General features: G+C 38.7%; 47 protein-coding genes and 2 pseudogenes (2 of these 49 running past the window's edge). 30 read left to right on the top strand and 19 right to left on the bottom strand.

From position 1 onward, the window contains the following. The 3 genes from E4N78_RS09010 to E4N78_RS09000 form a co-directional block, all read left to right on the top strand. Nucleotides 1-387 carry the end of a terminase large subunit domain-containing protein gene (locus E4N78_RS09010; protein ID WP_255810232.1) on the top strand. Its footprint begins 1,077 nt before the window's first position, so the window shows 387 of its 1,464 coding nt (coding positions 1,078-1,464); its start codon lies off the left edge, out of view; the stop codon is at nt 385-387. 11 nt (nt 388-398) lie between these two features. After that, nucleotides 399-1,634 carry a phage portal protein family protein gene (locus E4N78_RS09005; RefSeq protein WP_255810230.1) on the top strand — a complete coding sequence of 412 codons (1,236 nt, stop codon included), beginning with the start codon at nt 399-401 and terminating at the stop codon, nt 1,632-1,634. A 65-nt stretch (nt 1,635-1,699) separates the two neighbouring features. Further along, the gene (locus E4N78_RS09000) at nt 1,700-3,121 is read left to right on the top strand and encodes a phage minor head protein (protein WP_255810229.1); all 1,422 of its coding nucleotides are present in this window, start codon (nt 1,700-1,702) and stop codon (nt 3,119-3,121) included. Between the two features lie 227 nt (nt 3,122-3,348). Here E4N78_RS09000 and E4N78_RS08995 read toward each other — a convergent pair whose 3' ends face one another. Continuing rightward, nucleotides 3,349-3,549 (bottom strand): hypothetical protein, encoded by a 201-nt coding sequence (locus E4N78_RS08995; protein ID WP_255810228.1) that lies wholly within the window; start codon nt 3,547-3,549, stop codon nt 3,349-3,351. A gap of 644 nt (nt 3,550-4,193) precedes the next feature. Between E4N78_RS08995 and E4N78_RS08990 the strand changes: the two genes are divergently transcribed. The 19 genes from E4N78_RS08990 to E4N78_RS08900 all read left to right on the top strand — a co-directional run bounded on the left by E4N78_RS08990 (nt 4,194) and on the right by E4N78_RS08900 (nt 22,197). Then, nucleotides 4,194-4,913, top strand: a complete 720-nt coding sequence (locus tag E4N78_RS08990) for a DNA-methyltransferase (RefSeq protein WP_255810226.1) — start codon at nt 4,194-4,196, stop codon at nt 4,911-4,913. A gap of 5 nt (nt 4,914-4,918) precedes the next feature. Next, a complete protein-coding gene (locus E4N78_RS08985; RefSeq protein ID WP_255810224.1) occupies nt 4,919-5,884 on the top strand; it encodes a cell division protein ZapB in 966 nt (321 codons plus the stop codon). Between the two features lie 32 nt (nt 5,885-5,916). Continuing rightward, nucleotides 5,917-6,276: a hypothetical protein gene (locus E4N78_RS08980; RefSeq protein WP_147623478.1), complete on the top strand. Its 360-nt coding sequence runs from the start codon at nt 5,917-5,919 to the stop codon at nt 6,274-6,276. A 35-nt stretch (nt 6,277-6,311) separates the two neighbouring features. Continuing rightward, complete coding sequence (locus E4N78_RS08975) at nt 6,312-7,310, top strand: major capsid protein (protein WP_255810222.1); 999 nt, start codon at nt 6,312-6,314, stop codon at nt 7,308-7,310. 21 nt (nt 7,311-7,331) lie between these two features. Beyond that, nucleotides 7,332-7,679 carry a hypothetical protein gene (locus E4N78_RS08970; protein ID WP_255810221.1) on the top strand — a complete coding sequence of 116 codons (348 nt, stop codon included), beginning with the start codon at nt 7,332-7,334 and terminating at the stop codon, nt 7,677-7,679. Nucleotides 7,680-7,750: 71 nt separating this feature from the next. Continuing rightward, nucleotides 7,751-8,362 (top strand): hypothetical protein, encoded by a 612-nt coding sequence (locus E4N78_RS08965; RefSeq protein WP_255810220.1) that lies wholly within the window; start codon nt 7,751-7,753, stop codon nt 8,360-8,362. After that, a complete protein-coding gene (locus E4N78_RS08960) occupies nt 8,359-8,796 on the top strand; it encodes a DUF4783 domain-containing protein (RefSeq protein WP_255810219.1) in 438 nt (145 codons plus the stop codon). Before E4N78_RS08965 ends, E4N78_RS08960 begins: the two co-directional genes overlap by 4 nt. Nucleotides 8,797-8,819: 23 nt before the next feature. Further along, nucleotides 8,820-9,509, top strand: coding sequence for a hypothetical protein (locus E4N78_RS08955; protein ID WP_255810218.1), 690 nt, complete (start codon nt 8,820-8,822; stop codon nt 9,507-9,509). Nucleotides 9,510-9,519: 10 nt separating this feature from the next. After that, the gene (locus E4N78_RS08950) at nt 9,520-9,924 is read left to right on the top strand and encodes a hypothetical protein (protein ID WP_255810217.1); all 405 of its coding nucleotides are present in this window, start codon (nt 9,520-9,522) and stop codon (nt 9,922-9,924) included. Between the two features lie 35 nt (nt 9,925-9,959). Continuing rightward, nucleotides 9,960-10,223, top strand: a complete 264-nt coding sequence (locus E4N78_RS08945; RefSeq protein WP_253690105.1) for a hypothetical protein — start codon at nt 9,960-9,962, stop codon at nt 10,221-10,223. After that, complete coding sequence (locus tag E4N78_RS08940) at nt 10,204-13,509, top strand: tape measure protein (protein ID WP_255810216.1); 3,306 nt, start codon at nt 10,204-10,206, stop codon at nt 13,507-13,509. The genes E4N78_RS08945 and E4N78_RS08940 overlap by 20 nt, the downstream gene beginning before the upstream one ends. A gap of 2 nt (nt 13,510-13,511) precedes the next feature. Next, a complete protein-coding gene (locus E4N78_RS08935; protein WP_255810215.1) occupies nt 13,512-13,865 on the top strand; it encodes a hypothetical protein in 354 nt (117 codons plus the stop codon). Nucleotides 13,866-13,867: 2 nt separating this feature from the next. Then, nucleotides 13,868-14,341: a DUF1833 family protein gene (locus tag E4N78_RS08930; protein WP_255810214.1), complete on the top strand. Its 474-nt coding sequence runs from the start codon at nt 13,868-13,870 to the stop codon at nt 14,339-14,341. After that, nucleotides 14,341-14,769 (top strand): C40 family peptidase, encoded by a 429-nt coding sequence (locus tag E4N78_RS08925; RefSeq protein WP_255810213.1) that lies wholly within the window; start codon nt 14,341-14,343, stop codon nt 14,767-14,769. The genes E4N78_RS08930 and E4N78_RS08925 overlap by 1 nt, the downstream gene beginning before the upstream one ends. Then, entirely contained in the window at nt 14,732-17,788 is a 3,057-nt protein-coding gene (locus tag E4N78_RS08920) for a host specificity factor TipJ family phage tail protein (RefSeq protein WP_255810212.1), read from the top strand. Before E4N78_RS08925 ends, E4N78_RS08920 begins: the two co-directional genes overlap by 38 nt. Next, nucleotides 17,727-18,095, top strand: a complete 369-nt coding sequence (locus E4N78_RS08915) for a hypothetical protein (protein WP_255810211.1) — start codon at nt 17,727-17,729, stop codon at nt 18,093-18,095. Before E4N78_RS08920 ends, E4N78_RS08915 begins: the two co-directional genes overlap by 62 nt. A 14-nt stretch (nt 18,096-18,109) precedes the next feature. Further along, nucleotides 18,110-20,089, top strand: coding sequence for an apolipoprotein A1/A4/E family protein (locus tag E4N78_RS08910; RefSeq protein WP_255810210.1), 1,980 nt, complete (start codon nt 18,110-18,112; stop codon nt 20,087-20,089). A 27-nt stretch (nt 20,090-20,116) separates the two neighbouring features. After that, the gene (locus E4N78_RS08905) at nt 20,117-21,661 is read left to right on the top strand and encodes a LamG domain-containing protein (RefSeq protein ID WP_255810209.1); all 1,545 of its coding nucleotides are present in this window, start codon (nt 20,117-20,119) and stop codon (nt 21,659-21,661) included. A gap of 2 nt (nt 21,662-21,663) precedes the next feature. Next, nucleotides 21,664-22,197, top strand: coding sequence for an NlpC/P60 family protein (locus tag E4N78_RS08900; protein WP_255810208.1), 534 nt, complete (start codon nt 21,664-21,666; stop codon nt 22,195-22,197). 454 nt (nt 22,198-22,651) lie between these two features. Here the strand turns inward: E4N78_RS08900 and E4N78_RS08895 are convergent, their stop codons facing one another. The 7 genes from E4N78_RS08895 to E4N78_RS08865 form a co-directional block, all read right to left on the bottom strand. Further along, nucleotides 22,652-24,169: a capsule assembly Wzi family protein gene (locus E4N78_RS08895; protein WP_255810207.1), complete on the bottom strand. Its 1,518-nt coding sequence runs from the start codon at nt 24,167-24,169 to the stop codon at nt 22,652-22,654. A gap of 84 nt (nt 24,170-24,253) precedes the next feature. After that, nucleotides 24,254-24,769 (bottom strand): hypothetical protein, encoded by a 516-nt coding sequence (locus tag E4N78_RS08890; RefSeq protein ID WP_002668396.1) that lies wholly within the window; start codon nt 24,767-24,769, stop codon nt 24,254-24,256. 40 nt (nt 24,770-24,809) lie between these two features. Next, nucleotides 24,810-25,595: an outer membrane lipoprotein-sorting protein gene (locus E4N78_RS08885; protein ID WP_255810205.1), complete on the bottom strand. Its 786-nt coding sequence runs from the start codon at nt 25,593-25,595 to the stop codon at nt 24,810-24,812. Nucleotides 25,596-26,084: 489 nt separating this feature from the next. Further along, nucleotides 26,085-27,842, bottom strand: coding sequence for an ABC transporter ATP-binding protein (locus E4N78_RS08880; RefSeq protein ID WP_255810204.1), 1,758 nt, complete (start codon nt 27,840-27,842; stop codon nt 26,085-26,087). A gap of 16 nt (nt 27,843-27,858) precedes the next feature. After that, the gene (locus tag E4N78_RS08875; protein ID WP_255810203.1) at nt 27,859-29,601 is read right to left on the bottom strand and encodes an ABC transporter ATP-binding protein; all 1,743 of its coding nucleotides are present in this window, start codon (nt 29,599-29,601) and stop codon (nt 27,859-27,861) included. 28 nt (nt 29,602-29,629) lie between these two features. Continuing rightward, nucleotides 29,630-31,999 carry an efflux RND transporter permease subunit gene (locus tag E4N78_RS08870; protein WP_255810201.1) on the bottom strand — a complete coding sequence of 790 codons (2,370 nt, stop codon included), beginning with the start codon at nt 31,997-31,999 and terminating at the stop codon, nt 29,630-29,632. A 99-nt stretch (nt 32,000-32,098) separates the two neighbouring features. Next, entirely contained in the window at nt 32,099-32,746 is a 648-nt protein-coding gene (locus E4N78_RS08865) for a TetR/AcrR family transcriptional regulator (protein WP_255810200.1), read from the bottom strand. Nucleotides 32,747-32,965: 219 nt separating this feature from the next. Here E4N78_RS08865 and E4N78_RS08860 point away from each other — a divergent pair, with 219 nt between their 5' ends. From E4N78_RS08860 to E4N78_RS08845, 4 genes and pseudogenes are all read left to right on the top strand, one after another. Beyond that, the gene (locus E4N78_RS08860) at nt 32,966-33,619 is read left to right on the top strand and encodes a master DNA invertase Mpi family serine-type recombinase (protein WP_255810199.1); all 654 of its coding nucleotides are present in this window, start codon (nt 32,966-32,968) and stop codon (nt 33,617-33,619) included. Nucleotides 33,620-33,650: 31 nt separating this feature from the next. After that, nucleotides 33,651-34,922 (top strand): annotated as a pseudogene (locus E4N78_RS08855) (Eco57I restriction-modification methylase domain-containing protein); the annotation flags it as partial. A 28-nt stretch (nt 34,923-34,950) separates the two neighbouring features. Next, nucleotides 34,951-35,565: a master DNA invertase Mpi family serine-type recombinase gene (locus E4N78_RS08850; protein WP_253681775.1), complete on the top strand. Its 615-nt coding sequence runs from the start codon at nt 34,951-34,953 to the stop codon at nt 35,563-35,565. A 114-nt stretch (nt 35,566-35,679) separates the two neighbouring features. Beyond that, nucleotides 35,680-36,600: a TaqI-like C-terminal specificity domain-containing protein gene (locus E4N78_RS08845; protein WP_255810196.1), complete on the top strand. Its 921-nt coding sequence runs from the start codon at nt 35,680-35,682 to the stop codon at nt 36,598-36,600. 14 nt (nt 36,601-36,614) lie between these two features. On the opposite strand, the gene E4N78_RS08840 is transcribed toward E4N78_RS08845, so the two are convergent. Then, complete coding sequence (locus tag E4N78_RS08840) at nt 36,615-39,641, bottom strand: Eco57I restriction-modification methylase domain-containing protein (RefSeq protein ID WP_255810195.1); 3,027 nt, start codon at nt 39,639-39,641, stop codon at nt 36,615-36,617. A gap of 40 nt (nt 39,642-39,681) precedes the next feature. Between E4N78_RS08840 and E4N78_RS08835 the strand changes: the two genes are divergently transcribed. Then, nucleotides 39,682-39,861 (top strand): hypothetical protein, encoded by a 180-nt coding sequence (locus E4N78_RS08835; RefSeq protein WP_255810194.1) that lies wholly within the window; start codon nt 39,682-39,684, stop codon nt 39,859-39,861. Between the two features lie 49 nt (nt 39,862-39,910). Here E4N78_RS08835 and E4N78_RS08830 read toward each other — a convergent pair whose 3' ends face one another. Further along, nucleotides 39,911-40,114, bottom strand: a complete 204-nt coding sequence (locus E4N78_RS08830) for a virulence RhuM family protein (protein WP_255810193.1) — start codon at nt 40,112-40,114, stop codon at nt 39,911-39,913. Beyond that, entirely contained in the window at nt 40,111-43,698 is a 3,588-nt protein-coding gene (locus E4N78_RS08825) for an SNF2-related protein (protein WP_255810192.1), read from the bottom strand. The genes E4N78_RS08830 and E4N78_RS08825 overlap by 4 nt, the downstream gene beginning before the upstream one ends. A 425-nt stretch (nt 43,699-44,123) precedes the next feature. Here E4N78_RS08825 and E4N78_RS08820 point away from each other — a divergent pair, with 425 nt between their 5' ends. Next, the gene (locus E4N78_RS08820; RefSeq protein WP_255810191.1) at nt 44,124-45,917 is read left to right on the top strand and encodes a M3 family oligoendopeptidase; all 1,794 of its coding nucleotides are present in this window, start codon (nt 44,124-44,126) and stop codon (nt 45,915-45,917) included. 87 nt (nt 45,918-46,004) lie between these two features. On the opposite strand, the gene E4N78_RS08815 is transcribed toward E4N78_RS08820, so the two are convergent. Beyond that, a complete protein-coding gene (locus E4N78_RS08815) occupies nt 46,005-46,658 on the bottom strand; it encodes a 3'-5' exonuclease (RefSeq protein ID WP_002669823.1) in 654 nt (217 codons plus the stop codon). Further along, nucleotides 46,658-48,421 (bottom strand): phospho-sugar mutase, encoded by a 1,764-nt coding sequence (locus E4N78_RS08810; RefSeq protein WP_255810190.1) that lies wholly within the window; start codon nt 48,419-48,421, stop codon nt 46,658-46,660. The genes E4N78_RS08815 and E4N78_RS08810 overlap by 1 nt, the downstream gene beginning before the upstream one ends. Nucleotides 48,422-48,805: 384 nt before the next feature. On the opposite strand from E4N78_RS08810, the gene E4N78_RS08805 reads away from it, so the two are divergent. Then, a complete protein-coding gene (locus tag E4N78_RS08805) occupies nt 48,806-49,651 on the top strand; it encodes an Rpn family recombination-promoting nuclease/putative transposase (RefSeq protein ID WP_255810189.1) in 846 nt (281 codons plus the stop codon). Between the two features lie 67 nt (nt 49,652-49,718). Here the strand turns inward: E4N78_RS08805 and E4N78_RS08800 are convergent, their stop codons facing one another. Then, entirely contained in the window at nt 49,719-51,419 is a 1,701-nt protein-coding gene (locus tag E4N78_RS08800) for a YifB family Mg chelatase-like AAA ATPase (RefSeq protein WP_255810188.1), read from the bottom strand. 269 nt (nt 51,420-51,688) lie between these two features. Here E4N78_RS08800 and E4N78_RS08795 point away from each other — a divergent pair, with 269 nt between their 5' ends. Then, on the top strand, nt 51,689-52,492 hold the full coding sequence (locus E4N78_RS08795; protein ID WP_255810187.1) for a zinc dependent phospholipase C family protein: 804 nt from the start codon (nt 51,689-51,691) through the stop codon (nt 52,490-52,492). 35 nt (nt 52,493-52,527) lie between these two features. Here the strand turns inward: E4N78_RS08795 and E4N78_RS08790 are convergent, their stop codons facing one another. The 5 genes and pseudogenes from E4N78_RS08790 to E4N78_RS08770 all read right to left on the bottom strand — a co-directional run. Then, nucleotides 52,528-53,649: a tetratricopeptide repeat protein gene (locus E4N78_RS08790; RefSeq protein ID WP_255810185.1), complete on the bottom strand. Its 1,122-nt coding sequence runs from the start codon at nt 53,647-53,649 to the stop codon at nt 52,528-52,530. Beyond that, entirely contained in the window at nt 53,646-54,809 is a 1,164-nt protein-coding gene (gene ispG, locus E4N78_RS08785) for a (E)-4-hydroxy-3-methylbut-2-enyl-diphosphate synthase (protein WP_255810183.1), read from the bottom strand. The genes E4N78_RS08790 and ispG overlap by 4 nt, the downstream gene beginning before the upstream one ends. Nucleotides 54,810-54,896: 87 nt before the next feature. Further along, nucleotides 54,897-55,997, bottom strand: a pseudogene (purM, locus tag E4N78_RS08780) (phosphoribosylformylglycinamidine cyclo-ligase). A 38-nt stretch (nt 55,998-56,035) separates the two neighbouring features. After that, nucleotides 56,036-57,349, bottom strand: a complete 1,314-nt coding sequence (gene purD, locus E4N78_RS08775; protein WP_255810181.1) for a phosphoribosylamine--glycine ligase — start codon at nt 57,347-57,349, stop codon at nt 56,036-56,038. Between the two features lie 80 nt (nt 57,350-57,429). After that, a protein-coding gene (locus E4N78_RS08770) for a DpnI domain-containing protein (protein WP_255810180.1) crosses the window boundary here: on the bottom strand, nt 57,430-57,671 show its end. The gene runs 529 nt beyond the window's last position; the window shows 242 of its 771 coding nt (coding positions 530-771); its start codon lies off the right edge, out of view — the gene reads right to left on this strand; the stop codon is at nt 57,430-57,432.

Here is a 57,671-nt window from a genome sequence, read left to right as displayed (position 1 = left end):
GGCGGGAAATGCGATGCACGGGGTAACGGGCAAATGCTTGCCGAAAAGCTGGAACTTGATTATCCGGGAATTGTCGAGCAGGTAATGATAAGCAATGCGTGGTATGCCCGTATGATGCCTTTATTAAAATCAAGCCTTGAAGAAAAAAACTTTACCGTTCCTTCAGACGAGTATATATTAAGCGACTTTTCTGTAGTACAGCTTATAAAAGGGATTCCTAAAATTGCAGAGCGTACAAATGAAGGTGTGAGAAAAACGCAGAGGCACGGAGATGCAGCCGTCGCTTCGGCTCTTTGTTTGGATGCTGCTTTAGAAAAAGGAGAAGGGGCCGCTCCATATATCGCAGAAGCTCATCCGCAAGATGTTAATATGTTTTTAGGCTATTAAAGGGGATTTTCATGCTGGGAAAAAAGAAGGTAAATGAAAAAGAACTATTAAGCTCGGTAATCGACTTAACAGGCTTTAGGTCGATCGTTGCTAATCTTGATGAAACAAGCGATTGGCTATCCGATGCAAGACAGAACTTAAAAATATTTAATGACATGCTCGATGATGCAAGGGTGGGAAGTCTTGTAGAAAACAGACAAGATAAGGTCTTGCGGCTTGACATGGGGCAAGTCGATGGAAAAAACGAAAGGCTCAATGAAGAAGCCCGTCATTATATAAATTTCAATAAACTTCAAGAATTGGGCTTACAGCTTTTAAATGCCCTTCCCTACGGAATAGCCGTAAGTGAAATTATCTGGAAAAAAGAAAAAGGCCTTTTTGTTCCTGAAAAATTTATCCCTATTCCGCGCTCTTTAATCGGTTTTAAAAAAGGCTTCGACCAAGGGGATAGATATACACCTTATCTTTTGCCCGATTATATCCCGTTAAATAATCCTTATAAATTTATAGTTCACAGAAACGACCGAGGTACGGGAAGCGTTTCGGGGGTAAGCATTTTACGGCGTGTCTATTGGCCTTGGCAGTTTAAAAAGTTGGGCTTTAAGTTTTGGACGATGGCCGCAGAAAGAATCGGGGTGCCGAGTATCTTGGCAATTTTTGAAACCAAAACCGATGCAGAGGCAGTAAAGAGAGCCAACATATTGGCGGATATTTTGCACAAGATAAGATCGGGGTCAAGCCTTGCTTTGGGGAATGTAAAAGACGTTAAGTATTTAAATGCCGAAGGGGCTATAAAAGATTTTGATGTTTTAATCGCCGTATGTAATACGGAAATTTCTTACGGGCTTACAGGGCAAAGCCTTACTACAAACGAGGCTCAATACGGAACAAGGGCTAACGCGGTTTTACATGATGACACCTTTGCAGCCGTTATAAGTAAGGATGCCCAAAATCTTCAAAGTTCAATACAAGGGTTGTATGACATCTTTTGTGAATTAAACTGGCCCGGTGAAGAGCCTGTCAGATTTGAGATAGATGCAGGAGAATATGCCTCTTGGGAGATGGTAACGAAGGCCATCGAGTTAGGAGTCCCTATTTCTAAAAAAGCCTTGTATGACAGACACAAGTTACCGGAACCTGAGAATGAAGAAGACCGCTTTGTTTCAGATCGTCTTATAAGAGGAGAAGATGAAAGCTCTCTTGATTTTTCGGATAATGTAAAAAAAAAAGAACTCTTGTTTTTCTAAATGAAAAAAGAGAAAGAGTTAAAAAAGAAAACGCAGAACTTAATTCTTTTTGCGATGCAGGTTTGGTGAGATTTAAAAGCCTTATAAAAGAAGTTTTAAAAGATTATTTAAGCAATTTTAAAGAAGTATTAAAAGGCGAAAAACTTAGCCCAAAAAAAATAAAGAGTTTATCTTTTGAAAGAAGAGATAATGAAAAACTTATCCGCCTTGCAGAAAACCTGATACAAGGCTCCCTTCTTTTGGGCCGTCTACACGCAATGCCTAAAGATAGAGAAGAAAAAGAATTTGCAGATGATCAAGAACATTCCGTTTTGATTGAAGAAGAAAAATTATCCTTTGATGAGGCCGTAAACTTTTTAAGGGCAAAGCTCCCGATGAAAAAAGATGACTGGCGGAATTTAGAGCCTAAGCTAAGGTTTAGGGCTTTCACAGTTGCAAAATTAAGCGAGGCGGATTTTATTGAAACGGTAAAGGGAAGGCTTGCCCTTGCTGTAGAAAAAAATGAAAGCATATTGGAGTCTTGGAAAGATATTGAGGCTATGACTGAAGACTGGGGCGAAAAGTTTCCGCCCCGCTATTGGGAAACCGTTTACCGCACCAATGTACAGAGTGCTTACAATGCCGGCCGTCTTATGCAGCATAAAAACAATATGCCGCCTGCGTGGGAGCTTTTATTTGTGGAAGATAAAAGGCAAAGCGATATTTGTAGGGGGCTAACCTTTATAACCGGAAACGGTAAGGCCTTACACAAGGATCATCCATTTTGGAAAACCTACGGCTTCCCGCCTTATCATTTTAATTGCCGTACAACCTTTAGGGCCGTTTACGATTTTGAGATAGGACATGGTATTGAAATTGAAAACACACCGATGAAAGAAATCGGAAAAAACTTTAAACCTCAAAAAGGCTTCGGAGGAAATCCGATTGAAAAGGAAAGCTGGTGGAAGATTACCCCTGAAATGATTGCAAGAGCCGATAGGTACGGCATTACCGCCGATATAGTTGCACAAGCAAGAGAGCTTGATATGCAAAGCTACTACCCCGAATTATTAAAAAATTATGAGAGCATACACAAAGGCAAAAAAGGAGGTTATGTACAAACGGCTGCTAATTCAACGCATAATCCTGATGAAATTGCATCGGCAAAGCGTCTTGCGGATGCAGGACATAAGGTTTATTTATTGCCTACAACACAAAAAAGTAAAAACCCGGATATGATAATAGATAATGAAATAGGTGAAATAAAACATTTCGGGTTTGATGGAAAAATCCCGACAAAAAACACAATAAAATCAGAAATACAGGAAGCCGGAAGAAAACAGCGTGGACGGATAGTTTATGTTCGTGTATCAGATGAAATGGATAAGAAATCTGTTTTAGATGCAATAAAAAGTGAAATAGGAAGGACTCCCATAGTAAAAATATTATTTGATTATAAAGGAGTGATAAAAGAATTTCCTAGAAGTTTTTTTATAAAAAGAAAATAAAAAAAGGGCTGGTTACGCCTCATGTCAGGAGCCGCAACGCCCTTTATAAAACGGCATAGCAATCTGCCGTTATTTTTATTATATCACAGTCCGGTAAATTGTCAAGGCTTTAAACAAAATATTTTTAATATTTTGAGGCTTCCTAAGGGCTTATTATTTTTATAAATATATGGCATAATAAAAATACCGGCGGGCAACAACCGGCGTTTTTTTTATATAATTTTAGATTAACCGGCTAAAAGGCTTTCGTAATAACCTTTAAGAAAGCGCCATGAAGCCATATATAAACATCCGTGAGAACGTTTTACATTGGTTAATTTAAAATATTCATCTTCTAAATCGGAAGGTTTCATATAAGAAAGCGAGCCGTGTTTTTGTATAAGAAAACCAATTGTTTGTATTTCTTGTTTTGAATATTTTTGTTTCATGTTCAAACCGCCTTTTATCGGAAACGGTTTTTTATTTGACTATTAGGTTGAGTAATAGTATATTATAAAAAACCGTTGGGTATAGCTTAACGCCCCCGATGATTTACCCTTTAAGTTTTGTTTTTGGTTGCCCTTGCTGAAAGCACAAAAACAAAGCAGCTTTTAAAAGCCGTGTTTTATTGCACGGCTTTATTTAGCTTTATATCAAATATAAATTTAAAAACCGAATCCGTCAAATTCGCACTTCAAAAAATACAGTTCTCCACAGTAAGCCCTCTTTTATTTTTATTCTGCTAATATATTTTTCAGGCGGATAGTTGATAGATTGCTGTTCTGTAATGCTCATAAATGAGAGGCTCCTTTTGGCGGTTTTAGGATTAAAATTAAGACCGCCTTTTTTTTAATGTCTTTTTATTTTAAAACCCATACCCCGACACAGTTAAAACCGCCCCTGATTTGAAAAATACACCGGTGTACACGGGGGTATATAGCATTTTTGGTAAGATTTGACGGGGTAAGGTAATAAAAGCCCATTTTTAAAAGAATCGGTAAAAAGACAACATGGAAAAATCGTCTTACAAAGTTAAAGATAAGTGGCTCCCACCAGAGGCAAAAATATAAATATAGCGTGTATCTTTTTTGGTATGGAAAAAGAAACAAAGCTTAATGGTGATATAACAATCTTACAAGGTGATTGCATCGACCTGCTGCCTAAAATCCCGGACAGCAGCATTAATTCTATCATAACCGATCCGCCTTATTTTCTCGGAATGACGCACAATGGACAAAAGGGGAGGTTTAATGATCTTGCTATCTGTAAGCCTTTTTATGAAAAACTATTTACGGAATACAAGCGCATATTAAAGTCTGACGGCTGTGTCTATTTTTTCTGCGACTGGAGAAGTTATGCTTTTTATTACCCGATTATGTACGGCATATTAGGTGTTAAAAATATGCTTGTGTGGGATAAAAACTCCGGTCCCGGTAACTTTTATTCCTATCAACATGAACTTGTAATGTTTACTACAAAGCGACACGGATTTAATGTAAAAGGCGCTTATAGCGTTATATCGGATGTACCTTCTTTTCGCTCCGGTGCTAAAAAGACAAACGGTGAAAAACTGAGCCCGACTCAAAAGCCGATAGAGCTCATTGAGAAATTTGTTTTACATAGTACAAACGAGGGAGATACCGTTCTTGATACCTTTATGGGTTCCGGCACGACCGGTGTTGCCTGCATAAAGACCAGCCGCCAATTTATCGGTATAGAGTTAGATGATAGGTATTTTTCTATAGCCAAAACAAGACTTGAAAATTCTATAAAAGGGAAACAACAAGATTTGTTTTATGAAGAAAAGGAGTAAAGATCATGCCCAGAATAATGAGAACTTTAGAGCTTGCTTATGCAGGCAGATGGGGGCAAAACGGAGACCTCATTACCGAAAAAGATTTAAAGGAAGTTGTAGAAACTTTTACACCTCGCCGTCCTGTAGGAATCGGGCATGACATAATGAAAAAAGATGATGCCCCGAAGTACGGTAATGTGTGGAGCGTAAAGCTTTCAAACGGCGGAAAAACTCTTACAGGGGAAGTCGAGTTTTCAGAAACTCTTGATACACTTTATACATCGGGGCTTTATGACGGCTGGAGTGTAAGTATTCCTAAAAGAGCTATAGACGGTAAAACTTATTTACACCACTTAGCTTTTTTAGGAGCGACACCTCCTAAGATTCCCGGTTTAAAGGACTTAGGAGAAAAGCCTTTTCAAGCAGCCGATGACGATCAAATTTTTTCTTTCGATTTTTCGGGGAAAATAAAAGAAAGCGATGAGGAGGTCAAAATGACTAAAGAAGAAATCGAGGCAATGCAAAAAGAAAATGCAGAGCTTAAAGAGGCCAATAAAAATTTGGCCGAAAGCAAAACAAATCTTGAGAGTGAATTAAAAAAAGCTCAAGAAGAAAAAAAAGAGACGGGATCGGCTTCCCCTGAAGCCCTCCCAAAAGAGTTTTCAGACAAGCTCAAAAGCTATGATGACGAGGTGAAGAAAATGAGGCTTCAAGCTTTTAAGGCTAAGGTAGAAAATCATCTTCCTAAGGGCGTTATGGAACAAGCTGAAGTCTTGGCTTCTTCTCTTTCAAGTAGAAGCGATGCGGTCAACTTTTCCGATAACGGGCAAAGCGTAAGCGGCACGGAGATTGAGCTTTTATCTTCAATCTTGAGGAAGTGGCCTCAAAGCGTAAGCCTAGGAAGTTCGGGCTTCGATTACTCGGATCGTGGAAGCGAAGGGGCAGGAGATGTTAAATCGGCAGGCCGTCAAATAATGAAGGCCTTGTAAACTATACTAACTTTCAGATTAGGAGGAAAGAAATGGTAAAAGCAAACATAGGAAGCGTAACGCTGGAGGAAAAAACTCTTCTTTCAGGAAGTAACCACATAGTGGTATCTTACCCTGTTAAGGACGGAATAAAAGGTCTTGCCGCAGGAACGGCCGTAAAGCTTGACGGCGGTAAGGTTGAACACTTGGCAGCCGACACGGATGATGCAATAGGGGTATTGTACAAGGAAGTAGAATTGGACGAGAGCGGCAAAACAAAGGACGCGTCAGCCTTGGTTGTAATTTTCGGTGCCGTAAAAAAATCTTCGGTAAGCTATAAAGACACCGGAACGGCTTGCACCGAACAGCTGGTAGAAAAGCTTAGGAAAAACGGAGTTTATGCTATAAACTAGCCGTTAGATTAAAGATTAAAGTTAGGAGAATAATTATGCCTTTAAATCAAAATGTAAGGGAAAGAATAAACTCATTTTTCTCTTTGAAAAATTTCACGGATGTTATCACAGGGTTACCTAAGCCTCAAACACCGATAACAGACCTTTTGTTTCCGCAAGAGGTAAGGAAGCTTAAAACCTCGCCTTATATCGCGGTTCAGGATATCGAAAATGAAACGGGAGCTGTTCCTGTGGTGATCAGGGGTTCTAAATCTTATTCCGTTGACGGAGGAACAAAGAGTGCAAACCTTATTGAAGTTCAGCCTCTTTCGATGAATAGGGTAATATCCGGTGCAGAGCTTAACACTCTTATTGCAATGGGAGATGTTGACGGGATTTCCGAAAAGCTTACCGAGGTGATTGAAAATCTTAGAGATAGGACTGCCGTATCTACAGAGCTTTTGGTTTGTCAATCCTTGTCGGGAAAAATCGCTTATCCTGCCGCAGTAGAAGGCGGGGCATTAGACACTTACGAGGTAGAACTTGGAAAGATTAAATCTCTTTCACCTTCAACCTTAACAGGTGCATCAAAGTTATCGGATGTGCAGGCTGCCTTGGAAGCCCAGTTTTTTGCCCAGCAGCAGACAGGAGCATCTTCGGATGTAAGACTTTTAACGGGAACCGATGTTTATTCGGTTATCATAGAAATTCTTTCAAAGGCAACCGGAAATGTGCCGGTACAGTACACCGATTACGGCCTTATTCTTTTCGGCAAGTATAAGCTCATGCCGATCACGGGAAGTTATAAGCTGCCGGGAAAGAGTGCTGCAACAGCGGTAATCGATTCAAAGAGCATTCAGTCAATAGACCTTGCAAACACAGGAAAGCTTTTCTATGCGGCCTTAGATGAGCTTGATGCAAAGCTTCAGCCCTTGCCCTTCTTTGCAAGCTATGAAGAACTTCGAGATCCTTCGGGGGTAAAGGTTATGTCTTCTTCAAAACCCTTACCTGCCTTTGCGGTAAAAAAATCGACGATCAAAAAGTATGTAGCTTAAAGCATAAGGAGAAAGAAAAAAATGGCGGTAAGTGTTGAAGATATAAAAAAAGCGGTAACGCGTCAGGAGTATCTAACTCTTACCGCAGGCGATGACGGAAACGCTTTAAGGGCCTTGGAAAGAGCGAACCTTTGGGTTAAGGGAAAAGTCCTTTCAACCGGAAACGAATTCGATGAAGAAAACGAGGTTATAAAAACGGCTATAATTACAAGATCGGTTTATGAACTTTTTTCGTTTGTCGGGTTTGAATCAAGGGCAAAGCAAAAGGCCGAAGATGCAAGAGAGCTTTTAGAATCATATTTCGGAAACACGGCAGGCGGAGAAAACAGGGAAATGAACCCTATAGCCGGAGCCATCCGAGTTCCTTAAAAAATTTTATTTTAAGCGGCTTTTTTTGAGGCCGCTTAATTTTTTTTAAAATCGAGAGGTATAGAAAAAAAATGAGTGTTAGGATTGTGTATAAACCTAAGTCTTTTTCCGACAAATTAAAAGGCGGTCTTTCTGAAGCCATGAAGGAAGCAGCCCTTTATATGCGCTCAAGTGCAAACAAAAAAATAAACAAAGGAATAGCACCCGAAAACTCATCCTTAACCAAGGTATTGAAAAAAGGAGATAAAACATTAAGGGATACAAACCTAATGGCAACAAGCATTACTCCTCATTCAGGGGAGCTTTGGGCAAGTACCGGAACAAAGGCGAAGCAGGCTAAAATCTTACAATCAGGAGGAGTCATAAGGCCTAAAAAAGCTAAGGCTTTATGGATTCCGTTTAGCGTTAAAACAAAAGAACTGATGAGAAAATACGGGAAGGAAAAACCTTCCGGCTTGATAGAGGCGATGAAAAACGACGGCTATTTTTTTTTCTTTACTTCATCGGCAAAAGTCTTTATGGCTCAAAAGGGAAAGGGAAAACCCTTTGCTTTATTTTTGGTACGCTCTTCAATTAAAATTCCTGCCCGTCCTTTTTTATACTTTGATGAACAAGATGAAAAATACATAAGAAGCTTGATAGCAAAAGAAATACATAAAAAATTAAAGGGAAAAAGTAAATGATAGTAATTAAAGCTTTACAGGAAGCCTTATCAAAAAAAGGAATTATAAACATTTTAAAACCTCAAGCGAGCACGGTCGCAGATGCTCACGCAGAGCTCGCTCTTATAGGGTTTACGGCTGGAGGAGAAAAAAAGAATAACGACATAAAAAGTTATGAGACTATAACGCTTTCTTGTGATATCGTGTCCTTAGGAGTTTCAATCGACTATGTAAATGAGCTATCAAAATTTTTAAAGAAAATGCTTGAGCTTTGTATCGATTCTCTTGATGTTCATTTAATAAAAAACAATCAAGAATATATTATCAAAGCTCATTTCCAAAAAGTACAGGAGGGAAGATTTGAATATCCTGAAGACTCTCAAGCGTTGCCGGCAGAGTACAGGGAGGGATATATAATAACAATGACATATCCTTCATTTTTAAATGAAGAGTAATAAAAATATTACGGAGGGAAAAAATGAGACCTGGAGGAAAAGACGGAAGATTGTACCGGATTGTTTTCGGTGCGGAAATAAAGGGGAGTGCTTCGGTAACAAAGGTTCCGAAAGAAGGATTTTACAAAATAAGTGCTATGGCCGGCACGGGGTCAAGTATTCCTAAACCGGATAATGCTATTCAAGGCGGGCTGGGGCTTGGCGTGGGAAACATTTTCTTTGCAAAAAAAGATCATCCGCTTACAGTAGGAGATGCTCTTATTCCGCTGGAGCTTCATCTTATAAGCTTTGTTACGGATGTGCAAGATAACGCCCAAGGTCAGACCTTTGATGTAACGACACAGGCGGATGTTGAATCGGGGGTACGCTCTTATATTCCCAGTGCTTTCAAAGAAAGGTCGGGCTCAATATCGGGCTTTGTGGATGTGGACTCTCAAGAGCAAAAAGAGCTATTCGGAGAATTTAGGGAAATTGTGATTGAGGATGTTCAAGGAAACAAGGTAACAAGGCTTCCTTCTAAAGCCTTGGAACATGAGTTTATGATGAGCCGAAGAGAGGCAGCTCCTGAAGGAGAAACGGAGATGTGGGAATATATGCCGATAGTTTGCGAGTCTATCAATACAAGTAAACCTATGGACGGCACGCAGCCCTTTAGTTTTAACTACAAGGTTGACGGCAAAAGGAAGCCGTCTCTTATTTATATTTCAAAGTAAGGAGAAAATTATGATATTGACGGCTAAGACAAGATATGATTATGTGCCGGCCTTTAGCGGCAACAAAAATCTTAAAACGGAAGACCGTGTTGTTTGCGAAATAATAAGACCTACGGTTGAAGACAGGAACGGGCTATTCAGCATGGATGTAGAGCGGGAATTAACTGCGGCGGCAACGGCCGAAAAAAAAGCGGCGGTAACATTCAAACGCCGAATGGATGTTTCAAGAATTTTAAGGCGTCATGTAGGAACTATAAAAAACCTTGAAGTAAAAAATGAAGACGGAGGAACGGTTAAAATCAAGGACGGAGAAGCCTTGGCAGAATGTACCGCTTACGGAGTGGCTGCTCTTGTTGAGGAGCTTTGCCAAGAAGTTATATCCGACCGTCTTTCGGAAGAAGAAAAAAAAATTTAAAAATTGCATTTGAACTTGTCTATGAGGGGTGGCACGTGAAAAGCTGGCACCCCGAATATGACGAAAAAAAAGAACTATTCACATTTGGGGCCTTGCGCCGCAAAGATTTTAAAAATTACCTTACAGAAGATTTTTTTAAAAGTTTTAGTATTTGGTCTCGTTATCGAAAATTCGGGCTTCCTTCGGGGAAGGGATATGTAAACGAAGCGGGTGCTATAATTGAACTTGTAGAATTGTTTGACGGAGTTTTTGAAACGCTTAGAGAAAAAGAGGTAAAGGATGCAGCAGGTAACCGATGAGTTAAGAATCTTAGTTGAGGCAGAAGTAGAGCGGGCTATAAAAAACATAGAAAAGTTTGACTCTGCTATGGACGGAACGGAAAAAACTACAGCCTCTTTTTCTGAAGCTTTAAGTGCTGTAGAAAAAAAAGCCTTAATAATGAGCGGAGCAATCATCACGGCAGGGGGAGCCTCCGTTAAGTTTGCTGCCGATAATCAGTCCTTAAAAAGTTCTCTTGAAGTTCTTTTAAAAGATGCAGGGAAAGCTAAAGAAGTTTTTGATGAGTGGAAGGAGTTTGGAGCGTCCACTCCTTTACAAACAGAGGAAATAGGAAAAGCCGGGAAACAGCTTTTAGCCTTCGGTGTTACGGCAGAAAGTGTAACAGACACAATGCGGGGCTTGGGAGATATAGCCACGGCAACCGGAATAAGCCTTGGAGACTTATCGACGATTTACGGACAGATAAAAACGCAAGGCCGTCTTTTTGGTGATGATATAAAACAGCTTCAAGGAAGAGGAATCCCAATCGTTCAAGAATTGAGTAAACAGTTCGGAGTAAGCGAGGCTGCCATTAAAAAAATGGTAAGCGAAGGCAAGATAGGCTTTAATGATTTTGATAAGGCTATAAAAGCTATGACAAAAACAGGCGGACAGTTTGAGGGGATGATGGCTCGTCTTTCAAAAGATACTATGGGTAAATGGTCTACAGCCTTAGATAACGGGAAACAAGCCTTAGCATCTTTCGGAGACCTTATGCTCCCTTTAGTAAATGATGTGCTGGATTTTGCAACAGGAACCTTTGAAGCAATATCAAATTTAGATGCAGGAACAAAAAGATTTATTTTAGGGTTTGGCGGAGTCATCGCCGTTTCAGGACCTGCAATAAAAGCAATAACAGGAATAAAAACAGCTCTTACGGCTTTAAATGCCAATCCCTATATGCTTGCGATAGGAGGATTGATAACCGGAGTTGCTTATTTAACCGGTCTTTTTGCGTCTCAAAAAGAAGAGGTGGAAGATTTAAGTGAAGCAATGGAAAGAACAAAAGGCGAAGCCGATCGCCTTCTTTCGTCGTATAAGGGTATGGAAAAAAACAAGGTTCTTGATAAAACTGTTACAAAAGAACTTTTGATGTTATACCCTGAACTTTCAGGAAAAATAAAAGAATATTCTACAACTGTTGAAGAGGCTCAACGGCAGATAGGAATTTTACACAGATTAAAAAGCGCACAATCAGAGGAAGAATACAATAGGGTTCTTTTGGAAAGTGCAAAGGCCTATGACGAAATAAAAGATAAAATTCCGCGTCTTACCGAAGAAATGTTTAAGGCCGCAAAAGAAACCGGAAATTTTGACAAGGCCTTAAAAGAATTAAAGTATGCAGGAAAAGTTGTAGAAGATATTGAGAAAAGTTTTAAAAAGGAAGGAGATCACAGAGACTTTTGGCTTGAACAATATTTAAAAACGGAACTGCCTCAAATTTTAAATGAGGCAAAAAAGCCCATAAATAAAGAACTGGCAGAAATAGGTGCAGGATTTGAAGATGAGACCAAACGGGCTGAGCGCTTAGTTATACTTTGGGACTTAATCGCCAATCAAACAAAAGAAAATCTTTATGGATCAACAGAAGGCTTACGAGAGGCTATATCAAAATTAAAAGACGAATTGGATTCTGCCCTTTTGGGGGGAAGCGATGTATCAGGGGAAACAACAAATGCCTTTGTAAAAATTCTTGAAAGCATAGATCCCGAAAATCCTGGCTTTAAATCAAAGATAGGGAAATTACAAGATGAGCTAAAAAAGATAGAAACGGGAGTTACAATTACTCCTCTTATTGATGAAAATTCAAAAAAAACATGGCAGCAGTGGTGGCAAGAAATAACAAATGTAGATGAGACTCTTTTCGGCTCTTCCGGCAAAAAGGCAGGGAATCTTTTTATTCAAGGGATAAGGGGTTCAGCAAAGGAAGAAGAGAACCTTGCAAAAATAATTCTTGAAGACTTCGATATGAAAAAGGCTTTAGAAGGACAAAAAGAAACAATTCAAAGCGCTTTAAAGGATTTATTTAATGCAAAAAATGAAGACGGCTCTTCAGTTTTCGGCATTACAGATAACTCCATACAGGTATTACTTTCAAGGATAAAAGAAATAAATGCCGAAATTAAACAGCTTGAAAACAACGAAGAAATAAAAAAAATATATGATGAGCTTATAAAGAAAAATGAAGAGCTAGGTAAAACTACCGATGAATTGACCTTATCAAAACTAAAGCAGCTCAATGCCGATGAATCTTTGATAAAAGAGGCAGAAAAGCAAATAAGACTTTTTAATACGGGGAATATATTAGACGCTTACAAGAAAAAAGTTGAAGCTATAGGAAAAAGTGAGTACGATTTAGCTCGCGAGACCTTAGTAGCCAACAAGGCAACGGAAGAACAATTAAAACAATTCGATGAATATGTAAAAAAACTTAAAGGCTTGGAAGGAGGTTTTTCTCCTTTTGAAGAAGCTTTTAAGTCTGTAATGAAAGACGGTCTTGTGTCAATGTTTGACGAACTGGGAATTAAATCGGATGAGTTAAAAGAGAAAGCCTCTCAGGCTATAGCCGACATCTCTTACGCAATAGCGGACATAAGTTTTGACCATCTGGTACAGGGCTTAAGCGATATAGGTTATGCCTTTGCTCAAGGCGATGATGCCGCCGAAGCCTTCCATGATTCAATGGTTAAAATGGCACAAGAAATTTTAAACCAGCTTCCTAACCTTTTTTTACAGGCGGGCTTACAGTTAATAGCACAAGGTCAATGGGCCTTAGGGTTAGGCTTTGTTGCAGCAGGCTTGGGAAGTGCTGTAGTAGGCGGTGTAGTCTCCGGAACTATCGACAGGGAAAAGGGAGAAAACAAGCTCCACAAAAATGCGCTCGGAGGCGTTTATGAAAAAGGTGATGTTATCCCCTTTGCCTTAGGCGGGGTTTTTACAAACAAGATAGTTACAGAGCCAACTTTGTTTAAATTTGCAAAAGGCACAGGTCTTATGGGAGAAGCGGGGCCTGAGGCGATAATGCCTTTAAAACGCGGAAAAGACGGGTCATTGGGTGTAGCTGCCTTGGGAGGAGAAGCGCCTAAAGTAATGATTACAATAATAAACAATACAGGGGAAGCGGTTTCTCAAAAAGAAACTGAAGGAGATGACGGATCCCGTAATATCGAAATAATGATAGGACAAGCAATTAACGGAGTTATAGCAAGCGGCAAGGCCGACAGAAGCTTAAAAAACAGATTCGGCTTAACAGTACAAGGAGTTTAAATATGGCAGAAATATCATGGCCTGAAGAGTTACCGGAAACATTACAACTTGAAGGATTATCGGCATCTTACAGCGATCCGGTTATAAGAACCGAAATGGATGCAGGGCCTAAAAAAATGAGAAGGCGTTACACAGGAGCAACCAAAATAATTACAGGTAATATAACCGTTACAATCAAACAGCAAAAGATCCTTGAAGACTTTTACAGGCGTGTCATAGCTTACGGAACAAGAAGATTTAATATGAAGCACCCTCAAAGTTTGCAGGTTCAAGAGTTTAGAATGATAGAACCTATTAAAGAAGTTTCAAATGGGGCCGGGCTTTATGATATTACAATTACGCTAGAGGAGTTTTAAACATGACGAAACTTTCAAAAAGAGCCATAGAGGCCTTAAACAGAAACGAAACGGATGAGGTCTTTTTATATTGCTTGGAAATAGAGGTTGAAGGAGAAGATGCTTGGAGGTTTGTAAACAATAACGAAGATATTATATCCAACGGGAAAAGATATACAGCTTGCGGGTTTACCGTTTCTCTTCCTTCCCAAAAAAACGAAACGGGAAGCGAAACCTGCCGGCTTGCAATAGATAATATAGACAGCCGTATAATGCAGTTTATTTCTAAGGGTATAGGAAAAAAGATAACGGCAAAGATTATAATTATTTTGGCGGACACTCCCGACATTATAGAAAAAGGGCCTTTAAAGTTTATATTGAGAAATGTATCTGTCGATAAGGCAACCGTTCAGGGAGACCTATACGATTTTTATTTGTTTGACAGGAATATTCCTGAAGGCCGTTTTACGCCCAAAGATTTTCCGGGACTTTTTTAATGCTTGCTCCTTGGGTAAAAAAATACATCGGCATTCCTTTCCTTTCAAACGGCAGAGACAAAACAGCTTGCGATTGTTACGGGCTTTTATTTTTGATTTACAGAATAGAATTTGATACGGAATTACCGCTTCTTTTATCCGATTATAAAAATGCTTGCGATGTAAAAGAAACAAAAGAAATTTTTAAAATAAATAAGCCATTAATTGCAGGAGAAAAGCTTGACGCTCCCGATATAGGAGATGTAGTTCTCCTTAACTATCAAGGCCTTCCTTCACACATAGGCATTTACGCCGGAGACGGGTTTATACTTCATACAACCGAAAAATCGGGGAGCGTTTTACAAAAATTAAGCTCACCCGAAATAAGGGGAAGAGTGGAGGGGTATTACCGTGTCAATAAAAATTATCGCAAAGGTTCATCCCTTTGATGCAAAAAAAAGAATTATAAAAGAAAGTGAACCGAAACCTTTATACTTACTTTATGAAGAACTTAATATAGGGTTACCGATAGAACATGCACACTTTTTAATCGAAGATGAAATAATTAAAGATATAAATAAAACCCCTAATGACGGACAAACTGTTTATATTGCAGTACATCCGGGCGGCACTCCTGAAGGAACTGGCAAAGGAATGGCTATAGGCGGAGCCTTGGCAATACTTGCAGGAATTTTAGTAACGGCTATTTCTTTGGGAAGTTTGACCGGAGTGGGGGTAGCTCTTATAGGAACGGGAATCGGAATGCTTGCAGGCGGAGCTGTCTTATTAAACTTGGATATTCCAAATTTAAAAGACAGAGAAAAGCCTAAGCAAAACCCTTCCATAAGGGGAGCCAAAAACAGAGCTAATCAATTAGGGTTTATTCCTATTGTTTTAGGAAGACATCTTATATATCCTGACATGGCAGCTAATCCTCATTTTGAAATTGAAGGAAACGATCAATATTTAATACAGCTTTTTTGTGCAGGCTATAACGATATAGAAATCGAAAAAGATTCCATTAAATTAGGGGATACATTATTAAAAGAGTATTCAGAAACAAAAAATATAGATAAAATCCTATCAGGGGAAGATTCTGTTGTCAAATTACAGATTTTAAAATCCGGAGAAGAGTGTTCATTTTATAAAAAAGCTGTAAGAGATGAAAATATAAACCAATTATTGAAACACAGTTTTGAAGACGGAAAAGACGGAAGTATAGTAAGAACAACACCTTCAAAAACTACAAAGATAAATGTAGATATTTTCTTTTATTCGGGACTTGGAAGATATAATGATTCAGGAGATGTAGCGAGTGCTTCTGTAGAGGTCGCCTGTTATTATAAAAAAGAAAATGACTCGGATTCACAGTATTCCTTATTAGGCTTTTTTAACGGGAATAAAAATGTAATCGAAGGAAAAGAATTAAAAACAAAAAGGTTTCAAATAACAAAAGAGGGATTGCCTCCTGATAAATACACTTTAAAGTTTACCCGTATTACTTCTGACTCGGAAGACAATAAAATAGTTGATGCCGTTTATGTAGGAAGCGTCCGATCCTTTACGGATGACAGGCCAATCCGTCTTGAAAGACAAAAGAATTTGACAATAGTTGCACTTAAAATAAAGGCAACAGAACGCCTTAACGGCGTAATAGATTCTTTAAACTTTATAGCTCAAACTAAAATCCCTGTATACAAAGGAAGCGGACAAGGCCCCGCGTCGTGGGAAGAAAAATTGACCTCAAATCCCGCAGCAATTTTAAAATATGTTTTACAAGGAAAGATAAACTCTAACCCGGTCTCAAATGAAGACATAGATTGGGAAAGCTTTGAAAAATGGGCTTTATGGTGCGATGAAAAAAAATATTCTTGTAACGCAGTTCTTTCCGATAAGGCAACTCTTTCAGAATTAATTACGATGATAACTCACACAGCCAGAGCCGATGCCGTTAAAATAGACAGTAAGTTTTCGATTGTACAGGACGTCGAAAGATTAAGTCCCGTTCAGTTGTTTACTCCTCGAAATACGAAGTCTTATAGTCAAAACCTTTTATTTGCAGATATTCCGGAAGCTATAGAATTTAATTTTATTGATGAGGCCTCAGGCTTTAAAGAAAATGAAAGGATTGTTTATGATACGCCTACAGGAGAGGCAGGAGAAACCGAAGCTTTAAAAAAACAGCAAGAAACGCTTTGGGGTGTTACAAATGCAATGCAAGCTTTTAAGATAGGGCGGTATCAATATGCCTGTATGCACAACAGACCTCGTGTGCATAAAATTGATGTAGACCTTGAATTTTTAGTTTGCACTAAGGGAGACAGAATTCAATATGCGGGAGATATAGGACTAATCGGGATAGCTTATGGAAGAGTTAAGGGAGTAGAAACTTTAAGCGGTTTAACTACGGCCGTTATTTTGGATGAATATATTGAAGCCGAAAAAGGAAAGACTTATGCTTTACGTTTTAGAAAAAAAGACGGCCGCATATTGATTGCAGATACAAGACCTTTATCTACAAGTTATACAAACAAAATAGAATTTGAACTTGCGTTAAACGAAAATGATACACCTCAAGAAGGGGATTTATTTACTTTCGGAATAAAACAAAAAGAATGCCTTGATTTAATAATTACTTCAATAGAACCTATCGATGAATGGAATGCTTCTATTATCGCAGTAGACTATTCGCCTGAAATTTTTGGAATAGATGATCCTTCTTATGTTGTTCCTCCGTTTGATAATAAACTTACAAACATTGACGGAAGTATTTCCGATTCAGGGAGTGTAGAGCAATGGAAGTATTATTACACTTATAATGACAGCGAAGAAGAACCTTTAAGACCGAAGGGGGATGGGACAAAAGACGGTTGGCATCGTCTTCAAACTAAAAGGAGTATTTGGGTGTCGACAAAAAATGCGATCAATATAAATGAAGGTCAATGGACTGCACCTGTAAGACTTAAAGGTGAGAAAGGTATTCCCGGAGAAACCCTATCTTTTCCCACCGATACCGACATTTTAAGTCTTCTGAACTTTGACGAAACACCTCAAGCCCTACCCGCTCCCAATCCTTCTTATACAGCTTGGCAATCTAAAATAATCGAATATGACTGTACAGACAAAACAGAAATCAAGATGATTTTTCAAGAAGCTTTAAATAATGTAATTATTTTATCGGGAGAATTAAAAAACGATTTTACATTAAAACTTTTCTTTGATAAGCAAAATGGCAACGGAGCTAAGCAGTATCACATTATTTATAAACTTACTGGTAATTATAACGTCGTAATTACGACAGGTATTAAAAATAAAAACTCTATATCGCAAAATATAAATACTGAAACATTCGGCCTTGGCTGTTATGCCGTCGTAGATTTTAAAGGGAATGTGTGGCATTTTAAGGGTGAAAAAAGGACAAGGCGGAGACTTAGACAATTTAGACCTTGCAGGATTTTTCAGCGATGATGATTATTTTTTAATTGAAAAAGAAAACGAAATAAAAAAATTAAAAAAAACGGATGGACTTTTAGCAATTCAAAAATACGATAGTCCTATCGGAGAAGTTAAATTTTTTTATGAAAATGATTATAAGCACGGATTTTTAGAAGCTAACGGACTGCCTTTCAGTCCTGATGTCTTTCCTGAATTTGCCGCTTATGTGAAAAGAGTTTTTAACACACAAACAGAACCGTATTCAAATTGGCCTTACAGGCCTAAAATTATAAAAAATGACGGAACCTTTATTTTTTTAAAGGCCGTACAGGGGGTATAATATGGCATATACAAATGAACAACTGGGTAAGGCTCTGGGAAGACCTAACGGTAGCCTATAACAATTTTATCGAGAAAGCAAAAGAAGCAGCTATTGCCGCTATGGGAGATACGGTAATTGCTCAAATTAAACAAGACGCTAAAAACTATATTGCCGCAGAACTTGCAGAGCAAAAGGCTGCACTTGAACAAGCAATTGAACAGGCTAAGATTGCACTTAAAAATTCAAGCGATGAAGCGCATGTTAAATTACAACAATTTAGCGAAGAAAAACAGCAAGAGCTTTCTGCCCTTGTTGAGGAAAGCAAAGAGGCTTTGACATTATTAGCCGAGCAAAAATTTGAAAATCTTAAAACTCTTGCTGATGCAGAGGAAAAAAGATTAAAAGATGTAGCTGTAGAGATGAAAGCTAATATGGAAGAAACGGCAAAAGAAGCTAAGGAAAAAGTTGTAAAAGAATTTTCAAATATTAGTGAAACTGCTGTTACGGAAACAAAGGAAGAATTAAAAAATCAACGAATTGAATTTGAAAGAAAACTTTCAAATCAAGTAGATGAATTTAAAAGTTTAAGTATAACCGAGGGAAATAAAATTAAAAAGCTTACTCGAGAAAAAATAATTGAATGGGAGCATCAGTATAAAGAGCTATATCAGTATGTACGGCTTATGAGATTCAATGGGAACACCCTTTTAAAAAATATTTTAAAAGTCAAGTTGGATGAAGAAAATGGAACGCTTTTTTTATCCACAGGCTATTCGCTAAATATTGATGATAATTCTAATAAGGCAAGTGTTTTAGTATACGTATGTAGGCCAGAAGATGATGCCCCTTTAAGATGCTTGTCAGTCGATGTTCCATTAGGATATAAAGATAACATGTTGCCTTACAAAAATTTTAGCAATTATTGGGATGATGATAATTATTTTTTAAAAAATCTTATATGTATAAATTACGACGAAAAAGACATTCTAAAAGATGCAGAAGGTTATGTTCATTTAAAAATTGTAGTTACTAATAAGGAAAATTTCTCTTTTGCTGATACATACATTGGACGTTTTATAATTGCAAGAAGAAAAACTAATTTAACGTATATAAATGTTAGAAGTTTAAATAACGATATTTTAGAAGGTACCTATAATTTAACAAGAGAAGGAAATATTGTTTATACGATATTTAAAGGTAACGACATAATAAAAATCCCTTATATACACGCAAATGATATAATTGTGGGCTTCCATTTAACCGAGATGTTGACAGAAGAACAAAAAAAAACAATTGAAAAAGGGCTCATAGAAATAGAAGGAAAGTATACCGGCTATAGCCATCCGATTATACATAGGCCGACCTTTAAAGAACCGGGGCTGCCGAATGAGCCGCCTCCAACTATCAAGGAGTCTTTATGTAATTATTACAAACTATTAAAAAGTCAAAACAAGGATGAGGAGTATTTTTATATAGAAATGAAAAGGTCTGAAGTTTTGGCAAACACCGAAGAAAAAGACAGCCTTAAATTTATTTGTTTGAAAATTGTCTCCCGTGATTATGATATTAGAATGTTTAAATTTAGAGGTTTTTTTACTGATGATAATGAGGAAGGAGATTTGTATATTTACGATAAAGAAGTCTTACCTAAATTTTTAAAAGAAACGGTGATACATTTACCGGCGAAGGAAGGGGATAATTATAAAATTTTAAATGCTTTAACTTTTATGGAGCGTGGAAAAAATTATACTGTTACCGCCGATTTTAAAGTATTAAATGATACGGCCGCTGAATTTGCGACTATCTTATTCTATGATTTTACTAAAAGTGAGGTTCTTGCGAGAAGTGAAACGCCTGTTGTTAACGGAAAGTGTAAAGCTCTTTTAAAATTTAAATATGATTATCCGGTCGGACATAATGTCGGCATATTATTTTATTCGGGGTATTGCGGATACACACAAGGGATTGAGAGCGAATATAAAAATTTTAGCTTAGTTGAACATGTTTATTAAATTATATAAAAAAAGGAGATAAAGCAAATGGAAATAATCAACTACGCAAACGGGGCAAATATGACACTTCCCGCCGACGCTCAAATCGTTCAAGGCGTCTCCGGTAACGCCGTTTATTTACCTGCAGGGGCAGGTACTATGCCGATTGCCGGCAACAGAAATGAGCTTACTATCTCGCTTTGGCGGCAATGGGACGGAGTCGTAGAAGCAGACGACTACAGGGGTATTTTTAAGACGGCAAACATTAAAGCCTACTTTGACCAGGCAACAGACTTTTTAACAATCGAACTTGCCGGAACAAAAACCGTAACCGACATTAAAGACGACCAAGAGCAAACCCATTGGTGCTTTCTTTTCTCAAAAAACAGCTTTTTCAAAATCTACAAGAACGCAGAATTAAAAGCAGAACTTAGCGCAGGCAATTACCCTGTGGATTTTTCCGAAGGCTTCACGCTCGGCGGAGGAAGAACGCACGCTACTTTTGATGAAGTTAGAATGTATAAGGCAGTTGTAACCGAGCCGGAAATCAGGGGTTTATACCGCCTTGTAACAAAAGGAACGCCGGTCCAGCAGCTTGAAAATATCGTATCAGGGGTTACGCCTAAGTATCTGGGAGTGGTTCAAACTGTTCCAGATACAAGAACGGCCATTATCACGAAAGGCGAAAGACTCGGAGCCGTAGACGCTAATCCCGGCGATTGGGTGCTTTCGGGCAAAACTATAGGCGGCTGGAAGGTCGGGGTGTGTTACCGCTGGACGGGAGCTCAATGGTTAAACCTTCAACCGGAAGTAAACTATGCAAAAGAGTATCAGGCGTGTTTAGTTCACTTATTTGAGATTGAGGAACTAAAACAGCAGACGGGGCACTTCGGGGCGTTGTTTGCTAAGGTGCTGGTAGCACAAAAAGCGATGATTGATGAGCTTTTAGTCAATCAGGCGTTTATTAAAAATTTAGCCAGTGACATTGCTTTTCTAAAAGAACTTACAACAAAAAAAACTTTTGTTGAAAATCTTATCGCCAATAATAGTTTTATTAAAAAATTAACTACTAGTGAGGCTTTTTTAGAAAATCTTGTTGCAAAAAAAATTAAAGTAGATAGTGATGAACAAAGCCAAAATGATTTTGAGGTGGAGATTAATAAAGATGTAGGAATTTTAGCAAAAAACGATGGAAAGGAAATCTTTAGAATAAAGAAATCTGGAGAAGCTTTTTTACATGATGCTGAACTAAAAAATGTTACTGTAACAGGAAAAATTACACCAAATAAGGGCTTGTTAAATACCTGGTATTGGGGTAAAATGACATATACTTATCAATATGAATGGTTTAATGTTTTTAAAGACAGAATAAATGTCGGGGAAAGATTAAATATTTTTGGAGGAGGTTGCTTCTATAATGAAAAAAAAGGAGGGTGGCAATATGCTGTTGTAGTTTTTATTGAAAGATTAACTGAAGATAAGTTTGAGCTAAACGGTTACCCTATGTATAATCAATATGGGTATTTAACACAAGCGACCTTTCAAAAAAATTCTAGTGAATCTTTTTGTTCATCATTTTATATAGGATGGTAATTATGAAAAAGAAAATGTTATTATGCGTATTTATTATTATCATTACATCTTGCCAATTCTCTATTTCTGTTTCAAATGAAATTGGTATAAAAGTAGTTTTCTATGCTCGTAAATACGCCAATGCTAATACTAAATATGTATGGGGCGGAAGAGATAATTTACATACAGGCGTAATAGAAATTGATTGTTCTGGTTTAGTTGTACAATGTTATAGATATGCCATTTCTGATAATATTAAATATGATTTGTTGTTTAAAGATGCAAATGTCAAGGCTCTTTTTAAGCATTATGTAGTATTTACAGATACACCTGCAGAAGGTGATATAATGTTCATGAGTGAAGAAGATAATAATGATATACCCACCCATATAGGAATTTACATTAAAACTATCAACAATAACATCTATTTTATTGATGCAACTCAAAAAGAAGATAAAGATGGAAATGTTATAATAGATGGTGTATCGGAAAGGTTTTATAATAAATATGATAAACGGTTTAAATGCTTTGCAAAAATGAAATTACTAAAAAAATAACAGAAAACTATAGTTTATCTTCAAAAAAGGGATGTAAAACTTTCCGATCAAAAAATCTATCTAAAGGTAAGTTTAAAAAAGTCATTTTTTTTGTTATAATTTGTGAGGTATAATAAGTTATAAATAATAAAATACCCCAATTATTATAGCAAAGGAACTCATTTTGTTGTCTTTAGTTGGTAGTTATAGCTTAAAATAAGGCGGTTTTTGGTGCTTGTAATAGGCTAAAAGGCAAGTGCAAAATAGTCATTTTTTGTTATAATTTAAGGGGCATAATAAGTTATAAATAATAAGGAATTAATTTTATATGAACAAAGAGAAATCCAAAATTAAAATATCAGGTTTTATAGATGCGGCAGCCTCAGCTTCTTGCTGCATTTATACTTATTAAGCTAAAAAAAGACTAAGGAAAACCTCAAAAAACTGAAGTTTTTCGAGGCCCCCCTTACTGGTATTACCAGTTAAATCGTCCCTTAACCCATATAGAACTTATCTTGTTTAATTGTGCAAAGTCTCCCTTGCCGTCATAGCCTTTGGTGTAAATGTCTCCGCCCAAAATTACATGCATGTTGTCGGTAAGGGCATAGTCAACCGAATAAGTGCTTGATGTGCTGCCGTAGTTTATATCGGCTGCTCCGCTTGCAGAAACTTTGAGCGTGTCCCGCAAAAATGTTTTGCTTATATTGATGCTGACAAAGCCCTTGTGCATCGGCCTTTCTATATCGTCCTTATGGTTCAAAATTAGGTCTTCAAAATACTGTGCACTAAGCGTCCAAGAATTCTTAATCCAATCGAGTCCTGCGAGTGCCAATAGCTGGTGTTTTTTAATTGTTGAATTAAACTCAAGCGTAACATCATCAGGTGTCTGTATTTTTAAATCATTGATAGACTTTTCTGTAAGCAAATTCTTCGGTTCAAAATACCGGCCTCCGATATAAGCGGTCTCCAGCCTGATCGTTATATCTCCTGCAGGAATCGCCGCGTCAATACCAGCCATTCCGATACGGTAATATTCTTCGTTTAAATTGGTGTGCAATTCTTTCGGTACGTATGGATTTAAAAGCGGATGATGCGTACCTGCAGGATTAAAAAGTCCTTTTTTCGCATAGCCGCTTTTTACAAAGCGAGGATTTTTATCCCAGCCGTAAAAGCCGGAAACGGAAAAATCTATGCCGGGTAAGAAGAAAGAAAAACGGGCGGCAGCTTCCGTGTCGGTAAACATCTTAGGTTTAGCGCTTTCGGTTTTTGTGTACTTAATTGGAATTGAGCCGAGAGGTGTCTTGGTATCGTAAGTGTCCGGCGTATCGATATAGTATAGGTCGTTCTTTGCACCGTCTTCAAAGCCGAAACGCGGCAGTTTGTTCGGTGTAAAAAACGGTACGGCGACCGCTTCAAATGTAAAAATATCTTGGAAAAAGCGCAAGCGGATACTGTCCGATGCGAGTTTTGTATCATCGGAAGAAAGAGCTAAAAAGGCGGAAGAATCTTTTGCACTCAGTACATCGGTAAGGGAAAAGCCGTCTGCCTGTCCCCAGTTGATGAGCTGTCTTCCGAAACTTAAATCCCAAATCTCGCCCGAATAGCGGAAATAGGCTTCATTAAGTTTAAAGCCCGTGCGTGCGGGATTGCGGTAATTGTATTCTGCCGAGGCTGAAAGAAAGGCATAGGCCGAACCTGCAAGGACTTCTCCTTTTATTTGAGCAATAGAACGGGACAGACTGTACTCGGCTCCTTTGTTCCATCTAAGACCGTGGGCTGTTTCCAGTTTTCCGCTTACCGTAAATACCGGTTTTCCGCTGTCATCTTCCAAATCATCAGTAAATTCTTCATCATCTGAATTATCGGCTGCTTGATATTCGGATAATGTTCCTCCTGCTTCCTGCGCACCGCAAGGAAATGTTAATGCAAAAAATAACATACAGAATGTAGTACCTAACAAGAACGCTTGTCTGTATTTTCGTATTGTTTTCATATCTTTATACCTCCCATAAAAACTTTTTGAAAAAGGTTTTTTCGATACAGCTTACCGTAAGAAATCTTTTTCTGCTGTGTACTTTTAGAAGGAAAACAGAAATTGTATTAGCATTACAATGCCTGTTTGAACCAGAGAAAAAAACGGCACTATTATAAACGGCCACAACAAAAAATGCTCCGGTATTCCTATAACCTTCATCCAATTTTTTGTTTGATAGATTGGGTTATCTTCTGTTCCCGGAATGACAATCAGCTTAGTCCACTTTTGGAATAAAAGACAATCCAACAAGAAAAAATCTCCGAAATTAACGATAATCCAATGAATATATGCGGTACAAAATAGTAGCCTAAATGTATGAATTCCACCATATAATGTACTGCTTACTCCATAAAGCCAGCACGCTCCCATTACTATAACCGTAAATATTTTATTTACCCGTTTTTCTTTTTTACTCATCGGTTCAGGCGCAGCTTTTTGAATCCCCTTAGGATATGAATCCATCAAATATCTTGGGTTAGCTATTACAAGAGCCGCCGCCGAACCGTTAAATATGGCCGCCATCGCTATGCCGTCCAATATTGCCCTGATTATATCCATATTAACACATCCTTTTTAAAAGAAGCCTTTTGTAAAAGTATTACCTAATCTTCCCTTCCTCAAGCGAATTGACTCTAAAATAAGAATCCGGTATCTCTTTGTTAAATTCATGTTTTAGAATTTCAATTAAGGTTTTATGTTTTTTTTGCAGGTTGTTCATTTCCATTTTATTGCCTGTCCAAAAACCGTCTTTTTTTTCGATACCGCTGACGGTAAGTACCTTTAAAATAGAACCTTGCTCATCATAAAATTCCGCCTTTATGTTTAAAAGGGATTCCTTGTCTATCCATGAAACATATTTCGAGTACATGGATTTTTTTACCGGAACGGATTCGATTTTCCAGCAGTCCTTGGAATCGATTTTTTCTTCGCCTAAAAGAGTATGTTTATAATCGTCCACCTTGCGGCCGCTCATGTCATCATAGGTAAAATCCGTTCCCATAAAGTAGTCTTGGCTTGATGAACCGCTTATGCGCTTAGCTTTTTTTAATGCAGGCATATAAAGCCAGCGGTCATCGCTTTTTGATTCATCATCATATGAGTATGAAAGATAGCCGACTCCTTTTACATCTGCAGGAAGTAAAAACACCATAACCGTTTTTTCTTCATTTCCGTAATCTTTTGAATAGGCTGTAACTTCCCGAACTCTTTTTTTTCCGCTTGAGTTTATAAGGGTCATCCTCATCTTAAAAGAATCGGTTACGGCCTTTTCCCTGTTACTTGCTTTTTGCATTATTTCTCTTCCCGTTAATTCCTGTGCAAACGCAAAGCTCACAGCTGCTGCCGCAAACACGGCAAGAGCAATCAAATGTTTTATTCTTTTCATAAAAAACTCCTATAAAACCTTTTTGCAGCAAATATAAATTTGCGAAAAGAGTTTTTTCAAGTAGTTTTGCTGTATGCAAAACTACATACAATAATGCGACGTTTGCCGAAAGGCAAACTCGGCAGATAAACAGTGAGGCTGAATTCCTGCCGAACTGTTTATCAAACCTCCTATCTTTTCTCCTTTGTTCCCGCATAAAATATGCGGAAGGCTATTTAATCTTTTGAAAACCGTACACGGAATGTACAATCTTCAAACCCATTACCGTCAATCAGTCTATCACTATATAGATAAACTGCCTATCGTTACCGTGATAGACGGTCTATCCTTATAATGGTAGACAGCCTATCCTTATAATGATAGACGGTCTACCATTATGCGTCCCTGCTGCATGGGGCTATGCCTCCATACTCTATGGAGCTATGCACCCATGCTTTATGGGCTTATGCGTCCATACTTTATGGAGCTATGCTTCCGTACCTTAGGGAGCTACACCTGCCACGATGCAGCTTTTTCGCGCATACCGACAAAGTGAGCATAAATACCGTCTTGCTGCATCAACTCGGAGTGTTTGCCGTGCTGTACGATATTTCCCTTATCCATGACAAATATTTGATCTGCGTTTTTAATAGTTGAAAGCCTATGTGCAATGATGATTGCAGTTTTGTTTTTTAAAAGCTCATCGAGGGCTCTCATCAATTTCTCTTCGTTTTCGGGGTCTACACTTGAAGTTGCTTCATCGAGGATAACAATGGAGCTAGGCTTGAGCATTGCCCTCGCAATGGAAATACGCTGGCGCTCTCCGCCTGAAAGATTGCTTCCGCCTTCCTGCAGCACGGTATCGTAACCGTCCGGCAGTTCCATAATAAAATCGTGACATTGCGCTGCTTTTGCCGCAGCGATAATTTCTTCATCGCTTGCATCCGGTTTTCCGAATTTGATGTTGTTCTTTATCGTGTCTTCAAATAGGTACACATCCTGAAATACAAAAGTAAAGTTTGATAAAAATGTATCGTATGCAAAATCTTTTATATTGGTATCGCCGAGCTTTATTTCACCTGCATCAACATCCCAAAAACGGGCAATCAGCTGGCAAAGGCTTGTCTTCCCCGAACCTGAATAGCCGACCAATGCGGTTACACTGTTTTTCGGAATATACACATCCAAGTTGCGGAAGAGCTTTTCCTCAGTGTTCTTTTTTCCGCCGTATCCGAAGGTGATATTCTTGACGGTAATATCGTCATTTCCATGGGGCCGGAGCGAACCTTCCGGTAAGGCTTGAATATTTTTAACCTTAAAGAGCGTATCCAAATTCTGCACCGCAACACCGCGCATTCTCTGCATTGTACCGGCTATTTCAAAACCGCCGAATACCACAAAGCTCGCGACAATCAGCATCAGCGTTTTTTCAATATCTATAGTCCCAATCGAATAGCGGTATAAGGCGCTCACGATAATTGCGGTTGTTCCTAATTTTAGCAGCAAAGAAAAAACCAGCAATGAAGGTGTCAGAGTCTTTTCTACGGCAAAGAAACCTGTCTTGCTTTTTTTAATACTTTCTGTCACATTTTTGAGTGCTTCGCTTGTTCTGCCGAACGCCTTTACCACGCCGATTCCTTGCACATACTCCAAAATATCGGTACGCAGCTGCAGCTTAAGCTCAGTCAGTTTTGTCGTTACCGCATCCGTCTTTTTTTGGAACAGATTATTGAATACAATCGCTACTGCAAGGGTAACAAAAATGATGCAGCCTGTTACCATATCAAAGGGGAATACGAACAGTGCCATGATAACCGTTTGAATGCTTCCTGCAAACATCATTTCGAGAATCATCATGTCGATTGTTTCAACATCTGTGATAACCGTTGTTAATGCGCCGGAAATATCTCCAAGTCTGCTTTCGGAAAAATATCCCATGTGCACGTTTTTCAGCTTATCTCCGATGACGAGCCGATTTTCAGCTCCCATCGTATACGATGCGATATTTTTATTCCGGTCGGAAATATACCCAAAGATAATCTTTCCTATTATGCCGATAAGCATAATACAGAACACCGTAATGATATTGCTCTTTGTAACCGGCTGTGCCTGAAACACTGCTCGGCTCAGCGTCAGCAAAAAATATCCGAGTCCGCCGAGAGTGAATCCTTCGAATATGCTTTTAAGCATATCGCAGATAAACATCGTTGTTATGCGCTTTGATTGCTTTCCCGCAATCGTGTATATCTTTTTCAATAAATCAAACATTTTAGCATTCCTCCAATTATCCGTTATCCCTGCCGCTGATATGGGACTGCCACATTTTTTGATAGAGCGGCGAATCTTGTAACAGTTCGGTATGCGTTCCCTCTGCGGCAATCCGGCCCTTATCCAGCACGATGATTTTATCGGCATTGACAATAGTGGAAAGCCTGTGTGCAATCATAATGACGGTTTTATCTTTTACGAGGTTGTCGATTGATTGCTGGATAATAGCTTCGTTTTCAGGATCGGAATAGGCGGTGGCCTCATCGAGTACGACAATGGGACTATCCTTGAGCAGCGCACGGGCAATGGTGAGCCGCTGACGTTCACCGCCTGAAAACTTACTGCCTGCGTTTCCCGCATTGGTGTCATACCCGTTAGGCAGGCTTTTGATAAAATCATGGATGCTTGCTTTTTTGCATGCGGTTTCAATTTCCTCGTCCGTTGCATTCTCTTTTGCCATCCTGAGATTTTCCCGAATGCTCTTGTTGAATAAAAAATTTTCCTGCGACACATATGTAACCAGCTGCATGTTCCGTTCCAAACTCATGCTGCCGATGTCAGCGCCGCCGATGGTGATGTGTCCGCTTTCGATATTCCAAAAGCCTGCCAGCAGTTTTGCGATGGTAGATTTGCCGCTGCCGGAAGAGCCGACAATCGCAGTCAGCTGGCCTTCTTTGGCGGTAAAGTTCAATCCATCGAACACCTTTGTACTGTCCTTGGCAGCTGCACCGTCCGTTTCGCACAGTGTTCCGCCGTAGCCGAATATCACATTTTCAAAGCGCACATCAAAGCCTTGCGGATCGGGAGCCGTATCGTGCCGTATCAGTTCCGGTAAATCGAGCACCGATTTTATTTCCCCGAATACGACACGCACATTTGCCATCGCATCCGTATAGGCCATCGCTTTTAAAAGCGGCTTGTACGACGCATACGAAAGCAATATGCACATAATCAGCGTAGGAATTGTAATCCCTCCGGTCATAAAGAGGTAAAGTCCTACCGGTAATACGATAAGGAGCGTAGACGGCAGAACCTCCATCGCAGCTATCATGGCAAAACATACGCTTAAATACCAGTCGAGCATAGAGTCCCGATTGTCCTCCACTGCTTTTTGAAATTTATCATAGGATGAAGCCGATTTATTAAAAGCCTTAATAACTTTGATGCCCTGAATATATTCGACGGCGGCAGCATTCATTTTTTTTGACGCTTCAATGTACCGCTTGGACTTTGCTTCGTAATCTTTCATCATCAGCATCGAAAAAAGTATACCGAGCGGCAGTGTTACAAGGTTTGCAAGACCGATCTTCCAATTTAATATAAAAATGATAACGACAATGACAACCGGAATGAGCACATTCGCCAATACTTCAGGGATTACATGTGCAATCGGTTTTTCCATCTTATCAAGTGTTTCTACCACAAATTGAGACCACTTGCCGCTGCTTTTTTCTTCTATCGTGCCCATCGAAAGGCGGCTCAGTTTTTCCACAACCTTTTTCCGCGTATCTTCGATGACACTGAACGCAAGATTATGGGAACCGATTGTCGATATAGAATGCCCGATAAGCGCCCCTGCAAACCCTGCAAGAATAAGCCCTGCATACGGCAATAAAACGCGGTAATCCGTGACACCGTTTATCAGCTCTGTCACAATAGATGCAACAGCAAAGTACGGAACAATGCCGCAGGCAACACCTATAATTGCGAAAACCACCGGAACGATGATTGCGCCGATATGTTTTTTTAAGATATCCATAATACCTCCATGTGTAAGTAGTTCATAATTATTTTTTCTCTTTTCCGAAAGGTTTTGAAATATAAATCAATACGGGTGTCATCAGATAGTCGGCAATGAGGGCCGAAAAGAGACCTACTGACGCTAAAATTCCTAAACGCAGGAATGCATCTATTTTGCTCGCCATGTACATTAAAAAAGTAACCGACAAAATTATCGTAGTCATAGCAAGTGTCTTTCCTATGGAATAAAAAGAACCGACAATTGCTTTATCATAAGAGCCTTCTTTTTCAAATAGGTACTTTGTATGGTTGGTAAAATGGATTGTGTCATCTACCGCTATACCGAGAACCATCGGCATAAGTGCCATTGTTACCATGTCAAGAGGAACATGGAAGTAGCCCATAATTGCTCCTGTCGTAATAATGGGCATAATGTTAGGTATAAGACCTATGAGTCCCATTTTAATACTTCCGAATACAATCATCATTAAAACACCGATTGCTGCAAGAGATGTAAAAAAAGAATTTATTTCCCCATATACTATTTTGTTATTCATTTCTGCGGCATGGGCTGCAGCTCCTGTTAAAAAGGTTTCGGCATCGGGGAAAAGTTCAGCACATTTTTTATACACGCTTTCCAAATTGGCGGCAAGTTCATTTCCGTCAAAGGCTGCGACATCTACGTTCATACGGAGAGTTCTGAATTCGTCATCAACCCAGTGGGAAGTTTCTCCACCCGATATTTCGTATAAAAATAAAAGTTGGGCTAAGAGGTCTTCATCTTCAGGTATGGTATAAAAGGCCGGATCATCGGCATGCATCGTTTGATTCATATCTTTTACAACATCCAAAATTGAAAATATTTTCGGGACTCCGTTATTCAATTTTGTCAATTTAAAGCCCGATATGTGGCGGCTTAACTCCTCCAGCTTTTTTAAGTTTTCCGGTTTTTTTACTGCATTTTCTTCTTTAAATGTCAGCATCACATTATAGTTAAAATAGGCTCCCAATTGAGAATGTGTAATTTCATAAATGCGTTTTACATAAGGAATTCTTGTTCCCATAAAGTTAAAACTGTCCATGTTTACGGTTATCATAAAAATACCGGGAAGACAAAGGACTGTTACAAGTGCAAAAACAATTAAAATCGGTTTTCGTTTTTTTAATACGGACCTTCCGAACTTTTCAAAAAAAGAATCCAGCTTTTTATATCTTATTGCACTCTTATTTTGTTCAGGAGGACAGTCCTTTCCGAAACTCATCAAAATAGGAATTAAGATGCTCACATAGACATAAACTGCAAAAACCATAGCGGCGCTTGCAAGCCCCATCCAATGCATCGGCTCGAGGTCAACCGTTAAAAACGATAAAACGGAAGCAACTGTCGTAACAACCGTAAAAAATAAAGGCCAGCCCGTATTTTCTATTGAATCGATAACGGCTTCTTTACGTTTTCCTATTGCGTAAAAGCTGTTTCTAAAAGAATTTACAAGGTGAATTGAGTAGCCTACCGAAAGAGCCATTGCAAGAATTATTGGAACGGAAAGCATTTCGGAACTTCCTTCAATATTTAAATGCCCCATAAAACCTAAAACTGAAACTATTGCACCTGTGGTGGCTATGATAGGTACTATCGTACCTCTTAGCGAGCGTGCAAAAATAACGAGAAGAATTATCATACACATAAAACTAAGACTTACGCATTTTTTTATATCTGCGTTCATAACAATCTTTTCTTCCGTTTCAGTGTAGGGAAGACCTGCAGGTTTTATTGTGTAGGCAGAGCTTTTGTATTTGGGATTTGTTACGATATCGATAGCGGTTTCTCCCATGATATACATAAGCTCCTTATCCGAAGTTTTCATCCATTCTTCTCTACTCGGGGTTGCTTTAAGCGAAAGAACAAGCCAGGTTTCTTTTGCATCGCTTGAAACAAGTTTATTTACGATGGATTTTCTGGATAGGATAAAATCCTTTGCTTTTTTAAGTTCGGCAGGATCTTCAGGGATACCGTCTTTAAAGGGATTTTTTATCTCGATTCCTTCTTCCGTTCCGATACTTATATCGATATCGGTGATAGAAGTAACCGAATCGGCGTACGGAATTTTTTCTAAAAGTTCGTTTCCGATTTCTTTAATCATTTTTAAAACTTCGGGCTTAAAAACATCATCGGATTCTATAAGCAAAACTATGGTGTCATTGCTGCCGAAAAGCTCTTTAAACCTGTCTTCATTTTTTCTCATATTCTTCGTAATGTTTACAAAAACTTCTTCGGTCATTGATGTGGCTCTAAACTTTTTTAAGCCCATTGCGGCAAATATGCTTATAGCTGTCAATAAGATGAGTAAAAGCCAGCGGTATTTTAATTGAAACTCACCGATCTTTTTAAAAAATATATGCAAACTTTCAAGTTTCATTGTACAATCCTCTTGTAATACTAACAATTAGTAAACGCTGTTTACCAGTTGTTAGTATAGCCATACATTAAAAATTTGTCAAGAGGAAAAAATAGTATTTTATCTGTTTATTTCCGCTTCCGGCTGCATAATTTTATTCCAGCAAAAATACATCACATCGGTTAATATGTCTATGAAGCCTTGGGTTTCTTTATACGAATATTCATGTGTGATGATTTCAAAAAGAGGTGTTAAGGCGGTGCTGTAAATTAAGTGAAGCTGATCGTCGTTTAAGGATCGGACTTTTATACCTCGTTTTTTTAAGTCGGCAATGAATTTTTTGCACGCTGTAACATCTGCCATTACGAATTCGTGACGGATATTTTCGTATTTTGTTCCCGCCGAGCGGTTAAATAAAAGCCTAAAATCATCGAAGTGATTGTAAACCAGCGTACATAAATTTTGCAACGATATGCGTATTGCTTCTTTTGTTGATAAAAAGTCTTTAGTTTCATATAAATGTATTGCAATTTTGGAAAAATCGGAACCGATACTTAAGGTTTGTCCGATAAGCGGCTCTACGAGAGCTTCAAATATTGCCGCCTTTGATGGAAAGTGTTTGTACAAAGCTCCGGCGGTTATGCCGGTCCTTGCGGCAATGGAACGCATCGATGCTTTTTCAAAACCGTTTTGCAAAAACTCAGCTTTTGCATTTTTGAGAATTTCCGTGTAGGTATCGCTTTTCTTTTTTGTTGATTCAGCCATCATTTATATTATAGGCATCAGTTTAAAAATTGTCAAAGGGGCTTCTTTAACATTCTTGATAATAGAAAACAAAGTACAAAACAGCTAGACAAAATTTTTGATTGGGGTTGAGAATATAATCAAATCAGTGGTTTGAGGTGAGCCTCATTCCGTACACAGCTCTTGCATGTAAAAGGACTACTGTGAACAATATCCATATCACATTATAAAACGAGGCACACAATGACATACGGATACATCAGAGTAAGCACGGATAAGCAGACGATTGAAAATCAGAAATTTGAAATTACGAATTTTTGTACGCGGGAGAAGCTGAATGTAGATGGCTGGATTGAAGAAACCATCAGCGGAACGAAAAATTATGATAAACGTAAGCTGGGAGAACTTTTAAATATAGTCAAGAAAGGAGATTTAATCATTTGTGCAGAGCTTTCACGTCTTGGGCGTAATTTATTTATGATTATGGAAATCCTCAACATTTGCATGAAAAAAGAGTGCAGGGTATGGACGATTAAAGATAATTATCGCCTTGGAGATGACATTCAAAGTAAAGTTCTGGCGTTTGCGTTTGGTTTAAGTGCGGAAATTGAACGAAATTTGATTAGCCAGAGGACGAAGGAAGCTCTTGCTTGTGCTAAATCTAAAGGCAAACAGATTGGACGAAAGCAAGGAGAGCGCTGCCGGTTAAATCCGAAATGTGCAGCTTGTCATAATTGGATTATAGAACAAATGTCATTGGGCGTTGAGAAAACAAAAATTGCAAAAGAATTGGAAATATCAAAACAAACTCTATATAGATATATGGTATATACGGGTTTGTTTGAACCTAAAAATTGTAAAAGTTCATTGTGGCTCAAACACCATATTTATTATTGACCGATTTTGATGACCCTCAAAACAAGGCTTTGATATCGTGATTGGTAACCCGCCGTATATTTCAGCTCCCAATCAGGTAGCAGATAGATGGCTCCAAAAACAACGAAATCAATTATTGGAATTCGGAACATATAAAACATTATATCAGAAGTGGGATTTGTATATTCCATTTATAGAAAAAAGTTTACAACTCTTAAAAAACGGTGGTATTTATTCACAGATTGTACCGTATCCTGTTACAAATCAAAACTATGCCAAACGGCTTCGCCAAATAATTATCACTAAGTACGATCTGTTTGAGATTACTGATTTGAAAGGTATAAAAGTATTTGAAAGTGCGACAGTTACAAATTGTATTCTGTTTATTAAAAAAGTTTTACCAAGGAATCATGTACGTATTTCAAATTTTAACTCAAAGCAAAATAACATAAAAGTTGTATTTACAAAATCATACACGGAACTTGTACAAGATGAAAAGACCGTAGTATGGAACTTAACGCAAGACATACGAAATACAAATCGTCATGCTACTATGTATACGCTTGGTGATTTTTGCTATATAAGCAAAGGGATGGTTCTAAATTCTGATGAAAAAATCGTGCAAGATAAATTTGTAAAAGCTGATTTAATTAGTGAATTAAAAGATGATATTCATAATATGAAGTTTATTGAATCGAAAGATATTGAAAGATATCATGTAAAAAGAATTAGATTTCTTGAGTATAACACAATGCGTGTTCCTAAAAGGTTGAGCCGCCCAACATTCAAAGAGTTATATTTTACAAAGAAATTGATGTTTAATCGGCTTGGTGATTTACAAGTCGTTTTTGATAAAAATGGAGAGTATACAACAAGCGATGCGATGTTTGTTGCTATACTTTGGAAAGATTTACATGGTGTTGAAAATAAGAGCATTACAACAAGTATAAAAAGATTTTCTCATCATACCCGTAATGAAATGGAAAAATTGTCTGAAAAGATACATCTATTATACATTCTTGCAATTATGAATTCACACTATGCAAATATTTTACTTACAAATATTCGTGGCGGTGACTACCATATTTATCCTGAGCATATAAGAAATATTCCTATTCCACTTGCTCCAAAAGAGCAACAAAAGCCCATTATTGATTTGGTTGATCAGATTCTTATAGCTAAGCAGAAAAATCCACAAGCAAATACCTATTTACTTGAAAAGCAAATAGATCAACTTATATATAAATTATACGGATTAACACAGGAAGAAATATATAGTATAGAAAAAATAAAAGTTGAGGTGCCATGCATACTATCGCTTTAATGCGTATACTACAAAGCGGAGGTAATCTATGATATACGCATATTTGCGGGTTAGTACAGAAAAACAAACGCTGGAAAATCAGCGGTTTGAGGTATGCCGTTGGGCTGAAGAGCGAAACATTACTATTGATGAGTTTATCGAAGAAGTTATGTCCGGCGGAATTTCGATTGGGCATCGTAAGTTGGGAGCTTTAAGTGACCGGTTACATGCAAATGATTTGCTGATTGTACCGGAACTTTCACGGTTAGGCAGAAGTCTTTTAAATGTAATGAGTTTCTTGAACGCTTGCATTGAAAAGCATGTCCGCATTTTTTCAATTAAAGAAAACTTTGAGTTTGCAGATAATATCAACTCAAAAGTGCTGGCTTTTGCCTTCTCGCTTGCAGCGGAGATTGAGCGGCAGCTTATTAGTCAGCGTACAAAAGAAGCCTTAGCTTTGCGGAAAACGCAAGGGGTCGTACTAGGCAGACCTAAGGGGCGTAAAAATTCCTTATTGAAATTAAGCGGAAAAGAGCAGGAAGTTGAAGCACTGCTCAATAAAAAAATTTCAAAAGCTGCAATCGGCAGAATCTTTGATGTGCATCGTATAACGGTTGATAAGTTTATTAAAGAGCGCCTTAACAATCCGGTAATAGCGGAATAGCTTCTATCCTGCGATTTTGGAGCCGCCTGTACATGACGGTTCCAATAATTATATCGTCTAGTTTTTATTCCGCTTTTTCTTATCGGTTACTATTTATTATTATTTTTCAGCGATTTGCTTGAACGAAAAAATGAAGCTGTAAACATTATTTTTCCTCGCAATTCTTCTTGGGTTATTTTAAGCCCAATAGAACAAAGAATAAAAGAAAAAATTGAAAAAGTTGGAGTACCGTTAAAAGAGTGGGATATCCGAATCAATTACGGAATAAAAACAGGCTGCAATGAAGCTTTTATTATCGATAAGACTAAAAGAGACGAGCTTATAAAGCAATCGCCTAATTCTGTCGATATTATACGCCCGATATTAAGAGGCAAGGACATTAAAAAATATGGGTATAATTTTGCCGATAAATATTTAATTGCAACTTTTCCGAGTAGAAAATACAATATAGATGAGTATCCTGCAGTCAGAGATTATCTTCTTAATTTTGGTAAATCAGACGTAGAGTATCTATCCCAATATGGGAAGGACTGCTGGGGTGAAAACCGACTTTCACAATCGGGAAATAAAGGTAGCAGAAAAAAGACACATAATAAATGGTTTGAACTGCAAGACAGTATAGCTTATTGGGACAATTTTTCTAAGCAGAAGATTATTTATCCAAACATGACCAAATATTTGCCTTTTGTATTTGACGATAAAAATTTTTTCGTTAATCAAAAATGTTTTATTATTACGGGGCAATATATAGGTTTTTTGACAGCATTTTTCAATTCATCTTTATTTAAATATTGTTTTAGAGATAACTTCCCTGAATTACAGGGTGGCACACGCGAGTTAAGTAAAATTTTCTTTGAAACTATTCCAGTTATCGCAATTGATGATAAAATAGAAACTAACTTCCTAAATGCAGTAAAAGATATTCAGAATAATTACACACATGCTAAAGCAATTTTACTTGATAAGATGATTTTTGAGCTCTATAAATTAAATCAGCAAGAGCAAAATGAAATCGGTTTTAGAGAAATAAAATGATACACAATAATGATTTATTCACTTATACTATTTATATACCCGATCTCTTCTGTATTTAAATGATATAATTGATTCACCCATTTATTTATCTTCTCCTGTTCACTTTGCAAATTTATGACTGGCTTGTAAGAGTCCAAGCTTCTTTGTATGTCAGAATTTACATACACTGGAATTGGTATTTTCTCAACGAATATTTTAAATAATCTTAATCCTTTATTACCTAATCCAGTCGCTGTATGGGTAAAATAAAATGTTATTAATTTTGAATTAAGTATATGCAGTAGATAATATAAATGATACCCACTTAACATATAAGCGGTATTTAAGAAATATATTTCTTCATCTGAAAAAACAAACGATGGTTTACAAGCAATATCAGTCCAAATAATTTTCTGCTTATTAAAATCGTCCATATATGCACAATTTCGTAAATTATACGGGGTTTTTCCACGGTCATCTCTGACGGATATTTTATCCCAATAGTGATCTAAGTGTGCTTTAACAGCAGGATAGTCATCAATATTGATGGGAGGAATATCTTTCTCTCGGATACCATTATGTACATTGAGTAAATATGTATCTGCAAAATCATAGCTATACCGCTTTATATCTCTGCCACGAAGAATCGGGCGTATAATCTCAGCACTTTTAGGACATTTTTTTATTAGTTCATCCCGTTTTTCTTTGTTTATGATGAATGCTTCATTGCAACCGGTTAAAATGCCTCGATATATTTTTATATCCCACTCTTTCAGTGGAGTTCCGACTGTTTCAATTTTTTGCTTAATACGCTGCTCTATATCTGAAAGAATAACCCAGCTATTGCCGTTTTTAGGAAATTCAATTGCTTGTACTGGTTGTTTAGCTAAACCGCTCCTATCTTTTAGACACTCCAATCCTCCCCGCAAGGCACAGGTGTTTTGAGTATATGCAGCCTTTTGCAGTAGTAAGATATTTACATCGACAGTTGCATTTTCAAAACCTTTTTCACCGGCTAAGTCAACAAGAATCTTTGGTTGAGTCTGTTCTGCAAAATATTTACGGCTGGTTTCTCCATATCCTGCCCTCATCCATTTGTTAGAGGTAATATAACAAAGATGTCCATCTTTTCTCAGCAGGGCAATGCCTTTTTCATAAAAAAGTTGATAAATATCACCCATTTTATTAAAAGTATTGAACTTAGCCGATTTATACATTTTTGCCAGCTTACCGCCATCATCTTGTAATTGTATATACGGCGGGTTACCAATCACGATATCAAAGCCTTGTTTTGAGGGTCGGTTAAACACATCGCTGAACCAAGTATGCCATAAGAAGAATTGATTGTTTGCATCAATTGATACCTTTTTTAGATCGGCCAGCTTATCGTGCTCTTTGCTCCATCCTTGTTCACTGAGCAATGTATAAACAAGTTGAGAAATTTGTTGCTTCATAGTCTGTTTTGATTTATGCGTCTTAGGTTGATAATAATCGATGATGGCTGTTTGTAGGGCTTTTATGCTTTCTTCCGTATTGTCAAAGAGATTATTTTTATTCCGGTGCAGTAAATTTTCTAAGGAGATACCCTCATAACTTTCCAATAAACTGTTACCTTGCATTATTTTATAGTCAAGGTTGGGAAGAGGGAGCGGTATTTTTTCATCGACGATGATAGCAAGCCAAAAGCGCAGACGGGCGATATCAACGGCGCCTTTTTCAATATCGACTCCGTAGATATTTTCACGAACAATCTCCTTTTTAATGCGTGAGCGATTTTCTTCATCGGCGATGTCTCCTTCCAGCAAAATTCTGCATGCAAAAAGTTCATTCAGCATTCCCATCGGGAAAGCCCCCGAACCGACTGCAGGGTCACAGATTTTGATATTTTTCAGTGCAGATAAAACTTTATCTTTATCCTTTATCGTTTGTATGTCATTATTTAAGACCAAATTACGCATTGCCGGTTCGTCCTGTGTTTCTTCGGTAAGGTATGCTATAAGGCTTTCGCGGCACATATATTGTACAATTTCTTTTGGAGTATAAAATGCACCTTTATCTTTGTTATCTTCCAGAAGATTTTCAAAAATCTTCCCAAGCATTTCAGGGTCTACGCCGACTTCCCGATCTTCAGGATCGGTTTCGTCAATAGTGAAATTATAACGGGCGAAAAAATCTAAAAGACCGCAGCTTGCATCATACGGATAGCCGGTATTTTGACCGCTACGGAAAGTCCGTTCGATCTCCTTTTGCTTAGGATTACCGAACAATACCGCCGGAAAAATAACCGGAATACTGTCTTCCGGATCCTCTTCAAAAAGCCCGCCATTCAAATACGGCACTTTCCCGAAACGGTCAAGCAATGCTGCATCCCAACCCTTTTTCTTAAAATGGTGTTTTCGTTCTTCGGGATTTGTATTCAACATACCAAAAAAGAGCGGGTCAAGTACGGTAGAAAGGAAATTATTTTGTTGCTCTGTACTTGATTTTTCAAAAAGATGCTGTAAATAATCCCTGTCGCCGTCATTCCAGTTATCGTCTGAACAACCGAGCCATCCTTTTTTCTGTAAGAACTGAATAAATACGAGCCGTCCCATCATCTTTTTGATATAATCACGAACTTTCTTTTCTGCCTTTTGTTCATCCCCATTGCAGATTTGTTGAAAGCGTGCAAAGATTTTTGTATGAACTTTTGCTCCGGCTACAGCTCTGTTTTCATAGCCCGATTTTCCTTTTGCTTTCATATAACGTTTGCCCGTGATATACTGCACAAAATCTTCATAGAAAACCTTATACTCGGCAAAAAACTCCTTGCTTAGCGCCTCTACACTGAAGGCTTCCAGCATATCTGCAGCGGTTATATCGGCAGCATCGGCTTGTTTTGCTAGACGATGAAAGCGTTCTGCAACAGTCCGGCAGGGATGCTCTATTCCGCACAGATAGGTATACCGTTTTGCACTTGTGCTAGTTTGCAGTGTCTCTGCTCGATGTGCAAAACTTACCCGCCATTCGTTTTTGTTATCAGCAAAATGGAAAAAAATAAGTGCTGAACTCTTATCTTCCATAATTTTGCGGATACAGTTTTGAATACTAACACGGTTGCGTTTGAGGTGTACCGACGACTGTACTTCTACATCGGCAAATGTTACGGGAAATGTCCCTGCAACTTGTGCTATGATTGAAGCCTGTAAAACATTCTTTTTATCGGATTCTGCCAATGCAATCGGTGCCGTTTGCCGTAAATCCGTTGCGTTTTTGAAAATAGGAAGAATTATATCTTCGTAGATTTTGTCTTTTCCGGGATAGCTTTGTTCAAAAATAGTGCGAAAATCAGTCATTGTGTGCTCCTTAATAATGTTATTTCTTTGTCTTTGAAAATATTTGCAATATGTAAGCTGATATTTTGCTTGGAACTTTCAAAAAGTAAAGCAATCTGCTGTTGATTCATCCATATCATATCGTCCTGCGCATATAATTTCACATTAGTTTTACCGTCTTCAGTATTATAAATAATTATTTCATATTTTTTTTCTATCATACAAGTTTTTTCCTCTCTATACTTTCCGTGATAAGTGCTATTGATAATGCAGTATGTGTATCGGCTGCAGGTTTATTTTGACATGCTAATTGATAAAGTGCTGTAATGATAGAATCTTTGTTATCAAATAACGCATTAGCTTCAAAATTCGTTTTTAAAACTTGTTTTGCTACTGTAACATTGTGGTGTATGAGCGCATCGGAAATGACATTGAGCATATCGCGCAAGTTTTTAGAATTAATGTTTGTGTATAATTCTTGTATTTTAGTCCGTGCTTGCGTTATCTCTTTGTTCTGTTTGCTTTTTCTTTCCCTCATAATCAATGCTGAGTTTTGTTTATCTTTTTCATAGCATTCCATAATCAATCTTTTACAGGCTGTGATGGTATCCATATTTATTTCAGACTGTTGTGTTTCAAGTTGTATCAGTGGTTTTAACGCTTCAAAAAACTCAAGTTGGCTAACTTGCTGGGTCTTAATATTGGACGAAAGATATAATAATGATTGCATATACTCATGCCGATCGTTATATTCGTGCATCGCAGCAAATGATCCGTGTTGTAGATTTTGTATGGCAGAAATAACAGGCTTGTCTATCGCTTTTAGTTTGGTATAATCATCCGGCTGTTCTTTTTGAAATGCCCGTAATTCTGCAATAAACGGCATAATCGGAGATTCTTCATCATCATCGACTGTATATACCGGCGGTGAAAAATGCCGTACCGTTTCTTTTGTTGAATAAATTTGCGAATCTTCACCGAATAATTCATGAAAGGCTTGCAATTTTATATATGTTCTATTCTTAATATTTATTTGTGCATCACCCAATGTTGAAGGATAAAAATTATAATTCCATATTTCTTTTGCTTCCGTACCGATACGGTTAATGCGCCCAAGCCGCTGCATAAGCCGTGTTGCATTCCACGGCGAGTCATAATTTAAAATTGAATTAGCTCGGTGCAGGTTTACTCCTTCGGAAAGGACATCTGTGGTAATCAGTATTTGATAGTCATCCCGCTTTTCGCCCTTGTAATTTGCATCAAAATTTGCCGCAATAATATCTTTCATATCATCACGATTTGCTGCCGTAATTGAAAGAACATTGCAATGCGGTATCGGCATTTCGTGTAATTTTTGAACCAATGCTTTTTGAGTTGCAATACATTCGGTAAAAATAATTAACTTTCTATTCTTATTCCTTCTTTTATTTAAGAATTGATTAGCTGTTTCATAAATAAAGGTACTCATTTTAGGATCTGCCGTTTGAACATCCCATTTTGAACATAAGTTTTTGATAAGCTGTAAATCATTCTGTAATAAGGTGATATAGCTTTCATCAAAATCAGTTCTTTTATATTCTTTATTAGAACCTTCATATTCGCTTCCGGAATTTCTTTTATTCGCTTTATTCGCTTTATCAGCTAGCATGTTAAGGCACTGCTTAAATCCGCCATTTTTTCTGAGTGCCCTATCGCTAAGTTCTTTATTTACATCCAAATCGGGGCAAATAAAAATACGATTTACTTCCCACATCCTAATCATATTTTCAGTGTAACGGGATAAGTTATGCAGAGACTCTTTAAAGGCTGCTTGGCTGCTTTCAAGCCGTTTAACCAGCAATATTTCCATCAGCTGGGCTAACCGTTCCGCCGTATTACTTACCGTTAAATTTTTTACTTCGTATAATGCTCGATGCTCTTTGTTTTTCAGAAATTCAATCGCTCTGTAGCGGTAATAACCGAGGCCGTCTTTCCCGGCTTCTGTTCCGAGTGCAAGCAGCTGATTTCCCGCTTTGTCTATCTCAATCTGACTCACCTGCGGTGCAATAATATTGAGGGTTGTGTTAAAAAGCTGCTCCAGCTCTCCTTTCATCTCATAGGGTATTTCAATCGGTTTATTTATTTTAGGAAATTTCAATGCTTGAGTTTTTACATCGTCTTGATAATATTTTTCAATATCCGTTCGAGTACGTCTGATTATCAGCGGTTCGACAATATGTTTCCGTATATCTTTATTGTCCGCAATAAGACTTTTTTTATCTTGAGCTAATTCTTCCGATGTCTTTTGAATTTTTATCCCATTCACAAGTTTATATCGTTGGATATACTGCTTGTATCGGTCTTGTTTCTCTTTAAAGTAGCGTTCAAGATCATTTCCAAATTCGCCGAGGTTACACAGGGTTGCATTTTTATGTTCACGTTGGAATAAATAAATTTGATTCCGTAAATCATACGGAGTATTATTTTGTGGGGTTGCCGAAAGAAGTAAAATATATGGATGAGGATTTATACTTCCTATTAAGTCATCAAGTTTTTGATACATGAGTGTATTGCTGTTCCTAAAGCGGTGACTTTCGTCAACTACAATCATTCCGTATTGTTCTTTTTTAAATACGATATCAAAATCATTTCCATCAATATAGCCGTCACTTTCGCCGCTGTCATCAAGACGCCCGATTGTGGTAAGGTTAATACGCTGTGCAATTTTTTTCTGAGGAAATTCGTTTTTGTCGAAATAGTTGATTGAATCTAGCCAACTCTGGTGAATAGCGGGCGGGGTGATAATTAACACCGGATGAGTAAAGTTCGTTTCTATCAAGTGCCGTTTTACGATCATCAATGCAGTAAAAGTTTTGCCGAGACCGACTACATCGGCAAGGATAAAACCGTGGTGCCGCTTCATAATTGCAAAACCTTGATTGACAGCTTGATTTTGATAGGTAAGCTGTTTGAACTCCTCGTCATGAGGGATATATTCATCAGGAGTGATTTTGCCGTCGCCGTTTATTACTTCATCAAACTGATCGATCAAAAATTTAATATAGGTTTGATAGGGAGAAAGTTCGGTATACGGCGGTTCATGTTGAGGTTTGGTTTGATCTTCCTTTTTTTCACTTTCTATCCCTATCTCCGATTTTTTCAGCACCTCTTCCAAAAACTCTTGCGTCCAATCGGAAGCTAATGCCCATTTTTCATTGAACCATGAGATATGACCTTTCGACCTGTTTATTTCATCAGGTTTTGCAGTGATAATCTGGGGTACCGTTTCCAAATAATTCAGTTCGGAATTTTCCTGTAATCCTTTTCCTGTAAAGTTGCTGCTGCCTATAATGCCGAAAGCTCTTCCTTCACCGTAAAAAATATAGCACTTTGAATGGAAGAATTGCTGCTTATCATTATCTGCACCTTGAAAAATACGTATTTCTATTTTGGGGTCTTTTTGTCCTTCATGCTGTTCTTTGCAAAAGTTCAATAGTAATTGCACAGCCGGAATATATTCCGATTTCACTTTTAAATCGGCAAGATCGGTTCTGATAAAATCTTGAGGATAATCGGCATCTTTATATTTAACGTCGGCACTGTACTGCGCAAAAAGATACGGGTCCTTCCCGATAAGAATGCGCAGGTGTGTGTCCGCTGAGTGTTCCAAGAATGCCCGAAGTTCTTTTGCAATCAGCTGTGTGCCGGGAATATCCCAGTAGCCGGTTGCAATGTCGATGCGGGTAATACCGGAGATGTTGATCAGTTCTTTGAGCGTATCAGTCAGTTTTAAATGTTCGGAATTGTCAATCAGCGTACTTTGCATTTTTTCCTCTTTCTATCTTGCCGTAATTATATTTTCAAAACAATGGGTACAGTATATCACAGTATGGGTAAATTTAAAAGACTGCACATAAGAATTTAAAGCTCGTTTTTTATTAATTTTTTGCTTTCGAACAACAGCGGGGTGGCTACGCTTTTAAGGCTGCCGGCGGCGTTCTATTCGTATTGACATACTATGCCGCCTATTAGTGCCGTAATAGGGCACATGTTTCAGCTCTACATGAGACGATCTCGTGAAAAATTTGCAATAAACGATTCGTTTCGACACTATTGTTCTAAAGCCGCCGATACCTCTATTCGAACCTTTCGCATACGGTTTTAAATATTATATATTATTGACATAAGCTCTCTTATAATATAAAATTATTTTCAATCTATGGAGAACCATCAATTGATAAGGAGATACTAATGCAAAACAAAACTGCACCGAGATGGGATTTAAAAAATATTTATCCCGATTTTAAATCAAAAAAATATGCGGAATCAAAAAAGAAAATTCCTGCATTGACTTCCAAGTTTGAAAAACACTTAAAGGCTTTTTCAGGAAAGGACTTAAAAAAATGGCTGGTAAAAGCTTTGGATATTTTAAACGAATTTAATGCCGAAGCTGAAACTCTTTATGCCTATGCTTCGGCCGTGTATACAACCGATACCGAAAACAAGGAAGCTTTATCTGAGCTTAACTCGATATCGGCTCTCTTTGTTCCGTTTACGCCCCTTGGAGTGCGCTTTTCGAATATCTTGGCTTCCGTTTCCAAAGAGGTAAAGGCCTTGATTAAAAACGACAAGGATTTAAAATATGCTTCTTTCTATTTGGAAAATACCTTGTTTTGGCAAAAAAAACAGATGAGCGAAGAAGAGGAAGCCTTGGCTGCCGATCTTGCCCGCTCCGGTGCTTCGGCTTGGAGCAAATTACAGAGCACGATGACTTCCACAGCTTCATGTATTTGGGATGAAAAAACTAAGGAAGAAAAAACCTTGGTTCAGCTTAGAGCGATGGCCTACGATAAGGATGAGGCTGTCCGCGAAAAGGCTTTTAAAAAAGAACTTGAGCTTTGCAAGTCCATAGAAAAGCCCGTTGCCGCAGCCTTGAACGGCGTAAAGGGAACTTCCATCACCTTAAATAAAAGGCGTAACTGGAAGGGCGGCACAATCGAAAAATCTGTAAAGCAGGCAAATATAACTCAAAAAACTCTTGACTCATTAATTTCCGCCATCGAAGATTCTCTTCCTGCATGGAGAAAGTATTTAAAGGCTAAGGCCATGCTCTTAGGCAAAAAGGATTTACCCTTTTATGACCTCTTTGCTCCGGTTTCAAAATCATTTCCGACATATACTTGGGAAGAAGCAAAGGCATTGGTAATCGAAAACTTTTCTTCATTTTCAAAGAACATGGGAGACTTTGCAAAAAAGGCCTTTGCCTCCAACTGGATAGACGGCGAGGTACGCAACGGCAAGGTCGGCGGAGCCTACTGTACTCATTTTCCCGTAACAAAGGAACCCAGGGTTCTTTGCAACTTCGACGGCTCTTTTTCTTCTGTAAGTACCTTAGCGCACGAGCTGGGACATGCCTTTCACTTTAATGTTGTAAAGGATATGCCCGTAATAAATCAAAGCTATCCTATGACCCTTGCCGAGACAGCTTCTATTTTTGCAGAAACCATTTTGTTTGAAAGCGAAATTAAAAAAATGAATGAAGAGCAAAAAACGGCTCTATTGGAAATTCATCTTCAAGATGGATGTCAGGTATTGATCGATATTCTTTCTCGTTTTTATTTTGAACGCTCCTTTATGGAAGAAAGGGAAAAGCATGAACTCACAGCTGAAGACTGCTGCCGCCTGATGCTTGAAGCTCAAAAGAAAAGCTATGGAAACGGGCTTGATTCTAAATTGCTTCATCCATATATGTGGCTTGTTAAGGGGCATTATTATTCTGCCGACCTGGGCTTTTATAACTTCCCCTATGCTTTCGGTCAGCTTTTTGCTCTCGGTCTTTATAACCGCTATAAAAAGGAAGGAGAAAAGTTTACTTCCGTTTACGAGGATATTTTAAGAAAGACCGGTATGATGGATGCCGTTAAGGTAACAAAGAGTGCAGGCTTTAATATCGAAACTCCGGACTTCTGGAAAGAAGGCATAAAGATTTTTACGGATCAGATAAGCGAATTTGAAAAGCTCGTAAAAAAAGCAAAGAAAAAATAAGCCTTATTGTTTTGATAAAATATTTATAAGCCTCGATTGGTTCTTCTCAAAAAAGAATCAATCGAGGCTTTTTTAATTTGAGCCTTTTTAAAATAAATTTTGAACAAGTTTGCCGCCGTCCGTTTCAGGGTCCTTGGTGCTCAAATATTCGGAAATATCGACATCCTTTTTATAATAGTCAAGCATATCCTTGTTTTTTTCAAAGAAATGGCTTACGGCTATTTTGAAGAATTCCATACAGACTCTGGCATCGTCCTCGGCACGGTGGGCATTTACGGCTTGAACGCCAAACTGTGTTGCAAGGTTTTGCAGGGCATAGCTTTGTAAGCCCGGAAGGGTTTCGCGTGCAAATGTTAGGGTGTCAAAAACCTTGTTTGTAAGCTTTGTTTTTCCGCACCTTTCAAGCTCGCAGTTTATAAAGTTTATATCGAAGCTTGCATTATGGGCAACCAAAACTGTGTTGCGGATAAAGTCCAAAAAGTCGGGCAAAACTTCTGCGAATTTAGGCTGGCCTGCAAGCATCTCATCGGTTATCTGATTTACCTTGCCCGCTTCGGGAGGCATGGGTTTTTCAGGGTCAATTAGAACATTGTAGCGGGCGATAACTCCGCGAATGTCGAATTTTACGCAGCCGATTTCGACAACTCTTTCTGCCTTGGCCTCCGTGCCCGTTGTTTCGGTATCGAAGGCCGTAAAAACCGCCTTATCATAGACGGCACTGATCCAATCGTAAGAGCTCATTATGTGTTTAGTACCCCGTTAAATTCTTTTTCAAATTCGGCAATCTTTTTATCCGATTGTTTTTTAGCTTCTTCAACCGATGAAACAACCTTTTCGGAATGGATTATGTATATCTTTATCTTGGGTTCGGTGCCGCTGGGCCTTATGCATATTATGGAGCCGTCTTCCAAATAATATTGAAGAACATTGCTTTTAGGTAAAGTAACTGTAGTTTTTTTGGAAGGTTCTAAAGGAGAATATTCCGTACTTTCCTGAATATCCCTGATGGTTTTTACCTTCACGCCGGCAATTTCGCTTAAATTTCTTTTCCGCACTCTTACCATCATGTCCTGCATAATCTTTAAGCCTTCTGCTCCCGGGTATACCATGTTGATGGTCTTTTCTCCGTAAAAGGCAAATTTAGAAAAGATTTCGTTTAGCCTGTCTAAGAGGCTCTTTCCCTTGCTCCTCCAATAGAGGGTCATCTCGGCACAAATTGCAGAAGAGGCAATACCGTCCTTATCTCTTACCTCGGTTCCGAAGTTGTAGCCGAAGCTTTCTTCATAACCGTAAAGATAGGAGTGGGAGCCCGTGCTTACCATCCTTTCGGCAACGCCGCATATCCACTTAAAGCCGGTAAGACATTCTTCGCTTTGCACATTGTAAGAGGCCGCAATCAAATCGCTTAAGGGGGAGGTTACTATCGAGCGTACTATTGCGGCATTTTGAGGCAGTTTATTTTGTTCTTTTAATGTAAGACAGATATAATCCGCAAAGAGGGCTCCCATCTGGTTGCCGCTTATAAGCTGCATTTCGCCTGCATCGTTTTTTACTGCACAGGCAAAGCGGTCGGCATCTGGATCGGTGGCCATCAAAATATCGGCTCCTTCCTTTATAGCCAAATCCATGGCCATCTTTAAGGCTTTCGGGTCTTCGGGATTGGGATAGCTTACCGTCGGGAAATTTCCGTCAGGTTCACGCTGTTCGGGAACGCTTATAACATTAAAGCCCATTTCTCCCAGAACCTTTTCTACATGCATAGCTCCCGTTCCGTGAAGGGGAGTGTAAACTATCTTTACCTTGGAAGCCATATTTTTAATAATTTCTTGACGGCTGATTTTCTTTTTAAGCATAGCCCAGTATTTTTCATCGATTTCTTTATCGATTATTACGAGCTTTCCGTTTTTAAGAGCTTCTTCTTCGCTCATCATTTTGATTGAAGAAACTTCTCCTACCTTTTTGATGATGCCCGAATCATGGGGCGGGGTAATCTGGGCTCCGTCCGACCAGTAGGCCTTGTAGCCGTTGTATTCCGGAGGGTTGTGCGAGGCTGTTACTACAATTCCCGTATCGCAGCCGAGTTCCCTTATGGCATAAGAAAGTTCCGGCGTAGGCCTGAGGCTCGAAAAAAGGTAACAGCGGATATTGTTTGCCGCAAAAATCAGAGCAGCCGTTTTTGCAAAAACATCCGAAAAGCGTCTTGAGTCGTAGGCAATTACGGCACTTAAAGAACCGGCCTTAGCCTTGTCAGGCTTTGCTTCAATCAGATAATCCGCAAGTCCTTGGGTTGCATTTTTTATTACTAAAGGATTCATGCGGTTTGTGCCGCCTCCTATGATTCCCCTTAAACCTGCCGTTCCGAATTCCAAATCCCTATAAAAGCGGTCATATAATTCTTTTTCATCGTTTTTTTCGATTAAAGCCTTAACCTCTTCTGAGAATTTTACTTCCTTTTCTTCGGAAACATATTTTTTTGCTCTATTTAATATTTCATTTTTATCCATAAAAAGTCCTCCGTTTATAACTTTATAATTATATCACAGTTCAGAGGTTTCCTGCAAGGGTGCGAAAAGTATTGAAAGTATTGATTGATTCTCTTACAAAATTGCTGAAAGTGTGGTATAATACAACCAGTGAGGAAATAGCTATGAGTACGGCAAACAGAAAATATAAAGACTCGGTATTTGTCGACCGTCAACGACTGTACATCCGTGTACAGTCGTTGACTTCGAGTTTTGAGCAAAGCTCAAAACATCGCATTTGCGTGGAACCACCGCCATCCGTGGCGGTTATATAGTATGAGTACTTTTGCAAATAGGCGGAGCAGATGCAAGGAGTTAGGCAAAAAAGTACCGCAGGCGTATCGGGTATACGTCGAGGACACTTTTTTGCCGTGCGACGCAGCAGATGCCCGTATATTTGCAAAAGAGAATTTTTTGTCGCTTTACAATGCATTACACGGTACACACCTTCCGCTTTCGTCTCCTGTAGAAAATATACGGCTCGATAATGTCATGTATATGAACATAATCAATGATGTTTCCTGTCTTGTAGATGGTAAAATTATCATTCTTGCAGAACACCAATCCACCATAAACGAAAATATGCCTCTACGATTTTTAGAATACATAGCAAGGCTCTATGAAAAGCTGCAAGCTCCGACTGACAGATATTTAAGAAAACTGTCAAAAATACCTACACCTGAGTTTTATGTTTTCTATAACGGTAAGGAAGACTATCCTGAAAATACAACATTAAAGCTGTCCGATGCGTTCATCACAAAACCGGAACAAGTGCCGCTGGAACTTACGGTACAAGTTTTAAACATAAATACTGGTAAGGCAAATAAAATCCTAACAGTGTGCAAACCGCTTGAAGAATACAGCCTCTTTGTAGAAGAGGTAAGAAATCAAACACAACTTGACTCTGAAAACGGTTTTACAAATGCCATAAAAATATGTATAGAAAAAGGAATTTTAAAAGAATACTTACAGAGAAAATCACGGGAGGTAATAAATATGTTAGTAGCCGAATACGATTATGATACGGATATTGCAGTACAAAGAGAAGAAAGTCTAAAAATTGGCATACAGCAAGGAATACAACAAGGTTTTTCCGATGGGGTGTACAAAACTAAACTTGAAACAGCAAGGAATTTATTCCGTTTAGGATTGTCAATTGAGAATATAGCAGAAGCTACAGGCCTTACCAAAGAGGAAATCGAAAGCATCTGATACCATCGCCATCAGCGGCATTATTGAAATGATTTTTGCAAATAGACGAGGTAAGCAATAAAACCGGCTATAAAAAATCCGGAAGATACTTTATCCACTGCCTCAAGGCTGCTGCTTCTTCGATATGGGCCAAAGAAATATTTTTGCTTGATTCGATGTCGGCGATTGTGCGGGATATTTTTAAGAGGGCGTGGCTTCCTCTTCCCGAAAGTTTTTTTGAGTCAACAATCACGGAAAAAAATCTTTCCGCCTCGCCGCTCATTTTACAAACTTCAGCCGTTTCTTGGGGTGAAAGTTTTGCGTTTTCATAAATTATGTTTTGCACTTTTTTCTCCTTATTTGTAAATTTTAATCTTTCCCATTGAATGAGCCTTGCGTTTTTAATTTTTTCTCTCATCGTTTGGGTAGAATATTTTGCCTCCGCCAAAATATTTTCAGGTTTGGGCGGCATTACCGGAACCCTTATATCGATTCTGTCCAAGAGGGGGGCTGTAAGTTTTTTCCAATATTTTTCGATTTCATAGGGGAGGCAGGTGCAGACCTTTCCGGGGCTCCCGAAGTTGCCGCAGGGGCATGGGTTAATTGCAAGAAGGAGCTGAAAGCGGGCAGGGAAGGTGCTGCTTCTTCCGGCACGGCTCAAGGTTACGCTTCCCGTTTCTAAGGGGGCACGGAGGCTTTGCAAAACGCTTGCCTTAAATTGAGCGGCTTCATCTAAAAAAAGAACGCCCCCGTGAGCGAGGGAAACTTCGCCCGGCATACATTTTCCGGCTCCTCCTATGATGCCTTCCATACTTGCATTTTGAGAAGGCATCCTAAAGGGCGGCCTTTTTAAAAGACGGGGGTTCGGTGCCGATTGGGGCAAGAGACCGGCGATGCTGTAAATGCGGGTTGTTTCCATTGCTGTTTTTTCGTCCATGTCGGGGAGGAGGAGGGGAAAGCGGCTTAAAGAAAGGGTCTTTCCGCAGCCGGGAGGTCCGTAGGCTATGAGGTTATGCCCTCCTGCCGCCGCTATTTCTAATGCCCGTATCAGGCCGTCCTGTCCGCGGATATCCTCAAAGCCTTTTACCAAGCCGAACTCGCTTTTTGAGTCTTTTTGAAAATCGAAATCTTCCGGTTCTTCCATATCGCTCCATACAAAAAGAGGTACGGCTCCCTTATAGGGGAAGCTTTCTTTTTTTAACCCCTGAGGCTTTGTATTGAATTTCCCGTTTTCTATTTGGTAGAAAAATTCCAGAGCTTCGATTAAATCGGACACTCCGAATACATTGATGCCGTCTTCGATGAGGGCTTCGGCCTCGTTTTCTTTTGGAACTATAAAGTATTTGATGCCTTGAGAACGGGCTGCCGAGATAGCTCCTATGAGACCGCGCACAGGCCTTACCCTGCCTGAAAGCTCAAGCTCGCCCATTATCATCACGGATTCTTTCTCCCTGTCTTCATCTTGGGGAATTATAGTTTGAGCTTTTGCTTTAACCTCTGCCGAATTTTTTTCTGCCTCTTTTGCAGTTAGGACGGCGATGGCAATAGGAAGATCGAAACCGCTTCCTTCTTTTTTTTGATCGGCAGGGCTTAAATTTATCAGTATCCTGCTTACGGGAAATTCAAGTCCCGAATTCCTGATAGCAGCCCTCATTCTATCCCTTGCTTCCTTTACCGCAGAACCGGGTAGCCCCACTATGTCGATAACCGGCAAGCCTCGCCTTAAATCTGCCTCGACCTTAATCAATTCTCCTTCATACCCGAATGACGAAAAACTTAAAATTTCCATTATATACTCCTGTCTTCAATAATAATTTTTTTTACCATCTAAAAATTTGCGATGTTTGCCCTTGGGCAAACTCGAAGATAAACATGTAGGCTTGTATTTCAAGCCGAAATGTTTATCATGCCTCTCTACTATTATTTTATGAAAAAAATGATTTATGTAGTAAAATTTTGGGAGAAAAATATTTTCTCCCTAATTTTCTTGGCTTGAAAATAGATTTTTTTTGATTATAATTAAAGAAGCATAGGGTGTATGTATTTTTGGAGGTATTTATGCCGGATTTTTACGCACATTATATACATGGACAAAGGGTTTTTGCTCTATTGCCTTCTGAAATTGCCGCCGGAATTTCAAATAAAAATTTATATAATCTAGGCTTACAGGGGCCTGATTTTTTGTATTTTCATAAACCTTTTAAAAAGGATAATAATCCTGTTTTGCAGCTTGCAACGGATATTCATAATACAAATTGTACCGATGTTTTTAATGTCGTATTAAATAAAATTAGAATAGAGCCTAATACGGATGAATTTTCTTACATGATGGGCTTTATAGGACACTTCGGTTTGGACAGCTCTTGCCATCCTTATGTAAATGCTATGGTCAAGGAAATGAAAAGAGACCATGCCGAGATCGAAATGGAATTTGAAAAATTTTTATTAAAGCAGGACGGGCTCCATCCTCTTAGGTACAAGGCTTATAATTATATCGATATAAATGAAAAAGAAGCTGAAGCCGTTGCCAATATCTACAGATGTCTTCTCCCTTCTATAACAAAAGAAGATATTTTGTGTTCTTTTCGTAGTTTTAAAATGGGGAAAAAATTTTTCTATGCGCCTACAAGATTATCTCAAACTTTAAAACTTTCTTTAATTAAAATCTTAGGTCTTTATGATTTTTTGCAGGGACACATCATTAGGACTTCCGATCATCCTAAGAGCAAAATAACAAACGAAAACCTTTTTTCTCTTTATAATACTTCCGTGGAAATAACGGCTGAGCTTATGGATAACTTTTATAAGAATCTTACGGAAAATAAACCGCCCTTAGACAGGTTCGGCTATAATTTTGCATAAAGATCTTATCAGCAATTAAAGATGCAGGTATGCTTTTATTTATTTTTTATCATTTGCTCTTTTTTATATATAGCTTCTTGGGCATATTTAATCGAAGGAATTGATTCTGCCAGTTTTGAATAGAGATAAGAAGCTTGCTCCGTATTACCGTTATTTAAAAGGCAATCTGCAAGATTCATAAAAGCTCTCCAAAAGTTTTGTTTTTCGGCCCACAATATAACTTCTTGTTTTCTATTAAGTCTATGGAGCAGGTCGGAAAGGTTGGTGTATTCATAAGTGTAATTGTCTTTTGAGATAAGGTCATCAAGGTTCGTTATAGTTATTATAGAAGCTAAAACAGCGGTTGCAAGAGCTCTTCTGTTTTTGCCCGCTTCCATATATATATCCGTTAAATCCATGTAGGCTTTTAAGGCTATCGGATTACGGTTTCGGTACAGCAAAAAGAATTTTTCGGTTGTTTTTTCCGAGCTTATTGTTTTAATCATAGCTTGAAGAGCCTCACTTTCCAAATTTGTAGTTCCGTATATGGGGTCTTCGGTTAAAACAAGCAAGAGGTATTTTTCCTGTTCATCGTATTTGCGCAAAAGTTTTGATGTGTCGGCAAGTGCGTAAATTATATTGAACCTTTCATCCGGTATTTCCAAGAAATTGTGGAAATTCCATGCTTCCTTATAATAGTGCATGGCTTGCTCATAATCTCCTTCTGCAAAATAAATTCGGCCTGTCAAATAATCCGTTTCAGGGAAGGCCTTGCGTTTTTCGAGCCATGACATTAATTTTGAAATAGACTTATCAAAAAATACGGGCGGATGAGTTAAAAAGATTTCATCTAAAATTTTACAGGCATCGTGGTCTTCTCTTTTATTTAAAATTGCATAGACATCCGAAATATTGTCTCCCTCTAGTTTTACCCTTTTCGGTTTTAGGGCATTGAACATATAAGAATATTTTGCTTCCATTTGTTCTTTATGAATATCCCGTGCCTTATTTGTTAAGTGGAGGGCCAGGCCGAACTCTCCTTTTTCCATTTGAATTTTTGCTTGTTCTAAAAGATGCCAAGGCCTTTCTTTTTCATCAATAGTTTCCAAACAAAAAAGGTTTGAGTAAAAATAAAAAATAGATAGTACGATAAAAATAATTTTTAATTGTTTTTTCATAGACTTTGAAGCTCCTCTATAAAGGCTTTATCTACTGCCTCAATTTTTTCTTCTTCGGTTAATTTTTTTAAATCCAAGCGTTTGGTAATTGCTCCGTGTTTAAATATTATAACGGAGTCTTCTGCTCCGGTAATTCCAATGTCTGCATGCTTGCCTTCTCCGGGGCCGTTGACTACGCAGCCCATAACGGCAATGCTTATGTCCTTCTTTTCGGATAAGAGTTTTGTCTGCCATCGTTTTACAAAGGCTTGAACATCAAAGCCCTTTCTTCCGCATCGCGGGCAGGATATGAGCCTTATACCGCCTTGCCTTTTACCGCATTCGGTTAATATTTCTCTTCCGGCTATAACTTCATTTTCGCAAGAATCGGAGAGGCTTACTCTTATGGTGCTTCCTATGTTTTGTTCCAAAAGCCTGTAAAAGGCTATTGTGCTTTTTACAATACCTTGAATAAGGGGGCCTGCTTCAGTAACTCCTAAATGAAGGGGATTGTCGAATTTTTTAGCAAAGATTTCGTTTGCCATAACCGTTTCCCGTACATTGGAAGCCTTCATAGAAACTACGGCATCTTTAAAATCGGCTTTTTCGAAAATCTCCAGTTCTCTTGCCGCAGCCTCGGTTAAGGCATCAGCTCTCAAAAGGGAAATCTCATCATCTAAAGCCTTTTTGGCGCTGCTTAAGTTTCTTTTTGCATTTGCCTCTTCTATTTTCTTTTTTAGATCGGAAGGCAGAGAGCCCGAATTGACCCCTATTCGGATAGCAGTTCCCGTATCCTTTGCCTTGCGTATAACTTCTTCCGTTTTTTCTTTTGAACCGATATTTCCGGGGTTTATGCGTATTTTTGCCGTGTCCCCGTCCATGCACCGTAAGGCCAGTTTATAGTCGAAATGGATATCGGCCACGAGGGGCATCTCCGTTAATCTGGTGAGCTTGACAAATTGCTCCGCAGAATCCATGTCGGGAACTGCAAACCTCACGATTTCGCAGCCCAATTGTTCCAATTCATTTAGGCTTTTTACAATAGAAAGGAGATCAGCCCCCAATAGGCTTTCTTTCCACATAGTTTGAAGCAAAATCGCTGAAGTGCCTCCGAGAGTAAGTTTTTTAACCTGTCCTTTGCCGCCTATCTGAATTGTCCGCGGTAGTTTTATCGAGTTCATATCAGTTCATTATCGGCATAAATTATTCAAAATACAAGTTTTATTATAGGGAACTTCTAAAAACTTCAGTTTTTAGAGGTTTACCCTTCACTCTAATATTGTTACAGCCTTTTGGGTTTGATTGTCGGCTTTTTCCAGTTTGCCGATTATCCATGATTCTTCTCCGACAAGTTCACGATATTTTTCGGCCATGTCGGGGGAAACAACGGCTATCATTCCGATACCCATATTGAAGACCCTGTACATTTCGTCCCCGCTTGCACCGGTCAATTTTTGGATCAGGGGGTAAAGAGGCGGTACGGGCCACGAGCCTTTTTTTACCTTGATGACGAGGCCGGCAGGAATAACGCGCGGAATGTTTTCGATAAAACCGCCGCCTGTGATGTGGGCTAGGGCTTTTACGATTTCGGGATGCTCCTGTAAGATTGGATAGATTGCATTAAGATAGGAGCGGTGCGGTTTTAATAGAACCTCATGTAATGGTGCTTTTAATTCGGGGTAGACGGTATTAAGGTCTACGCCTTTAAAGGCTGTTCTAATCAATGAGTACCCGTTTGTATGGGGACTGTCAGAGGCAAGGCCTATCAGGATGTCTCCCTCTTTTATGTTTTTTTTGGGAAGAATCTTTTCTTCATCGACGGCCCCGACAATGGTTCCGGCTATGTCGAATTCTCCTTCCATATAAACGCCCGGCATTTCCGCCGTTTCGCCTCCGATGAGGGCACAGCCCGATTCTTTACAAGCCTTTGCCATGCCTCCTACTATGTCGGCAATCATTTGCGGATCCAACTTTGAGCTTGCAACATAGTCCAAAAAGAAAAGGGGCTTGGCTCCTTGAACGAGGATGTCGTCAATGCAGTGGTTTACTATGTCTTGGCCTATTGTTGTGTATATACCGGCTTCGGCCGCTATTTTTACCTTTGTTCCGACCCCGTCCGTAGAACCTACAAGGACCGGCTTTTTCATTTTAAAAAGCTCTTCGGTGCCGAAAAGACCTCCGAAGGTGCCTACATCCGAAAGAACGGATTTATTAAAGGTTGATTTAACCGCTGCACTCATTAAGCGAACGGCCTCATTTCCTGCATCAATGTTCACGCCTGATGCGCTGTATACCGAACTTTTATCTTTTGATAGTTCTTCGCTCTTGCCCTTTGGCTGCTCTTGGTTTTAATTTTTCATTTCGTTCATTTTATTTCTTCCTTTTTATTTTATATTTAAATAAATATTTATTTAAGTTTGTTTAGATGTTCCAGTCCGCGTTTTGCAATGTCCTTTCTGTACTGCACTCCGGGAAAATGTATGGTTTTTATTTTTGCATAGATATTATCCATAGCTTTTTGTAAGCTCTTATCGTTTGAGCTTATACAAAGAACTCTTCCGCCCGATGCGAATATTTTGGAGTCTTTAAGGGATGTGCCTGCATGTATTACGCTAACCTCAGGGGAACCTTCCAATTCCGAAGCGGACAATTCTACCGGTTTTGATGAAGAAAGAGGATAGCCTTCACTTGCAAGCACTACGGTTGCCGCATAGCCTTTCTTCCATTTAGGCATAGCTTTGTCGAGGCTTCCTTCTGCGCAAGAGCTCATGGTTAGAGCTAAGTCCCCATCAAAAAGCTGCATTAAGACTTGGGTTTCGGGATCTCCGAATCGGCAGTTATATTCAAGCACCTTGGGTGTAAAGCCTTTGCCGTCCTTTGTGAGCATGAGGCCTGCATAGAGAACCCCGATGTAGGGAGTGCCTCTTTTTTTCATTTCTTTTACAATTGGAAGAATCGTAAGAGCCGCATATTTTTCGGCTTCTTCGTATGAGCAAATCGGCGTAGGGGCATAGGCTCCCATGCCGCCGGTGTTGGGTCCTTCATCATTGTCTTTAAGCCTCTTGTGATCTTGCGAGGGCGGCATTACGGCTATTTTTTCTCCGTCCGAAAAGGCAAGGATTGAAACCTCTTCTCCTTCAAGGCGTTCTTCTATGACTACCTTGTCGCCTGAGGCTCCGAATTGTTTTTCGATCATTATATTTTTAAGTTCGGCTATGCCTTCCTCTTTTGAGTCGGGCAGGATAACTCCTTTTCCCGCTGCAAGGCCGTCAGCCTTTATTACAAAGGGGTAATCAAAGCCTTCAATATATTCTTTTGCTTTTTGAAAATCGGTAAAAGAAGAATATCTTGCCGTGGGAATGGAAAGAAGGCTCATCGTCTCTTTGGAAAAATCTTTGGAGGCTTCCAATCGGGCACAAGCCTTTGACGGCCCGAAAAATGCTATTTTTTTGTTTTGAACTTTTGCTTTTTCTTTAATCAGGTCTTCGAGGCCTAAACACAGAGGAATTTCGGGGCCTGCAATTACAAGGTCTATTGAGGTAGAAAGAGCAAAATCGGCAAGTTCTTCGATATTGTCGGCCTTTATGGGAATGTTTTCACCCAAAAGGGCCGTGCCTCCGTTTCCGGGTGCTATAAAAAGTTTACCGAGAGAAGGTGATTCTTTTAGCTTTAAAGCTATTGCATGTTCCCTTCCGCCTGATCCGACAAGCAGTATATTCATCTTTTCCTCCAAAATAAGGTGCTGATGTTTTGAGTGTTAAGTATATCAAAATAAGGGTGGAGGGGCAAGGGGAGGGCGGCTTATAACTTTTTATATTTTCCTCTTTCTAAAAATTTTACAAAACCCTTGTCTCTTAAATATTGGAGTTGTTGTCTTATCTTGTCTTTGATAAAATTATTTTCAGGATGTTTTAATTTTAACTCATTTTCAAAGGCGTATATTTGGTTTAAAGAAAATTCTTCTGTGTTTATTTTTTCTATACAAGCTATTATATCAAGCAGCCAGCCTCGAGATTCAATATTTGTTTTTTTTAGGGATTTTA

Origin of the sequence: Treponema denticola, assembly GCF_024400535.1 — a bacterium.
Taxonomy (GTDB): Bacteria; Spirochaetota; Spirochaetia; order Treponematales; family Treponemataceae; genus Treponema_B; species Treponema_B denticola_C.
The sequence above is the reverse complement of the archived record's forward strand: the minus strand, read 5'-3'. Positions and strand labels throughout refer to the sequence as shown.

Bases quoted from the DNA above. Each gene is read 5' to 3' on its own strand.
- E4N78_RS09005 (WP_255810230.1), top strand. From the start codon at position 399: ATGCTGGGAAAAAAGAAGGTAAATGAAAAAGAACTATTAAGCTCGGTA.
- E4N78_RS08995 (WP_255810228.1), bottom strand. From the start codon at position 3,549: ATGAAACAAAAATATTCAAAACAAGAAATACAAACAATTGGTTTTCTT.
- E4N78_RS08990 (WP_255810226.1), top strand. From the start codon at position 4,194: ATGGAAAAAGAAACAAAGCTTAATGGTGATATAACAATCTTACAAGGT.
- E4N78_RS08985 (WP_255810224.1), top strand. From the start codon at position 4,919: ATGCCCAGAATAATGAGAACTTTAGAGCTTGCTTATGCAGGCAGATGG.
- E4N78_RS08980 (WP_147623478.1), top strand. From the start codon at position 5,917: ATGGTAAAAGCAAACATAGGAAGCGTAACGCTGGAGGAAAAAACTCTT.
- E4N78_RS08975 (WP_255810222.1), top strand. From the start codon at position 6,312: ATGCCTTTAAATCAAAATGTAAGGGAAAGAATAAACTCATTTTTCTCT.
- E4N78_RS08970 (WP_255810221.1), top strand. From the start codon at position 7,332: ATGGCGGTAAGTGTTGAAGATATAAAAAAAGCGGTAACGCGTCAGGAG.
- E4N78_RS08965 (WP_255810220.1), top strand. From the start codon at position 7,751: ATGAGTGTTAGGATTGTGTATAAACCTAAGTCTTTTTCCGACAAATTA.
- E4N78_RS08960 (WP_255810219.1), top strand. From the start codon at position 8,359: ATGATAGTAATTAAAGCTTTACAGGAAGCCTTATCAAAAAAAGGAATT.
- E4N78_RS08955 (WP_255810218.1), top strand. From the start codon at position 8,820: ATGAGACCTGGAGGAAAAGACGGAAGATTGTACCGGATTGTTTTCGGT.
- E4N78_RS08950 (WP_255810217.1), top strand. From the start codon at position 9,520: ATGATATTGACGGCTAAGACAAGATATGATTATGTGCCGGCCTTTAGC.
- E4N78_RS08940 (WP_255810216.1), top strand. From the start codon at position 10,204: ATGCAGCAGGTAACCGATGAGTTAAGAATCTTAGTTGAGGCAGAAGTA.
- E4N78_RS08935 (WP_255810215.1), top strand. From the start codon at position 13,512: ATGGCAGAAATATCATGGCCTGAAGAGTTACCGGAAACATTACAACTT.
- E4N78_RS08930 (WP_255810214.1), top strand. From the start codon at position 13,868: ATGACGAAACTTTCAAAAAGAGCCATAGAGGCCTTAAACAGAAACGAA.
- E4N78_RS08925 (WP_255810213.1), top strand. From the start codon at position 14,341: ATGCTTGCTCCTTGGGTAAAAAAATACATCGGCATTCCTTTCCTTTCA.
- E4N78_RS08910 (WP_255810210.1), top strand. From the start codon at position 18,110: ATGAACAACTGGGTAAGGCTCTGGGAAGACCTAACGGTAGCCTATAAC.
- E4N78_RS08905 (WP_255810209.1), top strand. From the start codon at position 20,117: ATGGAAATAATCAACTACGCAAACGGGGCAAATATGACACTTCCCGCC.
- E4N78_RS08900 (WP_255810208.1), top strand. From the start codon at position 21,664: ATGAAAAAGAAAATGTTATTATGCGTATTTATTATTATCATTACATCT.
- E4N78_RS08895 (WP_255810207.1), bottom strand. From the start codon at position 24,169: ATGAAAACAATACGAAAATACAGACAAGCGTTCTTGTTAGGTACTACA.
- E4N78_RS08890 (WP_002668396.1), bottom strand. From the start codon at position 24,769: ATGGATATAATCAGGGCAATATTGGACGGCATAGCGATGGCGGCCATA.
- E4N78_RS08885 (WP_255810205.1), bottom strand. From the start codon at position 25,595: ATGAAAAGAATAAAACATTTGATTGCTCTTGCCGTGTTTGCGGCAGCA.
- E4N78_RS08880 (WP_255810204.1), bottom strand. From the start codon at position 27,842: ATGTTTGATTTATTGAAAAAGATATACACGATTGCGGGAAAGCAATCA.
- E4N78_RS08875 (WP_255810203.1), bottom strand. From the start codon at position 29,601: ATGGATATCTTAAAAAAACATATCGGCGCAATCATCGTTCCGGTGGTT.
- E4N78_RS08870 (WP_255810201.1), bottom strand. From the start codon at position 31,999: ATGAAACTTGAAAGTTTGCATATATTTTTTAAAAAGATCGGTGAGTTT.
- E4N78_RS08865 (WP_255810200.1), bottom strand. From the start codon at position 32,746: ATGATGGCTGAATCAACAAAAAAGAAAAGCGATACCTACACGGAAATT.
- E4N78_RS08860 (WP_255810199.1), top strand. From the start codon at position 32,966: ATGACATACGGATACATCAGAGTAAGCACGGATAAGCAGACGATTGAA.
- E4N78_RS08850 (WP_253681775.1), top strand. From the start codon at position 34,951: ATGATATACGCATATTTGCGGGTTAGTACAGAAAAACAAACGCTGGAA.
- E4N78_RS08840 (WP_255810195.1), bottom strand. From the start codon at position 39,641: ATGGAAGATAAGAGTTCAGCACTTATTTTTTTCCATTTTGCTGATAAC.
- E4N78_RS08830 (WP_255810193.1), bottom strand. From the start codon at position 40,114: ATGATAGAAAAAAAATATGAAATAATTATTTATAATACTGAAGACGGT.
- E4N78_RS08825 (WP_255810192.1), bottom strand. From the start codon at position 43,698: ATGCAAAGTACGCTGATTGACAATTCCGAACATTTAAAACTGACTGAT.
- E4N78_RS08820 (WP_255810191.1), top strand. From the start codon at position 44,124: ATGCAAAACAAAACTGCACCGAGATGGGATTTAAAAAATATTTATCCC.
- E4N78_RS08815 (WP_002669823.1), bottom strand. From the start codon at position 46,658: ATGAGCTCTTACGATTGGATCAGTGCCGTCTATGATAAGGCGGTTTTT.
- E4N78_RS08810 (WP_255810190.1), bottom strand. From the start codon at position 48,421: ATGGATAAAAATGAAATATTAAATAGAGCAAAAAAATATGTTTCCGAA.
- E4N78_RS08800 (WP_255810188.1), bottom strand. From the start codon at position 51,419: ATGGAAATTTTAAGTTTTTCGTCATTCGGGTATGAAGGAGAATTGATT.
- E4N78_RS08795 (WP_255810187.1), top strand. From the start codon at position 51,689: ATGCCGGATTTTTACGCACATTATATACATGGACAAAGGGTTTTTGCT.
- E4N78_RS08790 (WP_255810185.1), bottom strand. From the start codon at position 53,649: ATGAAAAAACAATTAAAAATTATTTTTATCGTACTATCTATTTTTTAT.
- ispG (WP_255810183.1), bottom strand. From the start codon at position 54,809: ATGAACTCGATAAAACTACCGCGGACAATTCAGATAGGCGGCAAAGGA.
- purD (WP_255810181.1), bottom strand. From the start codon at position 57,349: ATGAATATACTGCTTGTCGGATCAGGCGGAAGGGAACATGCAATAGCT.